At 63.6% G+C, this 56,320-nt stretch carries 52 protein-coding genes, 1 tRNA gene and 2 pseudogenes (2 of these 55 cut by a window edge); 37 read left to right on the top strand and 18 right to left on the bottom strand.

Annotated elements, in window-relative coordinates:
* Window positions 1-190 carry the beginning of a sugar-binding transcriptional regulator gene (locus tag ACVILI_RS00865; protein ID WP_240564998.1) on the bottom strand. Its footprint begins 782 nt before the window's first position, so only the first 190 of its 972 coding nucleotides appear in the window; the start codon lies at window positions 188-190; the stop codon falls past the left edge of the window.
* Between the two features lie 262 nt (window positions 191-452).
* Between ACVILI_RS00865 and ACVILI_RS00860 the strand changes: the two genes are divergently transcribed.
* From ACVILI_RS00860 to ACVILI_RS00825, 8 genes are all read left to right on the top strand, one after another.
* Window positions 453-1,439, top strand: coding sequence for an ABC transporter substrate-binding protein (locus ACVILI_RS00860; RefSeq protein WP_038650029.1), 987 nt, complete (start codon window positions 453-455; stop codon window positions 1,437-1,439).
* A gap of 59 nt (window positions 1,440-1,498) precedes the next feature.
* Entirely contained in the window at window positions 1,499-3,202 is a 1,704-nt protein-coding gene (locus ACVILI_RS00855; RefSeq protein ID WP_457102283.1) for an ABC transporter permease, read from the top strand.
* The gene (locus ACVILI_RS00850; protein ID WP_038650024.1) at window positions 3,190-4,266 is read left to right on the top strand and encodes an ABC transporter ATP-binding protein; all 1,077 of its coding nucleotides are present in this window, start codon (window positions 3,190-3,192) and stop codon (window positions 4,264-4,266) included. Before ACVILI_RS00855 ends, ACVILI_RS00850 begins: the two co-directional genes overlap by 13 nt.
* Window positions 4,266-5,432 (top strand): MBL fold metallo-hydrolase, encoded by a 1,167-nt coding sequence (locus tag ACVILI_RS00845; RefSeq protein ID WP_019861524.1) that lies wholly within the window; start codon window positions 4,266-4,268, stop codon window positions 5,430-5,432. The genes ACVILI_RS00850 and ACVILI_RS00845 overlap by 1 nt, the downstream gene beginning before the upstream one ends.
* Window positions 5,429-6,172 carry a 5'/3'-nucleotidase SurE gene (locus ACVILI_RS00840; RefSeq protein ID WP_240564999.1) on the top strand — a complete coding sequence of 248 codons (744 nt, stop codon included), beginning with the start codon at window positions 5,429-5,431 and terminating at the stop codon, window positions 6,170-6,172. Before ACVILI_RS00845 ends, ACVILI_RS00840 begins: the two co-directional genes overlap by 4 nt.
* A 106-nt stretch (window positions 6,173-6,278) precedes the next feature.
* Window positions 6,279-7,490: a DUF930 domain-containing protein gene (locus tag ACVILI_RS00835; RefSeq protein WP_457102733.1), complete on the top strand. Its 1,212-nt coding sequence runs from the start codon at window positions 6,279-6,281 to the stop codon at window positions 7,488-7,490.
* Between the two features lie 303 nt (window positions 7,491-7,793).
* Complete coding sequence (locus tag ACVILI_RS00830) at window positions 7,794-9,422, top strand: IS1634 family transposase (RefSeq protein WP_038655116.1); 1,629 nt, start codon at window positions 7,794-7,796, stop codon at window positions 9,420-9,422.
* 361 nt (window positions 9,423-9,783) lie between these two features.
* A complete protein-coding gene (locus tag ACVILI_RS00825; RefSeq protein WP_038650017.1) occupies window positions 9,784-10,848 on the top strand; it encodes a DUF930 domain-containing protein in 1,065 nt (354 codons plus the stop codon).
* 101 nt (window positions 10,849-10,949) lie between these two features.
* Here ACVILI_RS00825 and ACVILI_RS00820 read toward each other — a convergent pair whose 3' ends face one another.
* Together ACVILI_RS00820 and ACVILI_RS00815 are read right to left on the bottom strand one after the other, a co-directional pair.
* The gene (locus tag ACVILI_RS00820; protein ID WP_038650014.1) at window positions 10,950-11,624 is read right to left on the bottom strand and encodes an HAD family hydrolase; all 675 of its coding nucleotides are present in this window, start codon (window positions 11,622-11,624) and stop codon (window positions 10,950-10,952) included.
* Window positions 11,625-11,730: 106 nt separating this feature from the next.
* Entirely contained in the window at window positions 11,731-12,372 is a 642-nt protein-coding gene (locus ACVILI_RS00815) for a hypothetical protein (RefSeq protein ID WP_038653435.1), read from the bottom strand.
* Window positions 12,373-12,563: 191 nt separating this feature from the next.
* On the opposite strand from ACVILI_RS00815, the gene ACVILI_RS00810 reads away from it, so the two are divergent.
* The 5 genes from ACVILI_RS00810 (at window position 12,564) to ptsP (ending at window position 17,377) form a co-directional block, all read left to right on the top strand.
* Window positions 12,564-13,001: a transcriptional regulator GutM gene (locus ACVILI_RS00810; RefSeq protein ID WP_027047457.1), complete on the top strand. Its 438-nt coding sequence runs from the start codon at window positions 12,564-12,566 to the stop codon at window positions 12,999-13,001.
* Between the two features lie 51 nt (window positions 13,002-13,052).
* Window positions 13,053-13,814, top strand: coding sequence for a PTS glucitol/sorbitol transporter subunit IIC (srlA, locus tag ACVILI_RS00805; protein WP_027047456.1), 762 nt, complete (start codon window positions 13,053-13,055; stop codon window positions 13,812-13,814).
* A gap of 16 nt (window positions 13,815-13,830) precedes the next feature.
* Window positions 13,831-14,835, top strand: coding sequence for a PTS glucitol/sorbitol transporter subunit IIB (gene srlE, locus ACVILI_RS00800; RefSeq protein WP_038650011.1), 1,005 nt, complete (start codon window positions 13,831-13,833; stop codon window positions 14,833-14,835).
* Between the two features lie 26 nt (window positions 14,836-14,861).
* On the top strand, window positions 14,862-15,242 hold the full coding sequence (locus ACVILI_RS00795) for a PTS glucitol/sorbitol transporter subunit IIA (protein ID WP_038650009.1): 381 nt from the start codon (window positions 14,862-14,864) through the stop codon (window positions 15,240-15,242).
* Between the two features lie 152 nt (window positions 15,243-15,394).
* Entirely contained in the window at window positions 15,395-17,377 is a 1,983-nt protein-coding gene (gene ptsP, locus ACVILI_RS00790; RefSeq protein WP_038650006.1) for a phosphoenolpyruvate--protein phosphotransferase, read from the top strand.
* A 23-nt stretch (window positions 17,378-17,400) separates the two neighbouring features.
* On the opposite strand, the gene ACVILI_RS00785 is transcribed toward ptsP, so the two are convergent.
* On the bottom strand, window positions 17,401-18,195 hold the full coding sequence (locus ACVILI_RS00785) for a hypothetical protein (protein WP_019861513.1): 795 nt from the start codon (window positions 18,193-18,195) through the stop codon (window positions 17,401-17,403).
* 156 nt (window positions 18,196-18,351) lie between these two features.
* Here ACVILI_RS00785 and ACVILI_RS00780 point away from each other — a divergent pair, with 156 nt between their 5' ends.
* On the top strand, window positions 18,352-19,362 hold the full coding sequence (locus ACVILI_RS00780; protein ID WP_027047454.1) for a sugar-binding transcriptional regulator: 1,011 nt from the start codon (window positions 18,352-18,354) through the stop codon (window positions 19,360-19,362).
* Here ACVILI_RS00780 and ACVILI_RS00775 read toward each other — a convergent pair.
* The 3 genes from ACVILI_RS00775 to ACVILI_RS00765 are packed head-to-tail and all read right to left on the bottom strand — an operon-like array spanning window position 19,349 to window position 22,530.
* Entirely contained in the window at window positions 19,349-20,200 is an 852-nt protein-coding gene (locus tag ACVILI_RS00775) for a TIGR01459 family HAD-type hydrolase (protein WP_038650004.1), read from the bottom strand. The two genes, ACVILI_RS00780 and ACVILI_RS00775, sit on opposite strands and share 14 nt — an antisense overlap.
* Window positions 20,197-21,471 (bottom strand): FGGY-family carbohydrate kinase, encoded by a 1,275-nt coding sequence (locus tag ACVILI_RS00770; RefSeq protein WP_019861510.1) that lies wholly within the window; start codon window positions 21,469-21,471, stop codon window positions 20,197-20,199. Before ACVILI_RS00770 ends, ACVILI_RS00775 begins: the two co-directional genes overlap by 4 nt.
* Window positions 21,472-21,486: 15 nt before the next feature.
* On the bottom strand, window positions 21,487-22,530 hold the full coding sequence (locus ACVILI_RS00765) for a class II aldolase/adducin family protein (protein WP_019861509.1): 1,044 nt from the start codon (window positions 22,528-22,530) through the stop codon (window positions 21,487-21,489).
* Between the two features lie 182 nt (window positions 22,531-22,712).
* Between ACVILI_RS00765 and ACVILI_RS00760 the strand changes: the two genes are divergently transcribed.
* From ACVILI_RS00760 to ACVILI_RS00705, 12 genes and pseudogenes are all read left to right on the top strand, one after another.
* A complete protein-coding gene (locus tag ACVILI_RS00760; protein WP_027047453.1) occupies window positions 22,713-23,495 on the top strand; it encodes a DeoR/GlpR family DNA-binding transcription regulator in 783 nt (260 codons plus the stop codon).
* A complete protein-coding gene (locus ACVILI_RS00755) occupies window positions 23,492-24,871 on the top strand; it encodes an acetate and sugar kinases/Hsc70/actin family protein (protein WP_038650001.1) in 1,380 nt (459 codons plus the stop codon). The genes ACVILI_RS00760 and ACVILI_RS00755 overlap by 4 nt, the downstream gene beginning before the upstream one ends.
* Window positions 24,868-26,412 (top strand): sugar ABC transporter ATP-binding protein, encoded by a 1,545-nt coding sequence (locus tag ACVILI_RS00750; protein WP_038649999.1) that lies wholly within the window; start codon window positions 24,868-24,870, stop codon window positions 26,410-26,412. The genes ACVILI_RS00755 and ACVILI_RS00750 overlap by 4 nt, the downstream gene beginning before the upstream one ends.
* Window positions 26,409-27,402 (top strand): annotated as a pseudogene (locus tag ACVILI_RS00745) (ABC transporter permease subunit). The gene ACVILI_RS00750 and the pseudogene ACVILI_RS00745 overlap by 4 nt, the downstream one beginning before the upstream one ends.
* 80 nt (window positions 27,403-27,482) lie before the next feature.
* Complete coding sequence (locus tag ACVILI_RS00740; RefSeq protein ID WP_027047452.1) at window positions 27,483-28,421, top strand: ABC transporter substrate-binding protein; 939 nt, start codon at window positions 27,483-27,485, stop codon at window positions 28,419-28,421.
* A 69-nt stretch (window positions 28,422-28,490) separates the two neighbouring features.
* Window positions 28,491-29,384: a sugar phosphate isomerase/epimerase family protein gene (locus ACVILI_RS00735; RefSeq protein WP_019861503.1), complete on the top strand. Its 894-nt coding sequence runs from the start codon at window positions 28,491-28,493 to the stop codon at window positions 29,382-29,384.
* Between the two features lie 128 nt (window positions 29,385-29,512).
* Window positions 29,513-29,866 (top strand): cupin domain-containing protein, encoded by a 354-nt coding sequence (locus tag ACVILI_RS00730; RefSeq protein WP_038649996.1) that lies wholly within the window; start codon window positions 29,513-29,515, stop codon window positions 29,864-29,866.
* Between the two features lie 148 nt (window positions 29,867-30,014).
* Window positions 30,015-30,941 carry an ArsR/SmtB family transcription factor gene (locus tag ACVILI_RS00725; protein WP_038653432.1) on the top strand — a complete coding sequence of 309 codons (927 nt, stop codon included), beginning with the start codon at window positions 30,015-30,017 and terminating at the stop codon, window positions 30,939-30,941.
* A 103-nt stretch (window positions 30,942-31,044) separates the two neighbouring features.
* On the top strand, window positions 31,045-32,550 hold the full coding sequence (arfA, locus tag ACVILI_RS00720; protein WP_038649993.1) for an arabinosylfuranosidase ArfA: 1,506 nt from the start codon (window positions 31,045-31,047) through the stop codon (window positions 32,548-32,550).
* 114 nt (window positions 32,551-32,664) lie between these two features.
* The gene (locus ACVILI_RS00715; protein WP_038649990.1) at window positions 32,665-33,939 is read left to right on the top strand and encodes an extracellular solute-binding protein; all 1,275 of its coding nucleotides are present in this window, start codon (window positions 32,665-32,667) and stop codon (window positions 33,937-33,939) included.
* Window positions 33,940-33,997: 58 nt separating this feature from the next.
* On the top strand, window positions 33,998-34,882 hold the full coding sequence (locus ACVILI_RS00710) for a carbohydrate ABC transporter permease (RefSeq protein ID WP_038649988.1): 885 nt from the start codon (window positions 33,998-34,000) through the stop codon (window positions 34,880-34,882).
* Window positions 34,879-35,721, top strand: coding sequence for a carbohydrate ABC transporter permease (locus ACVILI_RS00705; protein ID WP_019861495.1), 843 nt, complete (start codon window positions 34,879-34,881; stop codon window positions 35,719-35,721). The genes ACVILI_RS00710 and ACVILI_RS00705 overlap by 4 nt, the downstream gene beginning before the upstream one ends.
* A gap of 53 nt (window positions 35,722-35,774) precedes the next feature.
* Here the strand turns inward: ACVILI_RS00705 and ACVILI_RS00700 are convergent, their stop codons facing one another.
* Entirely contained in the window at window positions 35,775-36,860 is a 1,086-nt protein-coding gene (locus ACVILI_RS00700; protein WP_019861494.1) for an ABC transporter ATP-binding protein, read from the bottom strand.
* 241 nt (window positions 36,861-37,101) lie between these two features.
* Here ACVILI_RS00700 and ACVILI_RS00695 point away from each other — a divergent pair, with 241 nt between their 5' ends.
* Together ACVILI_RS00695 and ACVILI_RS00690 are read left to right on the top strand one after the other, a co-directional pair.
* Window positions 37,102-38,535: a multicopper oxidase family protein gene (locus tag ACVILI_RS00695; RefSeq protein WP_245435297.1), complete on the top strand. Its 1,434-nt coding sequence runs from the start codon at window positions 37,102-37,104 to the stop codon at window positions 38,533-38,535.
* 6 nt (window positions 38,536-38,541) lie between these two features.
* The gene (locus ACVILI_RS00690) at window positions 38,542-38,976 is read left to right on the top strand and encodes a YqaA family protein (protein WP_084791692.1); all 435 of its coding nucleotides are present in this window, start codon (window positions 38,542-38,544) and stop codon (window positions 38,974-38,976) included.
* Between the two features lie 35 nt (window positions 38,977-39,011).
* Here the strand turns inward: ACVILI_RS00690 and ACVILI_RS00685 are convergent, their stop codons facing one another.
* From ACVILI_RS00685 to ACVILI_RS00675, 3 genes are all read right to left on the bottom strand, one after another.
* The gene (locus tag ACVILI_RS00685; protein ID WP_240565032.1) at window positions 39,012-39,554 is read right to left on the bottom strand and encodes a cytochrome b; all 543 of its coding nucleotides are present in this window, start codon (window positions 39,552-39,554) and stop codon (window positions 39,012-39,014) included.
* Window positions 39,555-39,689: 135 nt separating this feature from the next.
* Window positions 39,690-39,766: transfer RNA gene (locus ACVILI_RS00680), tRNA-Arg, on the bottom strand.
* 84 nt (window positions 39,767-39,850) lie between these two features.
* A complete protein-coding gene (locus tag ACVILI_RS00675) occupies window positions 39,851-41,014 on the bottom strand; it encodes a M20 aminoacylase family protein (protein ID WP_038649981.1) in 1,164 nt (387 codons plus the stop codon).
* 253 nt (window positions 41,015-41,267) lie between these two features.
* On the opposite strand from ACVILI_RS00675, the gene ACVILI_RS00670 reads away from it, so the two are divergent.
* Window positions 41,268-42,434 (top strand): D-alanyl-D-alanine carboxypeptidase family protein, encoded by a 1,167-nt coding sequence (locus ACVILI_RS00670; protein ID WP_457102282.1) that lies wholly within the window; start codon window positions 41,268-41,270, stop codon window positions 42,432-42,434.
* Window positions 42,435-42,523: 89 nt separating this feature from the next.
* On the top strand, window positions 42,524-43,651 hold the full coding sequence (locus ACVILI_RS00665) for a CobW family GTP-binding protein (protein WP_038649976.1): 1,128 nt from the start codon (window positions 42,524-42,526) through the stop codon (window positions 43,649-43,651).
* Between the two features lie 16 nt (window positions 43,652-43,667).
* Here ACVILI_RS00665 and ACVILI_RS00660 read toward each other — a convergent pair whose 3' ends face one another.
* From ACVILI_RS00660 to ACVILI_RS00640, 5 genes are all read right to left on the bottom strand, one after another.
* Complete coding sequence (locus ACVILI_RS00660) at window positions 43,668-43,907, bottom strand: sulfurtransferase TusA family protein (protein WP_019861468.1); 240 nt, start codon at window positions 43,905-43,907, stop codon at window positions 43,668-43,670.
* Between the two features lie 8 nt (window positions 43,908-43,915).
* Entirely contained in the window at window positions 43,916-45,247 is a 1,332-nt protein-coding gene (locus ACVILI_RS00655) for a L,D-transpeptidase family protein (protein WP_038649974.1), read from the bottom strand.
* A 239-nt stretch (window positions 45,248-45,486) separates the two neighbouring features.
* Window positions 45,487-46,437, bottom strand: a complete 951-nt coding sequence (locus tag ACVILI_RS00650; RefSeq protein ID WP_019861465.1) for an acetyl-CoA carboxylase carboxyltransferase subunit alpha — start codon at window positions 46,435-46,437, stop codon at window positions 45,487-45,489.
* Window positions 46,438-46,535: 98 nt separating this feature from the next.
* Window positions 46,536-47,453, bottom strand: coding sequence for a site-specific tyrosine recombinase XerD (locus ACVILI_RS00645; RefSeq protein WP_038649972.1), 918 nt, complete (start codon window positions 47,451-47,453; stop codon window positions 46,536-46,538).
* 25 nt (window positions 47,454-47,478) lie between these two features.
* On the bottom strand, window positions 47,479-47,631 hold the full coding sequence (locus ACVILI_RS00640; protein ID WP_019861463.1) for a hypothetical protein: 153 nt from the start codon (window positions 47,629-47,631) through the stop codon (window positions 47,479-47,481).
* Window positions 47,632-47,842: 211 nt separating this feature from the next.
* Here ACVILI_RS00640 and ACVILI_RS00635 point away from each other — a divergent pair.
* From ACVILI_RS00635 to ACVILI_RS00625, 3 genes and pseudogenes are all read left to right on the top strand, one after another.
* A pseudogene (locus tag ACVILI_RS00635) lies at window positions 47,843-48,455 on the top strand (shikimate kinase).
* Window positions 48,452-49,588 (top strand): 3-dehydroquinate synthase, encoded by a 1,137-nt coding sequence (gene aroB, locus ACVILI_RS00630; protein WP_038649970.1) that lies wholly within the window; start codon window positions 48,452-48,454, stop codon window positions 49,586-49,588. The pseudogene ACVILI_RS00635 and the gene aroB overlap by 4 nt, the downstream one beginning before the upstream one ends.
* 1 nt (window position 49,589) lies before the next feature.
* The gene (locus ACVILI_RS00625) at window positions 49,590-50,480 is read left to right on the top strand and encodes an HlyC/CorC family transporter (protein ID WP_019861460.1); all 891 of its coding nucleotides are present in this window, start codon (window positions 49,590-49,592) and stop codon (window positions 50,478-50,480) included.
* A gap of 96 nt (window positions 50,481-50,576) precedes the next feature.
* Here ACVILI_RS00625 and ACVILI_RS00620 read toward each other — a convergent pair whose 3' ends face one another.
* Window positions 50,577-51,635, bottom strand: coding sequence for a hypothetical protein (locus tag ACVILI_RS00620; protein WP_141700858.1), 1,059 nt, complete (start codon window positions 51,633-51,635; stop codon window positions 50,577-50,579).
* Between the two features lie 260 nt (window positions 51,636-51,895).
* Here ACVILI_RS00620 and ACVILI_RS00615 point away from each other — a divergent pair, with 260 nt between their 5' ends.
* Complete coding sequence (locus ACVILI_RS00615) at window positions 51,896-52,696, top strand: alpha/beta hydrolase (RefSeq protein ID WP_457102281.1); 801 nt, start codon at window positions 51,896-51,898, stop codon at window positions 52,694-52,696.
* A gap of 117 nt (window positions 52,697-52,813) precedes the next feature.
* Window positions 52,814-54,367 (top strand): acetolactate synthase large subunit, encoded by a 1,554-nt coding sequence (locus ACVILI_RS00610; protein WP_457102280.1) that lies wholly within the window; start codon window positions 52,814-52,816, stop codon window positions 54,365-54,367.
* Window positions 54,368-54,395: 28 nt separating this feature from the next.
* Here ACVILI_RS00610 and ACVILI_RS00605 read toward each other — a convergent pair whose 3' ends face one another.
* Window positions 54,396-54,698, bottom strand: coding sequence for a BolA family protein (locus ACVILI_RS00605; protein ID WP_019861455.1), 303 nt, complete (start codon window positions 54,696-54,698; stop codon window positions 54,396-54,398).
* Window positions 54,699-54,857: 159 nt separating this feature from the next.
* On the opposite strand from ACVILI_RS00605, the gene ACVILI_RS00600 reads away from it, so the two are divergent.
* On the top strand, window positions 54,858-55,487 hold the full coding sequence (locus tag ACVILI_RS00600; protein ID WP_019861454.1) for a J domain-containing protein: 630 nt from the start codon (window positions 54,858-54,860) through the stop codon (window positions 55,485-55,487).
* A 123-nt stretch (window positions 55,488-55,610) separates the two neighbouring features.
* Window positions 55,611-56,320 carry the 5' portion of a cobaltochelatase subunit CobS gene (cobS, locus tag ACVILI_RS00595; protein WP_027047444.1) on the top strand. It continues 277 nt past the right edge of the window, so 710 of the gene's 987 nt are visible here — the first part of the coding sequence; it begins with the start codon at window positions 55,611-55,613; the stop codon falls past the right edge of the window.

Genomic DNA, 56,320 nt, shown 5'->3' with positions numbered 1-56,320 from the left:
TCATGGTGACCACGATGCCTTCGGCGGTGCAGGCAGCCAGCGTGCGCATGACCTTCACGCGGGAGACATCGAGCTTCTCGGCGATCTGTTCCTGCGTGAAGCCCTCGACATAGTAGAGCCAGGCCGTCTTGACGTTGAGATCGGACGACGCCATCGGCAGGCGGGCCGGTGTGGGTTTTTCCGTGGGCATCTGTTCTCGTCCCTCATCAGCCATGGCCGACCGCGTCGTCCTCATCGGAGAAACGCCGGCCGGATGTCAACCGGATGCCGGTTTCAGCCAAGCCGATTGTTGCACATCTCTGATCATTTGTAATTGACAATGTACAAATGAACATATTTTGTGGGTTTCACGCGCAGTGTCATCCACCAGTCATATGCGCCGTGCAGGGAGGAAGAGACGGGGAGCCGGCCAGGGGCCGGACCGGTCATGCACAGACAAGACAGGAGGTCTCATGAAGACGCTACTCATCAAACTGCTGGCCAGCCAGTTGGCGCTCGCGGCAATTTTGTTTGCCGGCGTGGCAAACGCCGAAACACTGACGCTCTACACATCGCAGCCGGAAGCCGACGCGGCCAAGACCGTGGACGCCTTCAAGAAGGCGCAGCCCGGCATCGACGTGACCATCTATCGTTCTGGGACCAGCGACATCGTCAGCAAGATGGCGGCCGAGTTCGCCGCCGGCAGCCCGCAACCGGACGTGCTTTTGATCGCCGACGCGGTCTCGATGGAGCTATTGAAGAAGGACGACCGGCTGCTGCCTTATCCCGAAGCCAAGCTCGATGGCATCGAGGCTGATGCCTATGACGCCGACAGGACCTATTTCGGCAGCAAGCTGATCACCACCGGCATCGTCTACAACACCGCGGCTGCTGAAAAGCCGCAGCATTGGACCGATCTTGCCAAGCCCGCCTATGCCGATGGCCTGGTCATGCCGAGCCCGCTCTATTCGGGCGCGGCCGCCTATCTGCTTTCCGGCTTTGCCGGCGATACCAACTTAGGCTGGGATTTCTTCCAGAAGCTGAAGACCAACAACACCGTCAGCGTGCGCGGCAACGGTGCTGTACTGAAGTCGGTGGCATCAGGCGAGAAGCCCTATGGCATCCTCGTCGACTTCATGGCGATGAACGCCAAGAAGAAGGGCTCGCCGGTCGAGTTCGTGTTCCCGAGCGAAGGCGTGCCGGCGGTGACCGAGCCGGTCGCCATCATGAAGACCGCCAAGAATGTCGACGGCGCCAAGAAGTTCGTCGACTTCATTCTGTCGGATGAGGGCCAGAAGCTGGCGCTGTCCATGGGCTACCTGCCGGCGCGTGCCTCGGTCGGCCGTCCCGAATGGTTGCCGGAAGGCGTCAAGGTCAAGGTGATGCCGTTCGACACCAAGGCGATCGTCGCCAAGACCGACGCCGACAAGGCGAAGTTCCAGGAACTGTTCGGCGGCTGAGCCGGCAATCGTGGCGGGATGTCGTCTCGACGGCATCCCGGACCTCAGGAAACACAACCATGCCAACACGCGTCAGGGAAAGCCGGGGCCAGGAAATGGTCCTGACGGCGGCGGTGGCCGTCGTCATCGTGCTGCTTTCGCTGCTGCCCATGCTGCGCCTCATCAAGGAGATCGTGGCACCTGGCGGCACGCTGTCGACCGTGGCCATTGCGGCCGGGCTGAGAAACCCGGCGACCTGGATCGCGACATGGCATACGCTGGTCGTCGGCATCGGCGGCACCTTGCTTGCGGTGCTGTCGGGAACGCTGGTGGCGGTGCTGGTCTCGCTGACCGACATACGCGGCCGCAGCGCCCTGGTACTCTGCTACGTCATGCCGCTGATGATCGCGCCGCAGGTCACGGCGCTGGCCTGGCTGCAACTGTTCGGCCCGGCAAGCCCATTCCTCAAGCTGTTCGGAGCGGCACCGCCGCTCGGCACGAAAAACCCGCTTTACTCGACGTCAGGCATCATTCTGCTGCTTGGCGTCCAATATGGCCCGCTGGTGTTCCTGCTGGTGCGTGCCGGCCTGCGCAAGCTGCCGCGCGAACTGGTCGAGGCCGCGCGCGCCGGCGGCGCGGGCTGGTTCACCGTGCTGGTCACCATCGTTCTGCCCTTGATGACGCCGTCGATCATGGCGGCCGCGGCACTCGCCTTCGTGTCCTGCGTCGGCAATTTCGGCATTCCGGCTTTCCTCGGCATTCCCGCCAACTACCTGGTGCTGCCGACCCTTATCTATCAGAAGCTGGCCGGCGGTGGTCCGGCCGTGCTCGGCGAGACCGCGTTCCTATCGGCTCTGATCGGCGTTATCGCCATGGCCGGCATTCTCGCCCAGGAGGTGATGAGCCGCCGCCGCGACTACCGTATCTCTTTGACATCGTTGCCGGCCGAACCCTACGAACTCGGTCGCTGGCGGGCTATTGTCCAGGCCTGCATGTGGCTGCTGATCGTGCTGGTGCTGTTCCTGCCGCTGTTCGGGCTGGTGCTGACCTCATTGGTACCGGGCTATGGCATCGCGCTCACCGCCAAGACGGTGACGCTCGACAATTATCGTTTCGTGCTGTTCGAGCATGACGCCGCCAACCGCGCCTTCTTCAACAGTTTCTGGCTGTCGATCGCGGCCGCATTCTTCGCGGTCGTGGTCGCCGTGCCGGTCGGCTATCTCATCGCCTGGGGCAGGCAGCGCTGGGTACGGCTGCTCAATCTGGCGGTCGAACTGCCCTATGCCTTGCCCGGCGTGGTGCTGGCGATCGCCTCGCTGCTGCTCTTCCTCAGGCCGATCCCACTGACCGGCATCCAACTCTACAACACGGTCTGGATCATCCTCTACGCCTACCTCGCCCGCTTCCTGGTGTTGGCGCTGCGGCCGACCATCAGCGGCTATCACCAGATCGACCGGGCGCTGGAGGAGGCCGCGCAGGTGGCGGGCGCTGGCCTGTTCACGCGCATGCGCACCATCATCTTTCCACTGGTCGCGCCGGCAGCGATCGCCGGTGGTCTGCTGATCTTCATGACGGCGCTCAGCGAACTCACCGTCTCGGCGCTGCTGTGGTCGTCAGGCTCGGAGACGATCGGCGTGGTGATGTTTTCCTTCGAACAGGGCGGCGATTCCAACTACGCGGCGGCGATGTCGGTCATCACGGTCGCGGTCACCTTCGTGCTGATGCTGGTGACCAATCTGCTTGCCCCCTACCTTCCCAGCGGAGTGCTGCCATGGCGCGACTGAGCCTGGACCATGTGACCAAGAGCTTCGCCAACTTCGACGCCGTGAAGGACGTCTCGATCGACGTTGCCGATGGCGAGTTCCTGGCCGTGCTTGGACCGTCCGGCTGCGGCAAGACGACGTTGCTCAGGCTCGTCGCCGGATTCGAGAAAGTGACTTCGGGAGAGATCCGCATCGGCAGCGATGTCGTGTCGAGCAGCGTCGGCAGCGTCGCGCCGGAAAAGCGGCGCGTCGGCATCGTCTTCCAGAACTATGCTCTGTGGCCGCACATGACGGTGGCCGAGAATATCGGCTATTCGATGAAGGTGGCGAAGCTCGACAAGACCGTCGCGCGCCAGAAGGTCGAGGACGCGCTGGCTCTGGTCAATTTGCAGGGACTGGGCCAGCGCAGGCCGGCCAATCTTTCCGGCGGTCAGCGCCAGCGCGTGGCGCTGGCGCGCTGTCTTGTCGCCGCACCGTCGCTGGTGCTGTTCGACGAGCCGCTCGCCAATCTCGACGTGCATCTGAGAGCCTCGATGGAGGACGAGTTCGCCGCCTTTCACAAGCGCACAGGCACGACCATCGTCTACATCACCCACGATCAGGCCGAGGCGATGGCGCTGGCCGACCGCATCGCGGTGATGGACCATGGCCGCGTGGCGCAACTGGCGACACCGCGTGAACTCTATCATGAGCCGGCAAATGAGATGGTCGCCTCCTTTATCTCGCAAGGCATCCTGCTGCCGGCGGATGTCCTGACGGGCGAAGACGGCGGCCATTGCAAGGTCAGGGCTCTGGGAACCGAGCTGGTGGTCCGCTGCCGCCCCGGCGAGCGGCCGCGTGCGGGTGCCAAGATCTGCTGCCGGTCGGCCGACCTTGACGTCTCACCGCATGGGCCAGGCTTCGATGGCCTCGTCAAACGGGTGATCTACCAGGGTGGCGCCGCACGCATCGAATTCACCCCTGCCGCGGGGCCTGACCTCACCTTGCATTTCGAGCAGCCAGACCCGGTTACGCTGGAGAGTGGAGCCCAGGCACGCCTGCGCATAAGATCCGGCTGGCTGATCCCGGTGGGGACGGCCTCGTGATGATGCTCGATCTGCTTGGCGGCTTTGGGGAAAAGGGCCGCACCAGCCTCGCCGTCAGCAGCGGCGGCGACCGCATCCTGCTCGATATCGGCGTCAAGGTCGGCGCCTCCGGCGCGGAATATTATCCGGCGCTCGACGGTCGGGTCGACGACATCGATGCACTCTTCGTCTCGCACGCCCATGAGGATCATATCGGTGCGCTGAGTTGGCTGTTGTCGCGCGGCTATGCCGGCCCGATCTTCATGACGGCCGAGACGCGCGATGAGGCTGCGGCCACGCTTGCCGCCTATGCCGATCCGGGGGATTTCAAGCGCTTTCCGTTTCCAGCCAATCGCATCGAGCTCTTCGAACCCGGCGATACGCTGAAGAGTGGAAATCTCACGATCGGGACCGGGCGATCCGGGCATGTCGTGGGCGGCGTCTGGTTCGCCGTCGATGATGGCAAAAGCCGCGCCGCCTATTCCGCCGATGTCGTGCCGGACAGCAATGTGTTTGTCATGGACACGATCCCGCATTGCGATCTTCTGGTCTTCGATGCCTCCTACGGCGCCGATCCCGTGCCGGGGGCTGCGCGGGCGCAAGAAATTTCTGAATGGGTAGCGCGTCATCCGCGGGGATGTCTGCTGCCGACGCCGCTGTCGGGGCGGTCGCTGGAATTGATCGCGGCGCTGCCGGGCCCATTCGCCATCCATGCCGGCATGCGTTCGTCGCTGGCGGGGCAGATCGGGGCCACAGCGGCTTTGTTGCCGGGCGTTTCCGAGCACCTGCGTGCCCGCTTGGCGAGTGCTGCGGACTGGACCGATGCCGATCCCCTGCCGTCGCTGCCGTTGCTGGCCGATGACGGCATGGGCGAGGCCGGCCCGTCGTCGCGGCTGTTGCCGCGTGCCGACGATGCCGGGTTTCCCGTGCTGCTCACCGGACATTTGCCGGCAGGTTCTCCTGGCGATCTGCTGCACAGAGCCGGTCGGGCGGATTGGGTGCGCATGCCCACCCATCCAACGCTGTCGGGCAATGTCGAAATATGGGAGAAGGCAGGACGGCCTGAAGCGCTCGGCCATTCCTGCGTTGCCGATCTTCTCGATGACCTCAAAAGCCACATCCCGTCGCTGCGCACGCAATGCCGTACCGGCCAGCGCATCACGGTGCCGCAAGGAAGCAAAGAATGAGAATCCTGATCTGCAACGATGACGGCATCGAAGCGCCGGGACTTGCCCGTCTCGTCAACGCCGCCGGCGGGCTGAGCGACGATGTCTGGGTCGTCGCGCCCGATGGCAAGCGCACCGCCGCCGGCTCGTCGCTGACGATCGCGAGGCCGCTGACGATGCGGCGCGTCAAGCCGAACTGGTACTCCTGCTCCGGCACGCCGGCCGATTGCGTGGTCAGCGCGATGACGTGGCTGTTTGCCGACGCGAGGAAACCGGACCTGTTATTGGCGGGTGTCAATGACGGCCGCAACGTCGCCGAGGATCTCGCCTATTCCGGGACGCTCGGCATTGCCCGGGAGGCGACCTTCTGGGGCGTCCCGGCGATCGGCTTTTCGCGCGTGAAGAATCCTGAGTTCACCGATAGGGACGATCCATGGCTTGGCGCGCTGATCGCCTCGCTGTGGCAGTCGCGCGCCGGCTGGGCGACAGAAGGCCATTGGTTGAGCGTCAACCTGCCGACCGCGCTGCCGGCCGAGATCCGGCAGCCACGCATCGGCCGTGACAAGATCGGCCGCACGGCCGAGATCGTGGAAAGCGATGGCGATCGCACCGTCATCACCGTGCCGCGCGGGCGCGCTCATGCGAGCGAGCCGGGCGACGAGAACGAGGCGATCGATACCGGATACGTCTGCATCAACAGGCTGAACTGGTTTGGCGAAACGCGGCTGGACGAACGGTATGTAGGCGGGATTCTGGACTGATCTTCCTGTGTGCGACCATCCCGATCACCAAGCTGTCAGCGGCTAAACCGCGCCAATCCGATGCCTGTGCTTGAAGCCGCCGCTATTTCATTCCACATCGGGCGCAATGAACGGCAAGATACGAGAGTGGTTTCGCAATTGGCGATGGGCTTTGGCCGCATCGCTGATCCTGCATGCCTTGACCGGAGCGTTCTTGTTCTTTGGCGTGCCGAGATCCGAGCAGCAGACGGAACAGCAGGAACAACCCGTCAATGTCGCGATTGTGCCGCCGCCCGAGAAGCCCAAGCCGAAACCTGCCCCAAAGCCAGCGGAGCCGACACCCGAAAAGAAGGCTGAAAAGCCGCCTGAACAAAAGCCGCCTCCGGAGCCCCCGAAACTGCCAGACGACCATGTTCTGAAGCGCGTCTTCCAGTACGGCCAGAAAGATACCGGGCCGGAGAAATCGCTCGACGGAAGCAGCGCTAAACCCAACACGCCGTCACCGGCCAAGGATGAGGCGGCGAAGCCGCCTATAACACCGACACCCGCGCCGACCCAGCCCGCCCCGGCCGCAACGCCACAGCAGAAGGCAGAGCCCAGCAAGCCTGACGAGAAGCCGGCCACCATTGCGCCGGACGAAAAGCCCGCGCAAGGCGAGGAAAAGCAGGAGGCCGCCGCGCCGGACGCCAAACCTGCGCAAAGCGAGGAGAAGCAGGCGACCGAGGACGCTGACAAACAGCAGCCGGACAAACAGGAGCTCGCACCGCAACCCGCCGAAAAGCAAGCGGTTGTGACGCCAAAGCCATTGGCGGCTGAGACTGGTGCTAAGCCAGCGCCTCCAGCCTCAGCTGGAAAGGCAAAGCCTGCCAAGACGTTGACGTTCAAACCCGCAAGAGCCTTCAAAGCGCCGATCGGGAACGCTGGAAGGTCAAATCCCACCAACAACGATGTTGCAGGATCGCCAATCTATTCCGGCCTTCCGGGCGTCAGAAAGCTTTACTCGCAGGGAGCAACCGGCAATGCCTTCGCCACAAGCTCCATGGAGAATGTGCCGCGCGGTCAGCGTGTGGCCAGCCTTTGCGGCAATGTTCTGAGCCAGGAACTGCAAAGTGCCGACTATTCGGTCAAATGGGTGCCAACCATTACGCTGGACAAAGGCAATGTTCTGAACCCTGGTCAAGCGGCCTTCAGCACCAGAAACACTTGGTACAATCTAAACTTCCGATGTGAAGTCGACCCCGATGCGACGAGGGTCCTATCCTTCAACTTCCGTGTGGGGTCATTAGTCCCGCCTGGTGAATGGGCCAGCCGTGGATTCACCAAGTATCCGCTGAATTAGGCCGGCACGCCAAGCAGGGACAATTGCCGGCTAATTTCTTGCCAGTCGGCGCAGACGAAATCGGCACCGGCAGCCGTCAGCCACAGCGGTGTGCTCGGCATAGGTGTGGCCGCCGCCGGTGTCGCCGATCGCCGTCATGCCCAACTTGAACAGTTGGACGTGAACGGATAGCGAACACTGTCCGTTAAGCCATTGAATTCATTTGCCTTGAATTTCGGGCGCGAAAATGTGTGGTAACAACATTTGTGCTGTTTGCTCTGTTTTGTCTGGATTTGACGGCATTTATTTACTAACAACGCTGGCATGTTTGTCGTTGAGAGAGTCGCGCGCGGCCATCGCTATCTCTACCTCGTGGAAAGTGTCCGCGACGGCAAAACCGTTCGCCAGCGCACGATAAAGGCACTGGGCCGCAAGGATGCGCTGGTTGCCAGCGGCGAACTTGACAGATTGGCGGCCTCGATTGCGCGCCATGGCGAACGCAGCCTCATCCTGTCCGACATTGACGCGGGGCGGATTGCCTCTCGCCGCATTGGCGGTCCGCTGTTGTTCGGGCGGCTGTGGCAGCGGCTCGGGATTGGCGATGTGCTGGAAGAGGTGCTGGAAGGGCGCCAGTTCGGCTTTGCGGTGGAACGGGCGGTGTTCATTGGCACGTTGCATCGGCTGTTCGTGTCGGGCTCGGACCGCGACTGCGCGAACTGGATGGCCGATTATGGTATCGAGGGCGCCGAGGGTCTGGCGCTCCATCACTTTTACCGGGCCATGGCGTGGCTGGGCGAGGAACGCGGCGAAAAGGCGCAAGGCGCGCTGGTGGCGCGCTGCGTGAAAGACGTGATCGAGGAAAAGCTCTTCGCGCGCCGGCAGGACCTGTTCACCGACCTCAGCCTTGTGTTCATGGACACAACCTCGTTATCCTTCTACGGCGCGGGCGGCGAGACGCTGGGCAAGCGCGGGCATTCCAAGGACTTCCGCCCCGATCTGGCGCAAATGATCCTGGCGCTGGTCGTTGATGGCGAGGGCCGGCCGATCTGCACCGAGATGGTGCCTGGCAACACCGCTGACGTGACCGTCCTGTTGCCGGTGGTCGATCGGCTGCGAACGCGCTTCGGCGTCACACGCGCCTGCGTTGTCGCCGATCGCGGCATGATCAGCGCCGATACCATCGCCGCGCTCGAAAAGCTGGGCATGGAATACATTCTGGGGGCCCGCGAACGCTCGAGCAGCGTGATCCACAACGTCGTGCTCAATGACACGGCGCCGATGGTTCCGCTCGTTCTCGAGCGCCAGCGCGGTGAAACTCAGTTGTGGGTCAAAGAGGTCAAGTTCGGTAAAGACCGCTACATCGTCAGCCGCAATGACGCCGAGGCCGAGAAGGACAAGGCCGACCGCCAGGCGATCATCGCCGGCCTCGAGGCACAGCTCAAGAAGGGCGACAAGGCACTGGTCGGCAACTCGGCCTACCGGCGTTACCTCAAGGCCGGCGGCAAGAACTTCAAGATCGATGTCGGCAAGCTTGCCGAGGAAGCCCGCTACGACGGTATCACCGTGGTGCGGACCAACGCGAAGGTGACCCCGCTCCAGGCCGTGCTGCGGTATCGCGATTTGCTCGAGGTCGAGAGCCTGTTCCGCGCCGCCAAGGCAACCTTCAATACCCGGCCGATCTTCCACCAATCCGATGCCGCCATCCGCGGGCATGTGTTCTGCTCGTTCCTGGCGCTCGTGCTCAGCAAGGAACTGCGCCGCCTCTGCCGGGCCAAAGGCCTGACGCCCGAATGGCAGCCGCTCCTACGCGATCTCGATCGCCTCCAGGAAGCCACCATCGAAAAGGATGGTCGCATCGTCACAACCAGAACTCACGTCACCGGCCAAGTGGGCAACGTCTTCAAGGCAGCTGGCATCGCTCTGCCACACAACCTCGACGAACAACTCGCCTGAGATCCCCCCAAAATGTAGTGGTAACACGCGCCGGCGCGCGCCTAACATGCTGACTTAATGACATATTCTCACAGGCGGTGTTTAAGTCGGGTCATGCCGGCGGCAACCGCGGCCTGGATGCCGACGGACCAATCCTCGATGACGATGCAGCCGGCCGGATTGGCACTCATCCCGGCGGCGAACTGGCTGATCTCAGGTCTTGCTGGATCGGATCGTGCGCAGCCGCTTGTTGAGCCGCCACAGCGACTTGGCCAGGCTGCCCTGGGTGTGGTGATCCAAATCGACAAGCTGTCAGCGGCTATATGCGCAAATCCAGTGCTTATGCTTGAAGCCGCCGCTATTTCATTCCACATCGGTCAGGATGAAGGGCGAGACAGAAGAACGGCGTCGGTATCTGTTGTGGGGTATTTCCGCATCGCTGATCCTGCACGTGCTTGCCGCGGCACTCCTTGTGTATGGCCTGCCCGTGCCTCCCCAACAGCCGCGCGAGGAGCAGCCAGTCAATGTCGCGATCGTGCCTGCGCCCGATCAGCCAAAGCCGAAACCCGTTCCGCCGGCGCCAAAGCCACCGGAACCGAAGGTTGAAAAGCCACCTGAGCAGAAAGTTGAAAAACAACCTCCGCCGGAGAAGCAGTCTCAGAAGCCACCGCCAGGCGAGGTCCTGAAGCCTGTTTTTCAGTTCGGCGACAAGGATACCGGCCCGAGGAAATCCCTGGACGGGGCCAGCGCTCAGGACAGTTCGCCGTCTCCGGCCAAGGATGACGATTCGAAGCCGCCTGTCGTGCCGAAGCCTGCAGACAGCCAACCTGTCACGCCGGCAGACTCCGAGCAGCAGGCCGCTTCAAGCGCCGAGATGGATAAACAACAGGCAGCCAAACAGCAGCCAGACAAGCAGGCGGCGCTCGACGCCGCCAAGCAACAGGGCGCGGCACCAGCGCCTTTGGCTGCCGATAGCGGCGGCGAGATCGAGCTTCCCACAACGGCCGAGGCACCAAAGCCCAAACCCGCAAATGCGCCGAAGCCCAGCCCTTCAAAGGCCTCGAAGTCTGCATCTCGGAACAACTCGGGCCTTCCGGGTGTTCGTAGGCTTTACTCGCAGGGCGCTACCGGCGATGCGCTGGCCACGACCGCGATGGGCGGGGTGCCTCGCGGTCAGCGTGCGGCCAAACTTTGCGCCAGCGCGTTGCAGCAGGAATTGCTGGATGCTTCCTATTTTCCCAAATGGGTACCATCTATTCCGTTGAAGGTGGGCAATATTCTAGACGCCCCGGATGTCGCTTTCAGCACGACAACCACATGGTACCATCTGGGCTTTCGGTGCGAGGTCGACACCGATGCGACGAGGGTCCTATCCTTCAACTTCCGCGTGGGGGCACTAATCCCGCCCAGCGAATGGGCCGGTCTTAGACTACCCAGTCCCTACTAGTGCGTTTCACCGCTTCATGGAAACGGCGAAGTTCTCTAACTCTTTGTTTTGACGCAATTCCGGACGGAAAACCGCTCGCGCTTTTCTGGAATTTCTCTAGATCAGGCCGGCACGCCGAGCCCGGACAATTGCCGGCTAATTTCTTGCCAGTCCGCGCAGACGAAATCGGCACCGGCCGCCGTCAGCCGCGCGGCGTGGTCGGCATAGGTGTGGCCGCCGCCGGTGTAGCCGATCGCCTTCATGCCGGCGGCAACCGCGCCCTGGATGCCGAATGGCGAATCCTCGATGACGATGCAGTCGGCCGGATCGGCGCCCATCCTGGCGGCGGCGAACAGGAAGATGTCGGGCGCCGGCTTGCCGTTCTTGACCATGGAGGAGCTGTAGATCGCCTCGCCGAAGAACTGCGCCAGCCCAGTGACGGCCAGGCTGTGGTTGATGCGCTCGATGGAGGATGACGAGGCGACGCAGCGGTCGCCCTCGATCGTTTCCAGAAACGCCGCGATTCCTGGCGTCGGCTTCAATTCCTCGGTGAACAGGATCTTGGTCTCGGACCAGATGTCGCCGTCGGCGGCAGCGGGAAACTGATGGCCGGTCAATTCCCTGATCCTGGCGATGATGTCGGACTGCTTCATGCCGACGCATTGGGCAATGATGCCGCCATGGACGCCGGGCATGCCGTGCTTTTCATAGACGCGTTCGTAGGCCCTGGCGGCCAGCGGCTCGCTGTCGACGAGAACACCGTCGCAATCGAAAATGATAGGCCTTGGTCGCGGCACGCGCTTGTCTCCTCACGTCAAATTTCGCACATCGCTATCGGCAAAAAGTCAAATGTTCAATAGTGCGATGTCTTGAGCGCGTTCTGGGGCTGAAACGGCGGGGCAGTCAAAGCTGGCGCAGCGCATCGCTTGCGCGGCCGGATCCGAGCGCCCGTTGCATGGCTTGCCGGGACTGAGCGCGGTCCGGCGTGATCCAGTTCGGCTCCGCACCCAGGAAGCGGTCGAGGAACGCCACCGCATAGGCCGGCATCTCGGTGACGTTTTCGCGATAGGACCACCAGGTGCGCAGATCGTCGGCGCATTTGTCGATGCTGGGCGCCTTGCCGAACTCCTGCTCATAGATCGCCGAAATCACCGAGACGCAGTAATTGGTGTAGAGAAAACCTTCCGGCCAAAAGCGGATGATTTCCAGCGTGCCGGCATTGTGATCCGTTTCGATGAGTTGCGCGAGGCCGGAGATTTCCCTGGCCGGCGCCTGTTTGATCAGCTCGCGCAGCACGAGGCCGGCGGCAAAGACGATGAAGTCGGCGCGGTCGATCGCGGCGAAGCGCTTCTGCGCTTCCATGATCTCGACCCAGTCGAGAAAAGCTCGGGTCAGCTTTGCCTCGTCGATCTCGAAACGCACGCCGAACGTGTCCGAGACCACCTTGGCGCTGCCGCGGAAAGTGGCGCGAAACCAGCGCAGCTGCCGCAAGCGGTGGCGCAGGTCGGGCATAAGGGCCAGTTCATCCCTGAAGGGCAGTTCCATTTCATGCATCCCGTTTGACGACAGGCTAGCACAGCCATGCCGCCGCCGAAATCGGCAGAGGGCTCTGTGGATGGCGTGGCGGAGGCCAATATCATACATATTGACATTTGCGGAAACAAATGTTCTCACTTTGCTGTTGTCGTGCGCCGGTCCAAGGTGCGGCTCAACATAGGCTTCGGGAGGAGAACCGAATGGCGATTTGGCAGTGGGGACTGCTTCTGCTGGTTATTGTGTGGGCGCTGCAGTCGCTCGGCGTCTGGCTGCAGATGCGGCACTATTCGGATGTCTTCCGGGGCGTCACCGACCAGTACAAGGATGGCTTCGTCGGAGCCGGCAATTTTCGCGGCCGGCTGGCCAAGGGCACCATCGCGCTCGTCGTGGTAACGCCCGACCTGATCGTGCGCCGCCTGATGGTGATGAGCGGCCGGTCCGTCTTCACCAAGTTCAAAAGACATGAAGAATTCGAGGGCGTTCCCCTCGATCGAGTCCGGTCCAACCCTGCGATCATGGGGGAGGGGGAACCCGGTGTGGCCGAGGCCGTGAAGCGGGCGATCGAACAGATCGACAAAGCACGGTCGGAGCCGGGGAAGAAGCCGGGCCTGGCCGGCTTGAACATAGCTAGGGCTTAGAGGACGCCGCGCACCGACTGGGATAACCGGCGGGCGGCATAAGGAGGAGAAATGTCTGTATTTTCGTTGTTGGCGCAGCATGCCGACATGGCCGTGCACAATCTGCATGTCGCGGGTGCCATGGTCTCGGATGCTGCATTGCATGGCAAGCTCGCCGTCGAGCATGCTTCCGACCATCTCGTTGTCCTTGCGCAAGCAGACAGCGGACCCATAACCGTCGATCAGTTCAAGGAAAAGCTGAAGGAAGTCCAGCAGGAAGAGCAGCTCGGCTGGCTGACCGCCATCGGCAAGTACTTCATCGGCATCTTCCAGAAGGGCGGCGAAGTGTTCGCCGGCTTCGTCACCGGCATCATTCCGACGCTGGTGGTGCTGATGACCGCCTTCTACGCCGTCACCGAACTGGTCGGCGAAGAGCGCGTGCATGGCCTGGCGCGCGGCGCCGGCAGGATTGCCTTGACCCGCTATACGCTGCTGCCTCTGCTGGCGGTGTTCTTCCTCACCAATCCGATGGCCTACACGTTCGGATCGTTCCTGGAAGAAAAGCACAAGCCGGCCTTCTATGACGCGGCCGTGTCCTACGTGCATCCGCCGCTTGGCCTGTTCCCGCACATCAATCCGGGCGAATATTTCGTCTGGGGCGGCATTCTCGTGGCTCTGCTCGAGCTTGAGAAGAAGGGCGTTGTCGTCGCCGGTTACCACGTCAAGGTGGCGATCTGGTACGCCATTGTCGGCCTCGTCGTCATCCTGCTCAAGGGCATGCTGACCGAGCGCATCACCACCATCATGGCACGCCGCCAGGGCGTCGAGCTGTAAGGGCGGGGAGGACATCATGGACAGGACATTCAAAGCCGTAAAGATCTCGCGGGGCAACACAGGCTGGGGTGGCCCGCTCGTCATCGAGCCGACCGCGCAGCGCGACAAGGTCGTCTCCGTCACCGGCGGCGGCATCCATCCCGTCGCCCAACTCATCGCCGACATGACCGGCGCCACGGCCGTCGATGGCTTCAAGGCGCCGCCAATCGAAGGCGAGATGGCGGTGGTCGTCGTCGATTGCGGCGGCACCGCACGCTGCGGCGTCTATCCGCGCAAGCGCATCCCGACCGTCAATCTGACGCCGGTCGGCCAGGCTGGGCCGCTCGCCCAGTTCATCACCGAGGACATCTACGTTTCGGGCGTGAAGCCGGCCAACGTCACAATGGCGGACGGGTCCGAGGCGGTCACCACTGCGGGGGGAGCAGCATCGATGAGTTCAAGCAATAACACTGCTGCCGCAGCGCCACAGCCGCTGCCGAGCGAAGGCGGGCTGATCGGCCTGATCAGCTCGATCGGCCGCGTCATGGGCCGAGTGGTCGGCATCTTCTTCAATTCCGGCCGCCGCACGATCGACCAGGTGGTGCGCAACGTGCTGCCGTTCATGGCCTTCGTGACCATGCTCATCGGCCTGATCCTCTACACCGGCATCGGTGATGTGCTCGCCCAGCCGATGGGGCCGCTGGCCAACAACATTGTCGGCCTGCTGATCATCTCGGCCATTTGCGGCCTGCCATTCCTGTCGCCCATCCTGGGGCCGGGCGCCGTCATCGCGCAGGTCATCGGCGTGGCCATCATCGGCCCGCAGATCGCCAACGGCACGATTTCGCCGGCGATGGCTCTCCCGGCGCTGTTTGCCTACAATACCCAGGTGGGCTGCGACTTCGTCCCCGTCGGCCTGGCGCTCGGTGAGGCCAAGCCGAAGACGATCGAAATCGGCGTGCCGGCGGTGCTCATCAGCCGCCAGATCATGGGCCCCGTATCCGTGCTGATCGCATGGGTCGTCAGCCTGATCGTGTTCTAAGGAAATAAGAGAATGAGGTTCGCCACATGTCGGTTCTGCTGAGAACACGGGTCACTTCCATCGGGCCCGAAGTGGCGGATCTTGCCGAAGGGGGCGTGCTCATCCTGTTTGCGGATGGCTCGCCGCCGGAGCTTGCCGAGGTTTCGGTGCTCCACAAGACGGAGCTTGGACCCAGCGACGGCGCGCCGCAAAAGGGCGCGTCGATCACCCTTGGTCCGGTTTCCGCCGTCATAACCGCCGTCGGCTCCAGCGCATGGAGCAAGGTGCTCGAGATGGGCCATGTCGTCATCTCGTTCAATGGCGCCACCGAGGCCGAAAGGCCCGGCGAGATCTGCGCATCGCAGGTCGATGCCCAGGCGCTCGTGGCCGCCCTGAAGACGGACGCGATCATCACCATCGCCGCGTGAAGCATTCGCGCCGCGACGCATCTGGTTTCGGCTCCAGAGCAATTCCAGGAAAAGTGTGAAACGGTCTTCCGCCCGGAATTGCGTTAGAACAAAGAGTTAGAGCAATTCGTCGTTTCTGGACGAATTGCTCTAGGAAAAGCAGAGTATTTGCCATGGAACGCTCGACCATCGTCAGAGTGCATGAAGGTTTGCACGCCCGTCCTGCCACACGGTTCGTCAAGCTCGCGAAGGGCTTCGAATCCGATGTCGAGTTGGTCAAGGACGGCAAGGCGGTCAGCGCCAAGAGCTCCGTCAAGCTGATGCTGCTGGCGGTCAAGGAAAACCAGGAAGTCACCGTGCGGGCGAACGGCGCCGACGCCATCGAGGCGATCGAAGCGCTGATCGGCTATCTCGAAAACCCCAAGGCGGGTCTCGACGACGAAGCCGAGCCGCAGCGCCCGGCCAATGATGCCGGCCAGGCGGCATCCGCATCGGCACCCCAATCCGTGCCGGCTGCAGCAGGCGAAGCGAACGGCTTGCGCGGTGTCGCGGCAAGCGAGGGCGTCGCGATCGGGCCGGCCTTCGCACATTTCCCGCCCGAGATCGCCGGACAGGGCCGCATGCTGCAGGCCGAAGAGATCGCCGGCGAGATCGACAGGTTCCGTGCCGCGGTCGCCGCCGTCCAGGCGCGCATGGACCGGGCCTTGGCGCAGGACGGCCTGTCGGCCGCAGACCGCGGCATCGTCGCGGCACTCAGGGATATCGCCGCCGACGACAGCCTGACCGGCGAGGCCGAAAAGGCGATCAGGGGCGGCAACGACGCGGTCTCGGCCGTCATCACCGCAGCCTCCACGATCGCCGCCGATTTCAGCGCGGTCGACGATCACTACCTCAATGCGCGGGCCGACGATGTCCACGCCGTCGGGCGGCAGATCTGTCTGGTGCTGCTCGGCCAGGACGACGTCAGCCTCGAAAGCATTCCCGAAGGCGCCATTCTGATCGCCGACGACATCGGCGCCTGGGATCTGGCTCGGGCGCCGCTGAAGCGCATTGGCGGGGTGATTTGCGGCCATGGCGGCGCCACCTCGCACATCGCCATCATCGCGCGCTCGCACGGCATTCCGGCGGTGCTGGGCCTCGGCGACCAGGTCAATGCCTTGCGCATCGCGCGCGACGTGGCGCTCGACGGCAACACCGGCCATGTGATCATCGATCCGGACGAGGCGACGCGGGCCGACTATGCCGGCCGTGTCGAAGCGGCGGCGAAGGAGCGCGCCGGCCTGACCGTCTTCAAGATGGTGACGCCGAAACGTGCCGACGGCAAGGTGATCGAGGTCGCGGCCAATATCGGCTCGCTGGAGGAGATCGAGGCGGCGCAGGAAGCGGGCGCCATGGGCGTCGGCCTGTTCCGCACCGAACTCCTGTTCATGCGTCATATGCACCTCCCCTCGGAGGACATGCAGGCCGAGACCTATGCGGCACTGGCCAAGGCCTTCGCGCCCTATCCGGTCATCGTGCGCACGCTCGACATCGGCGGCGACAAGCCTATCGCCGGCATCGAGTTCCCCGATGAGGAGAACCCCTTTCTCGGCTGGCGCGGCATTCGAATGTGCCTCGACCGGCCCGATATCTTCAAACGCCAGCTCAGGGCGCTGCTGCGGGCGGCCGTGCACGGCAACATCAAGGTGATGCTGCCGATGGTGTCCGATATTTCCGAAGTGACGCGCACCCGCGCACTGGTCGATGAATGCGCCGCCGAACTCAAAGCCGAAGGCGTGCCGCATGCGACATTCGATCTCGGCGTGATGATCGAGACCCCGGCCGCCGTGCTGATCGCCCCGGCGCTGGCCAAGGAAGTGGCCTTCTTCTCGATCGGCACCAATGACCTCACCCAATACATCATGGCCGCCGACCGGCTCAACCCGACCGTCGCCAAGCTCAACGACGTCACCAATCCGGCGGTCATGTCGGCGATCGAGCTGACGGCCAAAGCCGGCGTCGCCGCCGGCATCATGGTGGGCATGTGCGGCGAGGCCGCCGGACGCCCGGATCTGATCCCGGCCTTCATCGAGATGGGTCTGACCGAGCTTTCGATGAGCCCGGCCTCGATCCAGCGCGCCAAGAAAACGATCACGGCCATGACGGCCGGGGACTAGATTTCCGGAAGCGCTGCTGGAGCTTACGGCAAATGCGCAAGCAAGGTGGCAAAGACTGGTGTCAGTTCCTCGACCGGGCTTGCCTTGGCGCAGGCCTGCGCGATGCGGTCGTGACGGATATCGGCAGCCAGGATCGCGATCTCCAGCATGTCGGGCTCAGGCGCGCCGTCGCGGCCAGTTGTCGCCAGGCCGCAGGCCAGAACCACCGGCGCCAGGCAGCTTATGTCGAGCGCGCGCTCCCCGGCCGTTTCCGGCGCGGCTTCGCCAAAGCGCACCGGACGCTGGCTGAGCAACTCGACCAGCAACGCCGCGCAAGTGGCCGCGATTGCCTGCAGTCCCGCGCCCGGCGCGGTCAACGCGGCCAGCAGATCACCATGGCGCTTGCGGATCGTGGCATGCGCGGCGGCGAAATCGGCTTCGTGGATGCGGGCATTGTCGATCTTCAGCCCGGCGAGCACCGCCTTCGTCAAATAGTACATGTCGCGCCGGAACAGGCGCTCGGCGCTCAACTGCCGCTCTTCGTTTCCGGCCGGAAAATAGGTGCCGAGGCCTTTCACGGTCGTGCCGTCCACCTTGATCGGGCGCTCGTGCGGGACAAAGGATTCAGCGATCGACAGCGCCTCGTCGACGGCGCTGGCGGCATGGCTGAGCAGGCCTTCGATGCCCTTGCCCGGAAACGGCGGCAGATGGCTGGTCGCTTCGCGCAACAAGCTGGCGTCGCCGGTGCCGTCATGGCGGCTTTGCCGGATGATGTCGCGGACCTCCCGCAACCGGTCCTTCAAATTGACGCGGACGTCTTCGGAGATTTGTCGGAGCATCGCGGTCTGCCTCGAAAGTGTCTTGCAGGGCGGCCGGCGAGGGGCCAGCCACCGACTCTACATTGTTCCTATCGATTGGTAGATCAATAGGCGATACTAGACCAGCATGCAGAATCGGCGACGGCGCGCTCTTCCGTCGCCGCGGGGGAGGGATGATTGGCCAGGCGACGACAGACGGAAGAAGGGCGGGCAGGAGCAGAGGCGACCGAGCAGGTGGCCAGTGAAAGCCGGACGGACCGCCTCAGGATTCGCGCCGCCTGGATGTATTTCGTCGAGCAGATGACGCAGAACGAGATCGCCGACGTGCTTGGCGTCGGCCGCGTCACCATCGTGCGCATGCTGGCCGAGGCGCGTTCGCGCAACGAGGTGAAGATCACCATCGAGAGCGAATTGTCGGAGATCGTGCGGCTGGAGCGCGCGCTGGAGCGGACCTTCGGCCTGCAGCAGGCGCTGGTCGCCCCGCTCACCGCGCCGAATGCCGATCCGATCCCGGCAATCAGCGCCAAGACCGGGGCTTTCCTGTCCGACACGATGAAATCCGGTATGCGCGTCGGCGTCGGCTGGGGCCGGACGCTGTTCTCCAGCCTGCCCTTCATCAGCGCCAAGTCGCTCACCGATTTCAAGGTCATTTCGCTGCTGGGTGGTGTCGGCGTCGTGCGGCGCTACAACCCGGCCGAGTTCGCCTGGCGCTTCGCCCAGATATTCCAGGGCGACGGCTATCTGATCCCGACGCCGGCCGTCGTCGATAGTGTCGAGACCAAGATCGCGCTGGTCGAGCGCTGCGGCCTGCAGGAGGTCTTTGAAATGGCCAACGTGCTCGATGCGGTTCTGCTGAGCGTCGGCGGCATCGCCTCGGCCACCACCTTCTCCCGCGGCGGCTTTCTCAGGGAAGCGGACCGCGAGGCCCTGCTCGAGCGTGGCGCCGTCGGCGACCTTCTGTTCCATTTCTTCGACCGCAATGGCGACCTGGTCGACCATCCCGTCAACAGCCACGTGATGTCGGTGGAAGTCGACCGTCTGCGCGCGGCGCCAATCCGCATCCTCACCTCCGGCGGCGAGGAGAAGACCGAGGCGCTGCTCGGTGCGATGAACCTGATCGCGCCGACGATCCTGATCACCGACGAGGAAAGCGCCAAGCGCATGCTCGAGGCGGTCAGCCCAAGCTGAAGGATGCCGTGATGTAATCGGGCCAGGCCTGCTGCTCGTCGAAGACGGCGGCGAGATCCGGTGTGTCCGCCAATATGCCGCCGAGCACCAGGGCCGTGGCGACGCCGACACCTTTGCCGCCAGCAATGTCGTGCTCGACGCTGTCGCCGACGCAGACGACGCTGCCGCGCTCAGGCTCACCGGCCAGCGCCAGGGCCGCAGCGAAGATCGCGCGATAGGGTTTGCCGATGCGGGTGACGCTGCCGCCCAGGCTTTCGTAGAGATCGGCGATCTCGCCGGCGCCGAAGCGCGGCCCTGCCGCCGTCAGCATGATCCTGTCCGGGTTGGTGCAGAAGCACGGCACCTTTCGCGCTGCCGCCGGGGCGAGCAGTTGGCGGTAATGGTCGAGGTCGTGGCGGTCGCCTTCGCTGGCGGAGATCAGCACCAGTTCGGCGTCCTCACCGGCCTCGGTCAGCACAAAGGGCAGGCCCTCGATCGCCGTGCGGTCGTTGTCGCGGCTGATCAGCAGGCATTTTGTCCCCGGACGCAGCTTTCCCGACGCCGCCATGTCGTTGAAGGATCGCCACGCCACCTCGCCGGAGGAGACAAAATGATCCCAACTGCCGGCGGCGAAGCCGAGTTTCAGCAGGCGGTCCTCATTGGGCTTGGCGCGCTTGCCGGAATTGGAGATCAGCACCACCGTCTTGCCGGCGCGCTTCAGCGCCAACAATGCCTTTACCGAGCCTGGATAAGGAGCCTGGCCGTCATGCAGCACGCCGAATTGGTCGAGCAGGAACACCTGGTAGCGCTCGGCCAGCGGCCCGATACCGTCGAGGCGTTCGATCTTCTTCGCACTCATGCCAGTCCTGCCTTGTTTGCGCCCTTCAGCGCCAGCCGCGCCGTGCCGGCGGCCGCCTCATCGGAAAGTGTCGGCAGGAAATCGACGCCGAGCTTGCGCCGCCGGATATCAGTCCAGGCCGGATTTGCGGCGCCGCCGCCGACGCTCCTGACAGAGGTCAGCGCCGGCGCGCCGAGCTCGGCCAGCCTGCGGTAGCCGAGCGCCTCGATCGCGGCCATGCCTTCGAACATCGCTTTGAGATAGTCAGCATCATCAGCTGGTCGCGGCGAAAGACGCGGCGGCAAGGTGGGATCGGCGATCGGAAAGCGCTCGCCCGATGCGCCGAGCGGATAATAGTCGAGCCCGGTTTGCGTCGTGGGGTCGATTGCCGCGCTGAGTTCGATGATCCGCGCCAGCGGAAAATACTGCGCCAGCACCTTGCCGCCGGAATTCGACGCGCCGCCGGCCAGCCAGGTGTCGCCGAGGCGATGGCTGTAGATGCCGAAGCGCGGCGCCGAGATCGGCCGGTCGGAGAGGATCTTGATGGTGAGCGAAGATCCCAGCGCCGTGACGCCGTCGCCAGCCGTCGTGGCGCCCGTCGCCAGGAACGAGGCACAGCCATCCGTGGTGCCGGCGAGCACGACCACATCGCGCGGCAGTCCAAACAGTTCCGCGGCGGCCGCGGTGAGCGTGCCGGTGACGGCACCCGGCTCGACGACATGAGGCAGCAAGTCCACGCGCATGCCGGTGGCCGCGATCCAGTCCGGCCAGCGGCGCGCCTCGACGTCATAGCCTGTCTTCAGTGCATTGTTCTCGTCGCTGACGTCGAAGCGGCCGGAGAAGTTTGCGGCGATCCAGTCGGCCTGGTGCAGCACGGCCGCGATGCCGGGCAGATGCTGGAACAGTAACGCCTTGGCAAGGCCGGAAGTCGCGCCGTGCGCGGCGCTCGCGTCCGGCGCCTCGCGGGCGACGGCTGCCAAGATGTCGGCGTCGTCGACCTTGTCGTTGTACATCAGCGGCTCAGTCAGCGGCCGCCCGACGGCGTCGACCGGCAGCAGCGTGCCCGACGTGCCATCGACGGCGATAGTGCGGACAGCAGCGCGGTCGATGCCCGAAAGCAGTTCCGTCAGAGCCGCCTGGACCGCTTGCCACCATGCCGAGGGGTCGCGGGGATTTTGGCCGAATCTGTCGAGCCGAACGGCGGACTGGCCGGCAATGGAAAAATCCGGGCGCATGGCGACGGCGCGCGCGCCCGACGTGCCGATGTCGATGCCGATGACAAGGGGCATCATGTCTTCAGTCCTTTGTTAGCCGCCTGTGGCATTGAGCTTCTGGCGATACTGCTCGGCGTCCCAATTGACCAGTTCGTCGTTCTCGGCAGCGGTGAGATAATTCAACCGCGCCGCGACATCGACGCGCGCGGCCACGTCGGCGAGGCAGCGCTGCATGGCGTCGGCGCCGGCGCTGGCGTCGCGGCGCATCAGCACGCCGGCGCCGGGGAACAGGATCGCCATGGGTGCCGTGCCGAGGCGCGCGGCGACCCCCGCCGCATTCTCGCCCGACCTCGCTACGATCGAGCCCTGGCCGAGGAAGATGACATGATCCGGATAGAGGCTGCCGGCCTCCGCCATGCGGCGGCTTTGCGGATCGAGCGCGACCGCATGAGCTTCCAGATCCGCCGGCAATCGGTAGACGCTGTCTGCCGCAAGCGCTGTCAGAGCCCTGACGTCGGGCGCTGCAGTCGCACGCGCCGGCCGTGCCAACAGCGCGCGGACGCGATGGAGCAGCCTCTGCGCCTCGGCGACGGTTTCGGCGGCGACGACCAGCCCATGATTGCCAAGGATCAGGACATCGACACCAGGCCGCAGTTTCTCGGAAATGCCACGGGCGAGCGGCAGGCCCGGCCGGCAATAGGGCACATAGGCCCATTCGATGCTGCCGAGCCGCCTGGCGACCTCGGCCTCGCCATCAGCCTGCACGGCAAGCGAAATCGTGTCGACGCAGTGGACATGCAAAACCACGCGTTGCGGCATCAAGGCGTGCACCGTGGTTTCGATCGACGGGCGCAGGCCGCGCGTGTTGAGTTCCTCGATGGCGAAGGCCTGCGGCTTGTCGGCGGCGGGATCGCGCTCTTCGACCGCCTCGAGCAGCGGCGCCATTGCCACCGGCACCATGATGTCGTCGCTGAGCGCATCCTTCAGCCAGGTGCCGGAGGCCTTGATCCACAGCGTGTCGCCGGCCTTGAGCGAGGTATTGCCGCCTGCCGCCTGGGTCATATGCGGGTTGAGCCCGATGCTGGCCGAAAGCGCCCGCAAGGCCGCCAGTTCCTGCGCGTCAGCTTGGGTTGCCATGGCGCCTTTCCTTCAACGCTTGCCCGGGATCCCGCCGCTGGGGCCGGTGTTGGCGCTGATATCGCAGATGCGAGCGACTTACGTCAACAGTGATCTACTATCATCAAAACCAGCTTGCAATCTGACTATTGTTGAGTAAGTTGCACCAATTGCCATGGAAAATGGCACTTGGGAGGAAAGAGTTGAGCGACTCCGGCCGCCAGCGTCAGATCGTCGAATTGCTGCGGGACCGCCCGTTCGCCTCGGTGCGCGAGCTGCAGGAGCGGCTTGGCGTTTCGGCGGCGACGGTCAGGCGCGACATAGACCGGATCGACGAGGCCGGCGAGGCGCGCAAGGTCTATGGCGGCATCTCGGCGCTCGACGGCGCATCGCATGCGGGCGTCGCCTATGCCCGGCCCTATGACGAGAACCGTGACCTCGCGGTCGAGGCCAAGCGGCAGATCGCGGCCATCGCGGCGACCATGGTGCGCGACGGCGACGCGGTCATCGTCCATGGCGGCTCGACCTGCTTCCATCTCGGCGTCAAGCTCGCCGAGCGCAACATTCGCCTCTACACCAATTCGATGCCGCTCGCGGCCTATCTCAGCGACCATGGCCATTGCAGCCTGACGGTTGCCGGCGGCGAGCTGCATCGCGAACCCGGCATCATCCATTCGCTGACTCAGGCAACGCCCTTCTACGCCTCGAAATTCTTTCTCGGCGCGCAAGGCCTCAACCAGGAAGGCGTGCTGGAATCGCATCCGCTGCTGGTGCGCTCCATTGTCGATCTCAGCCTCTGCGCCGACCAGATCGTGGTGCTGGCCGACAGCCGCAAACTGTCGATCCACGCGCGCAATGTCGCGCTGCCGCTATCGCGCATCGGCACGCTGATCACCGATGACGGCCTGTCGGATGCCGATGCGCGCATGCTGGAGGATGCCGGCGTCATGTTGCGGATCGCGTCCACCTCGGGAGCCGTGCCGTGAAAGTGGCGGTGCTCGATTTCGGCAAGACCAATTCGAAGCTGTTCGTCTTCGGCCAGGACGGACGCATCCTCGACGAGCGTCGGACCCAGCCAAAATGGACGCGCCAGGACGGCTTCAGCGTGCTCGACGAGGCCACCCTCCACGACTGGGCGCTCGGTGCTGTCACGGACGCGGTCGAAAACCATGGCGTGCAAGGGGTGATGGTGTCGGGCCATGGCTGCACCTTCGCTCTCGTGGACGACGCGGCGCTGACGCATCCGATCCTCGACTACGAGCAGGAGCCGCCGGCCGAAATCGCTGCCCGGATCGATCGTCGCATCCCGAATTTTGCCGAGACGTTCTCGCCCCGCCTGCCGCTCGGCTTCAACTACGGCCGACACATGCTGTGGCTGCAGGAGGTCGATCCCGACGCGTTCGCTGCGGCGAAGTCGATTCTCGGCTACCCCCAATACTGGAGCTGGCGCCTCGGTGGCCGAGCGGTCTCGGAAGTATCCTACCTCGGCTGTCATTCGCATTTGTGGGCGCCGCGCAGCCAGGACTTTTCATCGTTGGTCGATGCCGAGGGGTGGCGCGGCCAGATGCCGGGCTTCGCGCGCGCCGGCGCGGTCATCGGCGAACGGCGCCTTGGCGGAGCGGCACAGCCGATCGCCATCCACAATGGCGTCCACGACTCGAATGCGGCGCTCCATGCCTATCGCCGCCAGGAGCTTGGCCCGCTGACCGTGGTGTCGACCGGCACCTGGGTCGTCGTGCTCAATCCCGACTGCCCGCTGGACGTGCTCGACCGTGACCGCGACATGCTGGTCAATGTCGATGTCGACGGCGGCCCGGTGCCGACCATCCGCTTCATGGGCGGACGCGAATTCGCCGCCATCAGCGGCGGCTGGCAAGGCGCGATCCAGCATGGCGCGGTCCAGCAAGCGATCGACGCCGGCATCATGGCGCTGCCGAGCTTCGCGCCGGGCGGGCCGATGCCGGACCGTCCCGGCCGGCTGGTCGGGCGCGCGCCCGATGCCGCAGAACGCGCCGCGGCGGCTCTGCTCTATGTGGCGCTGATGGTCGATCTCTGCCTCGACCTCATCCATTCCCAAAACACCGTCATCGTCGATGGCGGGCTGAACGCTGGCGGCCTGCTTGCCGGGCTGTTGGCTGAGCTGCGTCCCGGCCAGGCCTTCCTGCAGGGCGCCACGCTGGAGGGCAGCGCCACGGGCGCGGCGGCGCTTGCCTTCGAGAGCGTCGGGCGCGACTTCGCCGCCGAGGCGCCGGAGCCGGTGCATGCGACGCGCTTCGGAGGCTTAACCGGCTATCGCGACGCCTGGCGCGATCACGTCGGCGGGCAGGCCGCCGCCATCAAGGCCGCGGGTGGTGCACGATGAGCGCGACGGCGCAGAAACAGGCAAGCAGCCATCCTGTGCTGGAGATGCTTCACATCTCCAAGACATTCGGTGCGATCCGCGCCTTGCAGGATGTTTCGCTCACCGTCCATGCCGGCGAGCTGCATGCGCTGATGGGCGAGAACGGCGCCGGCAAGTCGACGCTGATGAAGGTGCTGTCGGGCGCCTATCGGCCGGATGCCGGCGGCGAGATCCTGATCGACGGTGTGCCCGCCGCGACCGGCGATCCGATCAAGGCGCGCGCCGCCGGTATCGCGGTGATCTATCAGGAACTGTCGCTGGCGCCCAATCTGACGGTGGCGCAGAACATCTTCCTCGGCAACGAGCCGCGGCGCTTCGGCATTGTCGACCGCGATCAATGCAGCCGGCGGGCGAACGAAATCATCGCCCGGCTTGGCGTCTCCTTCTCGGCGCGTGCGCTGGTCTCCAGCCTGTCGCTCGGCGAGCGCCAGCTGGTCGAGATCGCCCGTGCCCTGTCGACCAATGCGCGCATCATCGTCATGGACGAGCCGACCACGTCGCTGACGTCGCGCGAGACCGACAGCCTCTTCGAAGTGATCGCGACGCTGAAGGCGCAAGGCATCGCCATCATCTACATCAGCCATCGCATGGAAGAGGTCTACCAGCTCGCCGACCGCGTCAGCGTGCTGCGCGACAGCGGCTATGTCGGCACGCTGGAGCGCGCCGACCTCAACGCTTCGCGGCTGGTCTCGATGATGGTCGGCCGCGATCTCTCCGCCTTCTACAAGAAGGATCATCGCCCTCCGGACGCGAAGCGCGCCATCGCACTCTCGGTGCGCGGCATGTCCGACGGGCGCCTGTTGAAGAACTGCTCGTTCGACCTGCACAAAGGCGAGGTTCTGGCTCTGGCAGGTCTTGTCGGCTCCGGCCGCACCGAACTCGCCCGGCTGATCTTCGGCGCCGACAAGCGCAGCGCCGGCACGCTGGAACTCGACGGCAAACCGATCTCCGTTGGCTCGCCGCGCGAAGCGCTCGACGCCGGCATCGCCTACCTCACCGAGGACCGCAAGGAACTCGGCCTGTTCCTCGACATGTCGATTTCCGACAACATCAGCATGGGCGTGCTGGCCAGGGACGCGCTGACCGGCGGATTGCGCGACTTCAGCGCCGCCGAAAGGCGCGCGGCGAAAGCCATTGCGGACCTGTCGATCCGCACCCGCTCGGCGCAGGCCAATGCCGGCTCGCTGTCGGGCGGCAACCAGCAGAAGGTGCTGCTCGCCCGGCTGCTGGAGACCGAGCCGAAAGTCGTCATCCTCGACGAGCCGACGCGCGGCGTCGATGTCGGCGCCAAGTCGGAAATCTACCGGCTGATCGACAACCTCGCCAACCGGGGCATCGCCATCCTGATGATCTCCAGCGAATTGCCCGAGGTGATCGGCGTCGCCGACCGCGTGCTGGTGATGCGCGACGGCGCCATAGCAGGCGAGGTGACGACATCCGGAGGCGAGCCGCTGCGTCAGGAGGCAATCATGGAACTTGCGACGGGAGCGGCCCAGGAATGACCGACAGAACGACGACGAGCGTGGATCAGGCGGCGGTCAGGAGCCGGCGGCTGCGCACGGCCTTCGCGGCGCTCGGCATGCTGCCGGTGCTGGTGCTGCTGGCGGCGGGCTTCCAGTTCATCAATCCGCGTTTCCTCACCGAGACCAATCTGCTCATCGTCACGCAGCAATCGTCGATCAACATCGTGCTCGCGGCCGGCATGACCTTCGTCATCCTGACCGGCGGCATCGACCTGTCGGTCGGCTCCATCCTTGCCGCGTCGGCAATGGTGGCGGTGCTGGTGTCCTTGGTGCCGGACTGGGGCCTGCTCGGCGTGCCGGCGGCCATCCTCGTCGGCCTCGGCTTTGGGCTCGTGAACGGGCTGCTCGTCGCCTATATCAGGCTGCCGCCCTTCATCGTCACGCTGGGTTCGCTGACGGCCGTGCGCGGCATCGCCCGCCTGCTCGGGCAGGACACGACGGTGTTCAATTCGGACCTGCCGTTCGACTTCATCGGCAATGGCTCGCTGTTCGGCATCCCCTGGCTGGTCGTCATCGCGCTGTCGGTCGTGGTGCTGTCCTGGCTGGTGCTCAAGCGCACCGTGCTCGGCACCTGGATCTATGCCGTCGGCGGCAATGCCGAGGCAGCGCGGCTGACCGGCATCAAGGTGCCGCTGGTGCTGCTGTTCTGTCTATGGCGTGTCCGGCCTGCTCGCCGGCCTCGGCGGCGCCATGTCGGCGGCAAGGCTTTATGCCGCCAACGGCCTGCAACTCGGCCAGTCCTACGAGCTCGACGCCATCGCCGCCGTCATCCTCGGCGGCACCAGCTTCGTCGGCGGCGTCGGCTCGATCTGGGGCACGCTGATCGGCGGCCTGATCATCGCGGTGCTCTCCAACGGGCTCATCTTGGCCGGTGTCTCGGACATCTGGCAGTACATCATCAAGGGATTGGTCATCATCGTGGCGGTCGCCCTCGACCGCTACCGGCTCCAGGCAGGGGCGAGAACGTGAGTGACCTAGTCGCCGGCATCAAAGACCGGCTTGTGTAACGCACCGTGAGAGGCGCGGGGCATCAGGAGGAAGTAAGCGTAATGAAGACCATCGCCAAACTGCTCTGCGGCGCCGCGTTCGCGGCCGTCGCCATCGCGCCGGCATCGGCCAAGGACCTCAACAAGGTCGGCATCTCGGTCGGCCTGCTCGGCAACCCCTTCTTCGTCGCCACCATCAAGGGCATCGAGGACGCGGCCAAGAAGATCAATCCGAAGGTCGAGGTGACGTCGGTATCGGCCGACTATGACCTCAACAAGCAGGTCTCGCAGGTCGATTCCTTCATCGCCGCGGGCGTCGACGTGATCATGCTCAACGCGGTCGACGCCAAGGCGATCGCGCCGGCGGTGAAGAAGGCACAGGCCGCCGGCATCATCGTCGCCGCCTTCGACGTCTCGGCGCCGGGCGCCGACGTCACCGTGATGACCAACAACGTCAAGGCCGGCGAGGAGGCCTGCCAGTATCTGGTCGATCATACCGGCGGCAAGGGCGACTACGTCATCCTCAACGGCCCGGCATCCTCGTCGATCCTGGAGCGGGTCAAGGGCTGCAAGAACGTGCTTTCGCAGCATGCCGATATCAAGATCCTGTCCGACGACCAGAACGCCGAAGGTTCGCGCGACGGCGGCCTGAAAGTGTTCCAGTCGCTGCTCACCCGCTTCGACAAGATCGACGCGGTGTTCGCCATCAACGACCCGACGGCGATCGGCGCCCAGCTTGCCGCCAAGCAGCTCAACCGCTCCGAGTTCATCTTCACCGCGGTCGACGGCGCGCCCGATATCGAAAAGGAGCTGTCTTCCGGCACCTCGATGATCAAGGCCTCGGCCTCGCAGGATCCCTATGTGATGGCCGGCCAGTCGCTGACGATGGCGGCCGAGCTGCTCGCCGGCAAGAAGCCGGCCGAGGCCACCGTGCTGCTCGATCCGAAGCTGATCACCGCCGAGAATTTGAAGGACTACAAGGGCTGGACCGCGGCCCGCTGATCACTCCAACAGGCGCGGCCGGATTTGTCCGGCCGCGCCCATTCTCATCGCAGCAAACCGGAGACGATCATGGCGCGCATCGGAATCCATTCTTTCGTCTGGTCGGCAAGCTCGGCACAGAGCGAGCTTGAACGCACACTGGCCAACACCAGGGAGGCCGGCTTCGACCTGATCGAATTCTCCTATCTCAACCCGGCCGATGTCGACATTGGCGGGCTTGCCAAACGCATCGCCGATCTCGGCCTCGGCGTGGCGATCAGCATCGGATTGCCTGGTGACGGCGACATATCGAGCGCCGACAAGGCGGTCGCCGCGCGCGGCGTCGAGATCCTCAACCAGACCATCGCGCTGACGCGCGATCTTGGCGGCCGCAAGGTCGCCGGCATCCTGTCGGCCGGCCATGGCCTGCAGATCGAAGCGCCGACGCGCGATCAATGGAACCGCAGCACTGCTGCGCTGGCGAAAGTCGCCGAGACGGCGAAGGCGGCCGGCGTCACGCTCAATCTCGAAATCGTCAACCGCTTCGAAAGCAATCTGCTCAACACCGCCGCGCAAGGTCTCGCCTTCATCGAGGATACCGGCTCGGACAACATCTTCCTGCACCTCGACACGTTCCACATGAACATCGAGGAGGCCGATGTCGGGCTGGCCATCCGCCACGCCGCGGGCAAGATCGGCTATGTCCATATCGGCGAGAGCCATCGCGGTTTCCTCGGCACCGGCAATATCGACTTCGCGGCGATTTTCGATGCGCTGACGGCCATCGGCTATGCCGACGATCTCAGCTTCGAATCCTTCTCCTCGGAGATCGTCGACGAGAACCTGTCGAAGAAGACCGCCATCTGGCGCAATCTGTGGGCCGACAATATGGCGCTCGCCAAGCACGCGCGCGCCTTCATCGGCCTTGGGCTCGAGACGGCGCGGCGCAAGGCGGAACTGGTCTCTGCCCGTCACAAGCCGTAGGGCGGTCGCGGACTTCCCAAGACGCCCAGGCACGTAAACGCCGCTCGTTGTCGTCGCGCATGCATTGCCGCCGTCCCATGCATCGGCTATCCGACCGCTGCGATACATGAAGCAGAAGGAAACCCGGCATGACCAATAAGACGATCCTCAAATTCGGCGCGATCGAACACGCGGAAGCCGGCGACCTGCCTGGCTGGATCGTGGTCGAGGGCCACCCGACCATGCAAACCGCCGTCCAGCACACGACGGAAGACGGCAAGGTGATGTCGGGCACGTGGCGGGCGTCGCCCGGCACCTATCATGCGACCTACACCGACTATGAATTCGTGCACATGATCGCCGGCCGCATCATCATCACGCCCGACGGCGGCACACCTGTCGAAGTCGGCCCGGGCGACGCTTTCGTGGTGGAAGCCGATTTCAAGGGAACCTGGAAGATCGTCGAGCCGGTGACCAAGCATTTCGTCGTCCGGGTGGCCTGAACCAGCCGTCTCAACAGCAGGAGCAGGCAGGTCGGCAATGCGCCGACCTGCAAGTGGCGCGGACCACGCAGTTCAATTCGCAACGCCACCGTCTTTATTTGTATCTGATCTGCTGATACATAACCCCGTGCGACCAGTGCGGGGCCATATGTCGAATGAAATCATGGTCGTCGATCCGCTTGAGCGGCTCGACCTGTTGAAGAGCCTCGCGAGCGAGGTTCGGGTCCGGATTCTCGACCTGCTGCACCGCAAGGGGCCGAAAAACGTCAATCAGGTGGCCGAAGAACTGGGTCTTCCGCAATCGACAATTTCGGCAAACATCCAGGTTCTTGTCGATGTCGGTCTGATCGAGACGAAATCACAGAAGGCGCGCAAGGGAAGCCAGAAGGTCTGTTATTCGACCTTCTCGGAGCTGGTTGTCGTCTTCAAGGACCGCACCCCGGCGCAGGATCTCGGCGTCATAGAAGTGGCGATGCCGCTTGGTCTCTACACAAGATGCGAAGTTTCCGCTCCCTGCGGCCTGTGTTCAAAGGACGGCGTCATCGGACTTCTCGATGTGCCCGATACCTTCCTCGATCCTGACCGTATGCGGGCCGGGCTGCTGTGGTTCACGCGCGGCTTCGTCGAATATCAGTTTCCCAACAATGCGACGCTTGCCAATGCCAAAGTCGGCGGGCTGGAACTGGCGATGGAGCTTTCGTCCGAGGTGCCGGGCACATCGAAGGATTGGCCGTCGGACATCACGGTCGCGATCAACGGACACGAGATAGATACCTGGACGGCGCCGGCCGACTATGGCGACAAGCGCGGCAAGCACACGCCCGGCTGGTGGAAGCTGGCCGGATCGCAGTATGGCGACCTCGCACACTGGCGCGTCACCAACAACGGCACCTATCGCAACAACGACAAGGTTTCCAAATGCTCGCTGGCTGATCTGGAGCTCGAGCGGCACCGCTCGATCCGGATACGTATCGGCGTGAAGGAAGATGCGCGTCACCCCGGCGGCATAAACATCTTCGGCAGCGGCTTCGGCAATTACAGCAACGACATCGTTCTGCGCCTGCTGAAGGCCTAGGGCATATTTGGCCCTTGACGGCCGAACCAACTCCGCCCTTAACTGACCCACGATCCGGATATAGATCGGAAAGTCGGATTGATAATCCGCAGTGGGAGGGATCATGAAGGCCAGAGTCACGGCGAACGCGGCCTATACCGTCGCGGATATCGACAAGCGTCTCTATGGCTCGTTTCTCGAGCATCTTGGTCGGGCGGTCTACACGGGCATCTACGAGCCCGGACATCCGCAAGCGGACGCACAGGGAATGCGCAAGGACGTGATCGAGCTGGTACGTGCGCTCGACACGCCGATCTGCCGCTACCCCGGTGGCAACTTCGTGTCCGCCTACAATTGGGAAGATGGCATAGGCCCAAAGGAGAACCGCCCGCGGCGGCTCGATCTTGCATGGCGCACCACGGAGCCGAACCTGGTTGGGATCCACGAATTCGCCGACTGGGCCGAAAAAGCCGGCACCGAGATGATGCTTGCCGTCAATCTCGGCTCCCGCGGCCTCGACGAGGCGCGGGCCTTCGTCGAATACGTCAATCACCCGGGCGGCAGCTACTGGTCAGATATCAGGGCCAAGAACGGACGCGCGCAACCCTGGAACTGCCGCCTCTGGTGTCTCGGCAATGAAATGGACGGCCCCTGGCAGGTCGGCCACAAGTCGGCGAGCGAATACGGGCATCTCGCCAACGAGACCGCCAAGGCGTTGCGCGGCCTCGACCCGACGGTGGAACTGGTCGTCTGCGGCTCGTCGCATTCCAATATGCCGACTTATCCGCAGTGGGAAGCGACCGTGCTGGAAGCGACCTACGAGCAGGTCGACTACATCTCTCTCCACATGTATTTCGAGAATTACGAGAAGAATACGGCCGAATATCTCGCTCTTCCGGCCAAGCTCGACCGCTACATCGGCACCGTCGCGGGCATCATCGACTACGTGAAGGCCAAGACCCGCTCGAAGCGGGACGTGAAGATCTCCTTCGACGAGTGGAACGTCTGGTACCATCAGCGCAAGCAGGACGCCGAGCGCATGCGCGGCTGGGACTGGCCGGAAGCGCCCAGGCTTTTGGAAGACATCTACAATTTCGAGGACGTGCTGCAGGTCGGCTGCATCCTCAACACCTTCATCCGCCGGTCGGATGTTGTTCGCATCGCCTGCATTGCGCAGCTGGTGAACGTAATCGCGCCGATCATGACCGACCCCGGCGGCAGCGCCTGGCGGCAAACGATCTACTGGCCTTTTATGCTGGCCTCCAGGTACGGCCGCGGCACCGCGCTGCAACTCGCGGTCGAGGTGCCTACCTATGACGCGGCCGTAGCCGACAAGGTGCCGTGGCTCGACATTGCAGGCGTGCACAATTCGAACGCCGGCACGCTGACCTTCTTCGCAATCAATCGGCATGGGTCCGAGACGATAGAGGCCGAAATCGCCCTCGAGCGGTTCGCCGCCAAGTCCATCGAGCACACGATCATCCGTCATGACGATCTTGAGGCCTGCAACACCAAGGACGCGCCGGACAACGTAGCACCGGTCAAAGGCAACGGGGCAACGCTCAACAGCAAGGGAATGACGCTGAACTTGCCGCCGCACTCCTACTCGATGGTGCGTGTGACGCTTTGAGTTAATATCCTGATATCGGATACATATCGTAAAATCCGTTGCGGGCGGATCGGTTTGGTGTAGCATTGAAACGTTCAAGGCGGATCTAACCGCCGTACTCGGGAGGAAGCTGAGATGAACTTTCGCAGGATGATGGCCATAGCGGTGGTTGCGGCCGGAGGAATCTGGGCCGTCGCGGCCCAGGCCGAAGAAACCGTCATGTGGTGGGATTTCCTCGGCGGCGGCGACGGTGTGCGCATGAAGCAGATGATCGCCGACTTCAACGCCGCCCACACCGGCAAGATCAAGATCGACGCCACGACGCTGGAGTGGGGCACGCCCTTCTACTCGAAGGTGCAGACCTCCGCCGCGGTCGGTGAGGCGCCAGACGTCATGACCTATCATGCCAGCCGTATCCCCCTGGCGGTGAGCCAGGACATTCTCGAAGAAATCACCGCCGACGACATGAGCAAGATGGGCCTCTCGGCCTCGGACTTCGCCCAGACGACGATGGGCGCCGTGACGGTCGACGGCAAGCAATACGCAGTGCCGCTCGATACCCATCCGATCGTCCTGTACTACAATCGCGTCCTCCTGAAGAAGGCAGGCGTGCTCGGCGACGACGGCCGTCCCGTGGGCATGAAAAACAAGGAGGAATTCACCGCGACACTGCAGAAGTTGAAGGATGCCGGCGTCGAGTTCCCGCTGGGCAGCGTCACCGCCGACGGCAACTTCATGTACCGCACCATCTATTCGCTGGTGTGCCAGCAAGGCGGCGAGCTTCTGACGGGCAACGAATTCCTCGCAGGCGACAACGGCAAGAAGCTGGCGAACGCGTTGGCGGTTCTGCAAGGGTGGACGAAGGCCGGGCTGCAGTCGACCTATACGGACTATCCCGCAACCGTCGCCCTGTTCACCTCGGGCAAGGCCGCTATGATGATCAACGGCGTCTGGGAAGTTCCCACGATGACCGACCTCGCCAAGCAAGGCAAGCTGTTCGACTGGGGCGCCGTCGAGATCCCGGTGATCTTCGACAAACCGTGCACCTATGCGGACAGCCATTCGTTCGCAATCCCGAAGAACAAGGGCAAGGAGCTCAGCCCGGAAAAGCGTGGCGCCGTTCTCGAGGTGATCTCATGGATCGACAAGCACTCGCTGTTCTGGGCGACGGCAGGCCACATCCCGGCATACAAGCCAGTCACCGAGTCGGCCGAATACAAGGCAATGCAGCCCAATGCGACCTACTCGACGCTGACGGCCAACATGATCTTCGATCCGAAGTCGACCAAGGCCGGTGTCGCCGGGCCGATCTTCGACATCATGTCCAATTATTTCGTGCCGACCCTCAACGGCGAGATGGACCCAGGCGAGGCGGTGAAATCCATCAAGGAAGAGCTGAACAGCATGTAGGGCTCAAAGGCTGGGACCGCCCGCCCAGGGCGGCCCCAGCCGTGTTCGAGGAAGAGCCATGCTTCGCAACTCCCGCACTGAACGTCTTGTCGCGCTGGTGCTGGTCGCTCCCTTCCTGGCGATCTACCTGCTGGCGTTCGTCTATCCGACGGTCCAGATGTTCCGCATCTCCTTCACCGATGCGCCGCTGATCGGCGCGGGTCGGTGGGTTGGCCTCGACAACTATCTGCGGCTCGACAACGACCCGATGTTCCGGCGCGCGGTCTGGAACACCGCTTACTTCGTGCTGATGACGGTCGTCCCCGGGACGCTCATCGCCCTTTTGATCGCGCTTGGCGTGTCGCGCCTCAAGGGTCGGTTCCAGTCGATCGTGCTGGCGCTGTTTTTCCTGCCCTACATTTTGCCGGTGTCGGTCGTCTATCTGATCTGGGACTGGACGCTGAATTTCCAGTTCGGGATCGCGATGCATGTGCTGGACTGGCTGGGAATCCCGCGCGTACCGGTCTTCAAGTCGCGCGTCTGGTTCTTGCCGGCGGTGGCCGGGGTGACGATCTGGTGGACCGCGGGCTTCTCGATCCTCCTCTTCCTCGCCGGACTGAGGTCCATACCAGTGGAGATCTACGAAGCCGCCGCACTCGACAACTCGACGCGATGGACCACGTTCCGGCGTATCACCTGGCCACTGCTATGGCCGGTTACCTCGCTGGTGTTGACCATCCAGCTCATCCTGCAGCTCAAGATCTTCGACCAGGTCTATCTGTTCTCGTTCGGCGGCCGGCCGAACGACAATATGGTCCTCGTCTATTACATCTTCCAAAAGGCCTTCCAGCAGAACCAGGGAGGCAGGGCGGCGGCTGTCGCCGTTACCCTCTTCGTGCTCGTGGTGGTCGTCTCGGTCCTGCAATTCCAACTGCTCCGGTTCGCCGAAAGGCGGCGCCGATGAACGCCATGGCTGCGCAACGCTGGAATTTCTGGGGCGGGATCATCACGGCACTGACGCTCGTCTGGGCCATCCTATGGGCATTCCCGCTCTATTGGGGGGTGATCTCATCGCTCAAACCGGACGACGAGGTCGTCCGGCCTTACATCGAACTCTGGCCCGAGACGCCGACGCTGGAGAACTACATTAGCGCCGTGACCACCACACAGATCGGCGCCTGGTACGTTAATTCGGTGGCGGTCGCGGTCGGCGTAACGGTCATCACCATCTTCATCTCGATGCTGTGCGGCTACGCGATCTCGCAGTTGCGGTTCCCGGGGCGCATCGCGCTGTGGTGGCTGATCCTCGCCTCCTTCATGGTTCCGACTTCGGCATTGATCATCAATCATTTCGTGCTGGTCGCCAACCTTGGCCTGCTCAACAGCTGGGCCGGGATCATGTTGCCGCAGCTTATCCACCCCGTCATCATCATCGTGTACAAGCAGTTCTTCGATCAGGTCCCGAAGGATTTCCGCGAGGCCGCGGTCATGGACAATGCGTCTGAATTCGGGATCCTCTTCAAGATCTACATGCCGATGAACTGGGGGGTAACGACGGCGCTGTCGATCGTCTGCTTCATCTGGACGTGGAACGCGTTCTTGTGGCCGTTCCTCTCGGTGACCCGCACCGAGATGATGACGATCACCGTCGGCATCACGCAGGTCAACGACGCCTTCGGTGTCTACTACGCGCGCCAGCTGTCGGCAGCCGTACTGGCCGGCCTGCCGGTGGCACTGGCCTACCTCTGCTTCCAGCGCCGGGTAACCGAAGCGATAACGCTCTCGGCAGGTATCAAGGGCTAAAGCGCCGGCAAGTGCACCGCAATGCCGGAGGGCACGATCGCCGCTGGGCAGGTTCAGGCCCCGTCAGCGCCCGCGTGCCAGGCCGATCCGTCCGCGGCGAAGAGATGCAGGGCCGTGGTGTCGAACTTCAGCCGAACGGCGTCGCCCGGTTTGACGCTCGAAAGCCCGCGATCCTGTGCCGTAACCTGCGTCCCATCCGCGAGCCGTGCGTAGACGAGCGTTCGCTCGCCAAGGCGCTCGACAACGGTGGCCGTGGCGGATGTTTCATTGCCCTCCGCGACGACCGTCAGCGATTCCGGCCGCACGCCGAGTTCGCGCCAATCCCTGTTGACCGGCGCGCCGGGAAGTTCGACCAGCGATCCGTCGGTCAAGCGCGCATTGAGCCTGTCACCCGAGCCCGAAACCGTAACGGGCAGAATGTTCATCGCGGGTGACCCGACGAAGGTCGCGACGAATCGCGACGCCGGACGCGCATAGACATCGACGGGTCTGCCCATCTGCTCTATCCGGCAATTGTTGAGGATCACAATACGGTCGGCGAGCGTCATCGCTTCCACCTGGTCGTGGGTGACGTAGATCATCGTCGACTTCAAACGCTGATGCAGTTCGGCAAGCTCGACGCGTGTACGGGCTCGAAGTGCTGCGTCCAGATTGGAGAGTGGCTCGTCGAACAGGAATGCCTTGGGCTCCTTGACGATCGCTCGCCCGATGGCGACGCGCTGGCGCTGCCCGCCGGAGAGCTGCGACGGCCGCCGCTGGAGCAGCGCTTCGATCTCCAGGATACGCGCAGCCTCGGCGATGCGTTGGCGTATGACATCCGGCGCGACCCGGATGTTCCTCAGCCCGAAGGCCATGTTCTCCGCGACTGTCATATGCGGGTAAAGCGCGTAGTTCTGGAAGACCATCGCAACGTTGCGCCTGCCCGGCGCAAGGTTCTCCGAGCGCACTCCGTCGATCGTCAGCGTGCCCTGGTCTATGCTTTCGAGGCCGGCGATCATGCGCAGCAGCGTCGTCTTGCCGGAACCGGACGGACCGAGAAACACGACCAGTTCTCCCGGCTCGATGTCCAGGCTCACGTCGCGGATCACTTCGACTGAGCCAAAGTGCTTCGATACGCCCGAAAGCGCGATTCCCGTCATGCTTGCGATCCCTTCTTTCCTACATAATTTCGGATAAATACCCGATGTCAAGGAACTAAGGGCGCCGAGCCGATCAGGCGGCCCAAACGCCGCATTGACCTGGCCAGGCATCGGCAGTCTCTTAGGGTCGCCCTTGGTGTTCAACGACTGGTCGAGGAAACGACAGATGCATCGGCGAGGTTTTCTGGCAGCAGGTCTTGCGACGATTTTTGTGGGCGAGCGTGCCGCTGCGCAGATGAAGATGGACGACATGCCGGGCATGAATATGGGCGGTCACGCGGGCCATGACATGGGCACCGCGCCGCAAGGCACGGTGGTTCTGCCCGAGGGCGAGGCGTTGCGCGAATTGCCCCTGCTGGCGAACGAAGCCGGCAGGCCGGGTCTGTTCAAGGCGACGCTGACGGCCGGGTCCGCCACGGCGCGTTTTGCCGAAGGACTGGACACGCCGATCCTCGCTTACAACGGCACCAGCCCCGGGCCTCTGATCGAGGCCGTGGAGGGCGACCGCGTCGAGATCACCTTCGCCAACCGGATCGCGAACGAGGCAAGCACCATCCACTGGCACGGCATGCCGGTGCCGGCCGATCAGGACGGCAATCCGATGGACCAGGTCGCCACCGGCACCGATCGCACCTACAGTTTCGATCTGCCGGAAGGCAGCGCCGGCTCTTATTGGTATCACCCGCATCCGCACGGCAAGACCGCCGAGCAGGTCTATCGCGGCCTTGCCGGCGTGTTCGTGGTCAAGCCGAAGGCCGATCCGATCCCGGCCGCCTATGGCGATACCGTGCTGGTTTTCACCGACCTGCGCCTTGCGGCCGATGGCACCTTGCCCGACAACACGATGACGGACCTGATGAACGGGCGCGTCGGCGACCATGTGTTGGTCAACGGGCAGAAGAATCCCACACTGGCGGTGCCCTTTGGCGCGAAACGGCGCTTCCGGCTCTACAATGCGACCAACGCGCGCTTTCTGCGGCTTTCCTTCGACGGCGCGGCGATGACGATCATCGGAACGGATGGCGGTCTGCTGGAGGCCCCGGTGGCTGCCGGCGACATCCTGCTCAGCCCGGCGGAACGGCTTGAACTGGTCGTGTCTTTCGACAAGCCCGGCGCGGCCGCGCTTGCCACGCTGGACTATGACCGCGGCTGGATGGGTCCCGGGCGCCCTGCCGATGCCGGGCTGACGCTGCTGACGGTCAATGTCTCGGAGACGCCGACCGGGCCTGTCCCGCCACTGCCCGACAGGCTGCGGCCGATCGCGCAACTCGGCGCTCCGGCGGTCAGCCGCCGCTTTGTCTTCACCGAAACCATGGCCATGAACGCCGGCGGCATGGAGATGGGCTTTCTGATCAATGGCGCCGCCTTCGACATGCAGCGCATCGACGTCGTCGCCAAGGCTGGTCAGGTCGAACTCTGGGAGATCGTCAACGAGGCGGACATGGATCATCCATTCCATGTGCATGGGACGCAGTTCCAGGTGGTCGAGCACGAACGCGGCGGCACCATGTCAAAGCCGGCCTATCGCGCCTGGAAAGACACCGTCAATGTCGCGCGCGGAGAGACGGTGCGGCTGCTGCTGCGGCAGGACCGGCCGGGGCCGAGGATGTATCACTGCCACATCCTCGAGCATGAGCAGCTCGGCATGATGGGCGTCGTCGACGTGCAGGCATAGTCCGGCGTGGCGGCGCTCTATGGCGCAATGTTCCTCAGCGCCTTCCTCGCCGCAACCGTCCTGCCGGTTTCGTCGGAGGTGGTGCTCGCCGGCCTGATCGTCTCGGGTCGCGGTGACCCTTGGCTGCTCCTTGTGGTGGCGACGATCGGCAACACGCTCGGCTCCGTGGTGAACTGGGTTCTGGGGCGTGGCATCGACGGGCTGCACAACAGGCGCTGGTTTCCAGTCGCCACGGATCGCTATGAGCAGGCATGCCGAACGTTCCGGCGCTTTGGCGAATGGACACTGTTGTTTACCTGGCTGCCGGTCGTGGGAGATGCTCTCACCCTTGCCGCGGGCGCTGCACGCGTGAACCTCGGCGTGTTCGTCGCTCTTGTCGCAACCGGCAAGGCTGCACGCTATGCGGTGATCGTCGCGGGAGGGTTGTGGGCGACGGCGTGAGTCATCGTCCGCATTGTCGACCGCGAGCGGCATGCTTATTCGCGTGAGGCCGTTTCCGGCCGGCCGAAGACCATGCTTCGCATGACGCCATCGCGCAACAGCCCCAAATGCACCATGGCAGCCAGGACGTGAACGCCGATAAGTCCAAGCATTATCCAGACCAGCTTCTGATGCACGAAGGCGAAACCCCTTGCCGACAGCGCCCCTACGGAGGGCGCCAGCGGCACGGGCCAGGTTCCGAAAAGCCGTGCAGGGGGCATGAAAGGCATTGGCCGATAGCCTAGCCATCCCGTTATCAGGACGGCGAGGATCGTGACATAGAGAAGCACGTGGAAGAAAGCCGTCGCAAACCGCAGGAATCGTGAGGTTGGCCTGACGGGGGCCTGCGTGAAGCTGCGCCAGCAAAGCCTGAGGACGACGATGGTCAGGATCGTCACGCCGATCGACATGTGAAGCGGCAGCCAGTTCATCATCGTCATGCCCGGCCCCCGCATCGGCCCGAAGGCAATGGCGATTTGCGCCGCGAGCGCCGCCACGGTCAGCCAATGCAGCAGACGAATGCCGAAATGCCAATGCAAGCGAGGTTTCCCGCTCACCTTCGCGGCCCGCCGTTTTTCAAGGGTGCGCATGAGGGCGTGATGTCTTCGTCCTCTTCAACGGACCTGATTGCGCAAAGAGGTACAATGCTTCTTCGCCAAGCGCTTGAAAATGCATGGTGATCCCGACAGGAATCGAACCTGTGACCTACAGATTAGGAATCTGCCGCTCTATCCTACTGAGCTACGGGACCACGCGGCCCGACACATAGCCGCTTCGGACCGTTTCGCCAAGAGGCCGGCCGCATGCAATCGGCCGACCTTCTGGGCAATGAGCTTCAGGCGGCCAGGGCGGTTTCCGCCAGCTTCACCCAGTAGCTCATGCCGTGCGGGATGGCCTCGTCGTTGAAATCATAGGCCGGGTTGTGAAGACCGGCAGTGTCGCCATTGCCGATGAAGATGAAGGCGCCGGGGCGGGCTTCCAGCATGTAGGAGAAATCCTCGCCGCCCATCACCGGCTGGATGCCGCGGTGGACCTGGGCGTCTCCGGCGACATTGGCGGCGATATCGCTAGCAAACATCGTCTCTTCGGCGTGATTGAAGGTCACGGGGTAATTTGCCTGGTAGTCGACCTCGATCCTGGCGCCGAAGGCGGTCGCCAGGCCGTCGCAGATGGTGCGGATGCGCTCTTCGGATTTCTTGGCGATCTCCTTGCGCAAGGTGCGAACGGTGCCGGCGATCTCGGCCGATTCCGGGATGATGTTGTAGGCGTCGCCGGCATGGAACTTGGTCACCGACACCACCACGGCCTCGACCGGATCGGTGCTGCGCGAGGCGATCGTCTGCAGCGCGCCGACCAGCTGGCTGGTGATGACGATCGGATCAATCGTGCCGTGCGGCATCGCGGCGTGACCGCCCCTGCCTTTCACGGTGATGGTGAATTCGGCCGTCGCCGCCATGATCGGGCCCGGACGGATGGCGAACTGGCCGACGGGCAAGCCCGGCATGTTGTGCATGCCGAACACTTTGGAGATGTCGAAGCGCTCCATCATGCCGTCCTTGACCATCTCGTTGCCGCCGCCGCCGCCTTCCTCCGCCGGCTGGAAGATCACCGCCACGGAGCCGGCGAAATTGCGCGTCTCGGCAAGGTATTTGGCGGCACCCAAAAGCATCGCGGTGTGACCGTCGTGGCCGCAGGCGTGCATCTTGCCGGGAACGGTCGAGGCGTAGGGCTTGCCGGTGATTTCATTGAGCGGCAGCGCATCCATGTCGGCGCGCAGGCCGATGGTGGCGCCTTCGCCCTGGCGGCCGCGGATGACGCCGACGACGCCGGTCTTGCCGAGGCCGGTGACCACATCATCGCAACCGAACTCCTTTAGCTTCTCTGTGACGAAAGCCGCCGTCTTGAAGACATCGAAGTTCAGCTCCGGCGTCTGGTGCAGATGCCGGCGCCAGCCGGCGACTTCGTCCTGCATTTCAGCGGCGCGGTTCAGGATTGGCATGATGGTTCCATTCGTTGTTGGTGCAGCCGGCTTCAGCCTGTGTTTTGCAATTGTACCCGGGGTTTTGCAATTGTGCGCGGGGTTTTGGAATTGTGATTGTCAGGCACTTTGCCATGTTGGCGTCACATAGGGTAAATAGCACCGCACCGATGCGGTCCGTTTTTGAGGGTCGGACTCATTGTGCTGGCGGTCGCGTAACGAAATCTTACGGAGCCAGGGGCAATCAGGGCAAGAGGCGATTTCGGATTAGATCATGCGGCACAGGCATTTCCTCAAACTATTCTCGGCTGGCGCAATCATGCTGTCGGTCCTGGCCGGGCCGGCGCTGGCCAATCCGGTGGTTGTCTTCGATTTGAAGAACGGCCAGATCCTGCAGCACCAGGATGCCTTCAAACGCTGGTATCCGGCCTCGCTGAGCAAGCTGATGACCGCCTATGTGACCTTCCGGGCGATCGCGGCCGGCGAGGTCCAGCTCGATTCACCGATCAAGGTGACCAAGCACTCCGCCGGTGAGCCGCCAAGCAAGATGGGTTTCAAGCCGGGCTCGGTGATGCGGCTCGACAATGCGCTGAAGATGATGCTGGTCAAATCGGCCAATGACATCGCCATGGCTGTCGGCGAGAATGTCGGCGGCTCGCAGGCCGCCTTCGCCGAAAGGATGAATGCCGAAGCGGCTCGGCTCGGCATGAACGGCACCCATTTCGTCAATCCGAACGGCCTCTACTCGCCAGACCAGTACACGACGGCGCGCGACCTTTCGGTCCTGGTTATGGCGATCCGCCGCGAGTTCCCGCAATATGCGCCGTGGTTCTCGATCGAAGGCCTTGCGGTTGGCAAGAAGGCCATTCCGAACTACAATCTCCTGATCGGCCGTTACCCCGGCGCCGATGGCATGAAGACGGGCTTCGTCTGCCCTTCCGGCTTCAACATGATCGGTTCGGCGACGCGCAACGGCCGCACGCTGGTCGCGGTCGTGCTTGGCGAGAAGTCGGCGATCAGTCGTGCCGAGACCGCGGCAAAACTGCTCGACCAGGGGTTTGACACGCCCACGGCCGGTTCGGCCACCGTCGCGACGCTGGCGCCCTATGGCGACACGGTCTCGCCCAACGACATGCAAGACGAGGTCTGCAAGAAGAAGACGTCGGAGGAGCAGTCCGAGGCGCCGCCCGCTGTTGCCGCCAAGGACGCGCCGAAATCGCCCTATCAGGAAAAGCTCGACCATGTGCCGACGCTGGTTGCCGTCGGCCTCGGCGGCGCCACCGGTCCGGCGCCGAAGGCGATGCTCGACCAGGGCGGCCAGGAATATGCCGACGTGCCGATCCCGAGCTGGCGGCCCGATCGGCCGGTGCCGACCGGCGGCGGTCCGGCCGTTGCTGGTTCCGCCGCACAGGGCGACCAGCCGGTCAAGGTCGCGAACTAGAGCATGATCCCGAACCGAAGGTCCGCGTCAGCGAAACTTGGAATCCGGTTTTCGGAAAAGATCATGCTCAAACAAAGAGACAGATCCCGATGAATGGGTTTCCGATCCCCGTCTCGGTGCTGACCGGCTTCCTCGGCGCCGGCAAGACGACGCTGCTCAACCGGCTGCTGAAGGATCCGGCGCTGGCCGACACGGCGGTCATCATCAACGAGTATGGCGAGGTGGCGATCGACCATTTGCTGGTCGAGCAGGCCTCCGACGGCATCATCCAGCTTTCCGACGGCTGCCTGTGCTGCACCGTGCGCGGCGAACTGGTCGACACGCTGGCCGATTTGGTCGATCGGCTGCAGACCGGCCGTATCGCCCGGCTTGCCCGCGTCATCGTCGAGACCACGGGGCTGGCCGACCCGGCGCCGGTGCTGCAGTCGATCATGGCGCATCCGGCGCTCGTCCAGGCTTTCCGGCTCGACGGCGTCATCACGCTGGTCGACGCGGTCAATGGCAATGCCACGCTCGACGCCCATGTCGAGGCGGTCAAGCAGGTCGCCGTCGCCGATCGCATCGTGCTGAGCAAGGTCGACCTGGTGACCGATGCCGGCGATCTCGACACGCTGCGGGCGCGCCTGCGGCAGATCAATCCGGGCGCCGAACTGCTTGATGCCGGTCATTCAACAACCGGCGTGGCGGCGCTGTTTGATTGCGGCCTCTACAATCCCGCCACCAAATCAGCCGATGTGCGCCGCTGGCTGGGCGAGGAAGCGGCGCACGACCATGCTCACGACCATCACCATGACGATCATGCCCACGGGCATGACCACGATCACAGTCATGATCATGGCCATAGCCACGATTCGCGCGTGCGCTCCTATTCGCTCGTCCATGACGGTCCGGTGCCGTTTTCAGCGATAGAAATGTTCCTCGACCTGTTGCGTTCGACGCATGGCGAGAAGCTGCTGCGCATGAAGGGCGTGATCGAACTCAGCGAAGATCCGTCACGTCCGCTGGTCATCCACGGCGTGCAGAAGATCCTGCATCCGCCGGCGAGGCTGCCGGCGTGGCCGGACGCCCAGCGCGGCACGCGGCTGGTGCTGATCACGCTCGACATGCCGGAAGACTATGTGCGCAGGCTGTTCGCCGCCTTCACCAACCGGCCGTCGATCGACACACCCGACCGCGCGGCACTGGAAAACAATCCGCTGGCGATCGCCGGAAGATAGCGTTTTGCATCGAAATTCAGACGGTCTCGCCGCGCTCGACCAGGAACCTATGGCCGCCTGATACCGCCGCTGTTTCAATCAGCTGGTGGCCGGCATCCGAGCAAAAGGCGGGAATATCGATGACGGCGAGCGGATCGGTGGTCTCGAGCCAGAGCCGGCTGCCCGGCTGCATTCCCGCGAGGCGTTTCTTCGCCTTGAGCACGGGAAGCGGGCAGTTCAGCCCTTTCAGGTCGTAGACAGCGGTATCCTCGGCCAAGACCAGGCTCAGCCGCCGAACATGCCGAGCAGCTTGTTCTTCAGCTTGGTCACCCGGCTTTCATCGGCGCTCGCTGCCTGCGTTTCGGCTTCCGGCGCGGCCTCCGTCGGGGCGGCTATGGTGGCGGTGGCGACCGGGGCTTCCTTGGCGGCCTTTGCCGCTTCCTTTGCCGCCACGGCTTGCGCCTTGGCCGCTTCCTTTTCGGCCAGCGCCTGCGCCTTTGCGGCCTCCTTGGCCTGCTTGGCGGCCTCTATCGCGGCCAGCCTCTGCTCCTCGGCCTTCTGCTTGGCGGCTTTCTCGGCGTCCAGTGCCGCCATCTTGCGGCCGGCGGGCGAATCGATGCGGCCCATGCGCGCCGTTTCGCTCACCGTGCCGTCATTGTTGAGCGAAGGCGGATCGATCGGCACGCGCTCGCCGCGCGCCCGGCGCTTCGACCAGTCGGAGACGATGCTAGCTTCCTTGATGCCGGCGATGGTCGGCTTCGGCGGAGGCACGCTTGCCTTGAGCGCGCTGTTGAAGGCCGCGTCATAGGTGCTCTGATAAGCGTTGTAGGCGCTCTTCAGCGAATCCGGCTGCGTGGTTGCCGGGCATGGTCCGGTCGGATCGAATGTCTGGCCATCGGCGGCGACCTGGTTGAAGACGTAGCGCTTCTCGCAGACATCGACCTTCGGCGGCACCTTGGTGACCTCGAAATTGTCGTAGCCGACCTTCAGCATCTTCCAGAACTCGTAGTTCGGGTCGTTGCGGTAGCGCGCCATGTTGGCGGCGGTCATACGGAATGGGAAGGCCTGGACCTGGAACTCGGTCTGGCCGCCCTGGAAAGCGTCGCGGCCGAAGGCATAGATCTGCTCGATCTGCGCGTCGGTCATCGAATAGCAGCCCGAGGACGAACAGGCGCCATGCACCATCAGGTTTTGGCCGGTGCGCCCATTGGCGCGGTCATAGGCGTTGGGAAAGCCGATGTTGAAGGACAGATGGTAGTTGGAGCGCGGATTCATCTGCGACGGGCGGACCGTGTAGAACCCTTCAGGCGCCTGGCGGTCGCCTTCGGTGTATTTGGGGCCGAGCTTGCCCGACCATTTGCAGATGTCGTAGCTCGCCACCATGTCGTAGCGGCCGTTGGTCTTGGCTTTCCAGATCTCGAGCTTGCCCTCTTCCTTGAAGATGCGCGCCATCACCGAGGAGGTGCGCACCATGCCCTTGGCCCTCATGTCGGCAAGGATCTTGTCCGGCAGCGGCTTGTTGGCTTCCGGGGCAAAGTCCTTCATCGACGAATCATTGCAGCCGGCGATGGCTATCGAGGCGGCGAGGACTCCGGTGCGGGCGAGCTTGGCAAACATGGATACGACTATGTCTTTTCCCTCGGGCCAATGGCTGCGAACTGCCGAGCCCGTATGCTGAACACCGACGGACCGTAAGCCCGTTAACCTTGAAAATTCCTTACCGCAAGCTTCGACCAACCCCTCACGGCAATTTCATTGACCCGAATCCGGCGGCATTTTTGTGGCGAAATTGCACATTGCCGCCACATTGCCGCGCGCGCGGGGCTTCCGATGGCCTTGTCCGCCGGCAGGTGCCGTCAGAGACTGCGGCCCATCGCCAGATATTTCTCGCGGCGCTGTTCGCGGAAATCGGTGTTGGCGCCGGCAAATTCCTTCATCGTCTTGGCAATGAGGTCGCCGGTCGCGGCAATCACCGTTTCGGGCGCGCGCTGGGCGCCGCCCATCGGCTCGGGGATGATGGCGTCGATGATCTTCAGTTCCAGAAGATCCTGCGCGGTGATCTTCATGTTGGTCGCCGCGTCCTTGGAGCGCGTGGTGTCGCGCCACAGGATCGAGGCCGCCCCTTCCGGCGAAATCACCGAATAAATGGCGTGTTCGAGCATGTAGACGCGGTTGGCGGTGGCGATCGCGATGGCGCCGCCCGAACCGCCTTCGCCGATGACCACCGAGATCGACGGCACTTTTAGTGCAAGGCAGGCCGAGGTCGAGCGGGCGATGGCTTCGGCCTGGCCACGCTCCTCGGCGCCGACGCCGGGATAGGCGCCTGCTGTGTCGACCAGCGTCAACAGCGGGATCTTGAAGCGGTCGGCCAGTTCCATCAGCCGCACCGCCTTGCGGTATCCTTCCGGACGCACCGAACCAAAATTGTGCCTCAGGCGGCTGGTCGTGTCCGAGCCCTTTTCCTGGCCGATGATCGCGACAGGTTCGCCGCGGAAACGGGCAAAACCGCCGACGATCGCCTGGTCCTCGCCGAAATTGCGGTCGCCGGCGAGCGGCGTGAAGTCGCTGAACAGGCCCTTGATGTAGTCGACGCAGTGCGGCCTGTCGGAATGGCGGGCAACCTGCACCTTCTGCCAGGGCGTCAGCGCCTTGTAGAGATCGCGCAGCGCGTCGCGCGAACGCTTCTCCAGCCGGGTGATCTCATCGGCGACATCGACCGCTTCGCCATTCTCGGCAAGCTTCTTGAGCTCGAGGATCTTGAGCTCGAGATCCTGCACCGGCTTTTCGAAATCGAGATAATTATACATGCTTGGGCGGACCGATACGTCGGAAGGCAAGGACTGCGGAACCCTTGAAACCAAGGCTCCCGGCGGTGAAATGTCGTCCTCACATAGCGATATGAGGCCTAGTCGGCAAGCGGATGATGATCGTTGACCAGCCGCACCAGCCGCTCCTCCAGCACATGGGTGTAAATCTGTGTCGTCGATATGTCGGCATGGCCGAGCAACTGCTGCACCGCCCTGAGATCGGCGCCGTTCTGCAGGAGATGGCTGGCGAAAGCATGGCGCAGCACATGCGGCGATATCTTGGCCGAGGCGATGCCGGCCCGCGCCGCCAGCCCTTTCAGGTCGCGGGCAAAGACCTGGCGCGAGAGATAGCCGCTGTCGGACGCCGCCGGAAACAGGAACGGGCTGTCGGCGAAAGCGGGCACTCCGGCCCGGGCGGCAAGCCAGGCGCGCATCGCCACCCGCGCCTTGGCCGAGAGCGGCACCATGCGTTCCTTGTCACCCTTGCCGCGCACCATAAAGAAACGGTCGTCGCGCTGCGCAACCGTCACAGGCAGGCCGACCAGCTCGGAAACGCGCAGGCCGGTGGCGTAGAGCACCTCGACCAACGCGTGCAGGCGTAGCGCGGCCAGCCTGTCACTGTAGCCGAGCCCGGCGTCGCCGGCTTCCACCGCGGCGCGGTCGATCAGCCGGCCGGTTTCGGCCTCGCTCATCGTCTTGGGCAGCGGACGGCCTTTTTTCGGGCTGTCCAGTGTGCCGGTCGGGTCATCGGTGCGCAGGCCCTCGGCGTAGAGGAATTTGAAGAACTGGCGGATCGCCGACAGTTTGCGCGCCTGCGAGGTCGGCGCGAAGCCGCGAGCTGCGATGTCGTCGAGATAGGCACGGATATCGGCGGCGGCTGCACCGGCAAGCCCGCCATCGATCCCGCTCGAAGCGTCTTCGAGGTCACGTCGGTAGGAGGACAGCGTGTTTTCGGCGGCGCCGCGCTCGGCGCTCATCATTTCCAGGAAGGCCTCGATGCGGGCGGCGCTGTTCATCCTCGGGGATCAGTTTTCTTCGGGGTCAGTTTTTCTTGGGATTCAGCTTTTCCGGCGGGATGCGCACGCTCATCTCGGCTTTTTTGGGCTCGACGAACATCACCAACGCGAACATCGTACCATAGGCAATGCCGGCCAGAATCGCGAGGATCACGACAAAGCGAAACAGTGTCGGCATCAATTTTCGCCCGTCTTCTTGTTCTGCGTTTCCAAACCCTGTGCCCTTATGGGACGCCTATCCGGCCAATTCAAGGAAGAAGCGGAGGCCTGTCAGCAACTTCTGATGCAGGCATCCTCCGCCCGATATAGGCTTGCCTGTGCTCGGCACGCTTGACGCAAACCGGCTTTTCATGTCGATACGCCGGCAAAGAGGGCCCAAGAAACAGCTGATGAACGCGCACCAGGCAAATCCTCCAGGCGAGAGCCTCGCCGCGCTGCTTGGCCGGCTGGGCAGCCGGTCCATCGTGTTTGTCGGCCTGATGGGCGCCGGCAAGACGGCGATCGGCCGCAAGGTGGCGACGATGCTTTCGCTGCCCTTCATCGACAGCGACCAGGAGATCGAAAGCGTCTCGCGCATGACCGTGCCGGAGCTGTTCGAGCGCTATGGGGAGGACCGAGTTCAGGGCCCTGGAGCAGCGTGTCATCCTGCGCGTGCTTGAAAATGGCCCGCAGGTGCTTTCGACCGGCGGCGGCGCCTTCATGAACGCGCAGACGCGCGAAGCCATCGCCGCGCATGGCGTCTCGGTGTGGCTAAAGGCGGAACTCGATCTTCTGATGGACCGGGTTTCGAAGAAGCAGAACCGGCCGCTGTTGAAAAGCGCCGATCCCCGCGCCGTGCTGGAGCGGCTGATGGGCGAGCGCTATCCGGTCTACGCGACATCAGATGTCACCGTGCCGACCCGCGACGACCGCAAGGAGGTTATCGCCGCCGAGGTGCTGGACGCGCTGTGCCGGCATTTCGGCATCGATGAAATTGCAGCGACGGGCGAGATCGAATCGTGAGCGTGGACCAGTCAGTCACCGTCGAAGTCGGCCTTGGCGACCGGGCCTACGACATATTGATCGGCTCCGGCCTTTTGTCGCGCGCCGGCGAGGAGATTTCACGCCGGCTACCGGGTACGCGCGCGGCTGTCGTTACCGACGAGAATGTCGCCGCCGCGCATCTCGATACGCTGAAGGCAGGGCTCGAGAAGGGTGGCATCCAGCCCACCGTCATCACGATGCCGCCGGGCGAGAAGACCAAGAGCTTTGCCCATCTCGAAGAGGTGGTTGATGGGATTCTGGCCGCAAGGCTGGAGCGTGGCGACGTCGTCGTCGCGCTGGGCGGCGGCGTCATCGGCGATCTCACCGGTTTTGCCGCCGGCATCGTGCGGCGCGGCATGAATTTCGTGCAGGTCCCGACCTCGCTGCTGGCGCAGGTCGATTCCTCGGTCGGCGGCAAGACCGGCATCAACAGCCCGCGCGGCAAGAACCTTGTCGGCGTCTTCCTGCAGCCCAGGCTGGTGCTGGCCGACACCGGAGTGCTCGACACGCTGCCGATCCGCGAATTCCGCGCTGGCTACGCCGAACTCGCCAAATACGGGCTGATCGACCGGCCGGAACTTTTCGCCTGGCTGGAAGTGAACTGGCAGAAGGTGTTCGCCGGCGGGCCGGAGCGGGCGCAGGCGATTGCCGAAGCCTGTCGCGCCAAGGCCGATGTCGTCGCGCGCGACGAGTTCGAGACCGGCGACCGGGCACTGCTCAATCTCGGCCACACATTCGGCCACGCACTCGAAGCGGCCACGCAGTATGACGGTGCCCGGCTCGTCCATGGCGAGGGGGTCGCGATCGGCATGGCGCTGGCGCATCGCTTCTCCTCGCGGCTCAATCTGGCAAGCCCCGACGACGCGGCACGCGTCGAAACGCATCTGCGCGCCGTCGGCCTGCCGTGGCGGATGTCCGATATTCCGGGCGAATTGCCGGATGCCGAGGCACTGCTTTCCTTCATCACCCAGGACAAGAAGGTGTCGCGCGGCGCGCTGACCTTCATCCTGACGCGCGGGATCGGCCAGGCTTTTATCGCCAAGGACGTTCCGGCTTCCGAAGTGCTGTCGTTCCTGAGGGAAAACCATCCAGCCAGCCGGAAAGCCGGCTGAAATGGATAATGGCTGGATCGTCGTCGCCGTTCTTGCCATCCTCATCCTGCTGGTCGTTGCCGTGCGCACGCGCCTGCTTGCCATGTTCGGCTATGAGCTGTCGCGCATCGAGCCGCAGCGCTCGAGCCAGGACGAGCTGCGCGGCGCGGTCGACGATTTCCGCCGCGACGGCCAGGTGGTGCGCGAGGACCGCGACCGCATCGGCGGCCTGTTCGATCTCGAAGAGCTCGAAGTCTCCGATATCATGGTCCACCGCACCAATATGCGCTCGGTCAATGCCGATAATGCACCGGAAGCGGTGGTGCGCGAGATCCTGCAGAGCCCGCACACCCGCATGCCGCTGTGGAAGGGCTCGCTCGACAACATTGTCGGCGTGCTGCATGCCAAGGATCTGCTGCGCGCACTGAACGAAGTCGGTAACGACTTTTCCAAGATCGACGTGATGAAGATCGCCTCGAAACCCTGGTTCGTGCCCGACACCACGACCTTGCAGGAACAGCTCAACGCCTTCCTGCGCCGTAAGGCGCATTTCGCCGTCGTCGTCGACGAATATGGCGAGGTCGAAGGGCTGGTGACGCTGGAGGACATCATCGAGGAGATCGTCGGCGAGATCGCCGACGAGCACGATGTCGACATCCAGGGCGTCAAGCAGGAGGCCGACGGCTCCGTCGTCGTCGACGGCAATGTACCGATCCGCGACCTGAACCGGGCGCTCGACTGGAACCTGCCGGACGAGGAAGCGACGACGATTGCCGGCCTCGTCATCCACGAGGCGCAGTCAATCCCCGAGGAGAAGCAGGCTTTCACCTTCCACGGCAAGCGCTTCATCGTCATGAAGCGGGACAAGAACCGCATTGCCAGGTTGAGGATCAGGCCGGCGGGCGACGCCTAAAGCGTCGCGTTTTGAGCGCATTCCTGCGACGGACTTTAGGTCCTTGTTTTGCGCATGTCGTTGCCCCTCACCGGGGCCGCTTTTGGGCGATATGCATTAGAGCGGGTCGGTTTGCGCCAGGCGTTTGAATCCCGGCAGAGCGGCCAGCACCTCGACGAGATGGTGCGTCGGAACAAATGATGCGGGCTCGTCGAAAGGAAAGTGCCATTCGCAAGCGCCGCGAAACGATGCACTGCCGCGAAAGGCGATGCCGTCCATTCCAATCTTGGTCGGATGCATGTCCCTTATGGTGATCAGTTTCGTTCTCGTTTCGAGCTTTTGCCTGAATTCATCCATGAGGGCTTCTCCGTCGGGGCTGTGGAGCGCCTCGTTGAGTCTGCCGCGCGCTGCAGCGGCGGCATCAAAGCCCTTGTCCTTGTTCCACAGGTTCAGCGCTCTTTGCACCTCTGTTGCAATCCAGGAGATCGTCCTGTTCGATATGCGCTCTTTGTCCACTTTGGCTGGTGCCGCCAGACCCAATTCACCTTCAACAAAGTCACCGACAATTCCACGCTTGTGTTGCAGAGCGGTATTGAAATTTCGAATCGAGATGCGCTCTGGCCCGAACAGATTGCTGAGGACATCGACAAACTGAAGGGCGCCGCTCAGCGGTGTGTTCGGTGCGAAGCCCAGAGTTTCTTTGAGAAACGCGTCGAACGAGCCGATATGCCCCCAGCGAACTTTCGACGCCCAACAGGAATATATAAAACCGATGCCGTTGCGGACGTAGAGTATGAATCGGTCGATCGAGCCAAGAAAGGATTTCATCTTGATAAGCTCGGCCAGGTCGAAAGTATTGAAGATCTCAGAAGAAATCAGACGGATGGGGTTTGTGGTTGAAAATGGATAACTGAAATTCTCTGCCTTTAGGGAACGAGCTTGGAGCATGCTCGAATAACGTTCGCGCTCGGGGGTAAAAAGGTCGTTTGGGCCGGGAGATATACGATGCGTGCTGAGCCAGCACGCCAGCCGGTGATGCCCAGTCAGGCTCCCTGTGCCATCGGGTTCATAGAAGACGTTCTGTGCCGCCAGCCACTCGCGACGAGCTGCCAGGAACTCCTGGATCGATGTGGTTCCGGTCTTGTGAAAGCCAGCATGGACGATCGTCGTTGTCATTTATAGCTTTGGAGCTTTCTTGCCGGCGCGCCTTGGACTTTGTGGGCAGGCAAGTCGTCGGACTTACAGTCCCTATCGATTCATATCCACAACGATCTGTAAATCCGGCCCGTATCACAATCGATTTATCAATGCAGGATGACGGCACCTCGGCTGGACCTTAACCTCAACACCAGGGAACGTCCCGGCACGTTACCGATCTTTCACTGGAACTTCGCGGCGTCCCTGTGCATTTTGCGCCGGGCGGTCAGGAGAAGATGATGGTCGATCGGCGAACCCTGCTTCTGGCTTCGATGGCGGCTTTTGTGCCGGCCACGACGTTTGCGTGCCAATCCTCACCATCTCCCAAAACCTTCGACTACGGACCGGCCAAGCTCGACATCTATGCGCCCGATGCCGCAAGCGGGTTGCCCGTGGTCTTCTTCGTCCATGGCGGGGCTTGGGAGTTCGGCAAGCGCAACCAGGTGGGCGCCAAGCCGGCCTTCCTGCTCGCCAACGGCTTCTGCTTCGTCTCGATCGACTATCGCATGTTGCCCGAGGCCGATGTCGCCACCCAGGCCAATGACGTGGAAAAGGCCTATGCCTATGTCATGGCCAACGTCGCCGGGCATGGCGGCGACCCCACGCGCATTGTCGGCATGGGCCATTCGGCCGGTTGCCATCTGATCGCGCTGACCGGCATGCGCGGCGGGCTGCCCGGTGTCGCCGGTCTTCTGCTCGACGATACCAGGGCCTATGATCTTGCAGCGCTCGAGAAGAACGGCGGCATGGAGCGGGCCTATGCGCGGGTCTTTTCCGACCCTTCGCAGTGGGCGGCACTTTCGCCCGCCAGCTATGTCGATGGCCGCAAGCATCCGCCGAGCTTCATCGCATACTCGGGGGCGTCGGGCCGTGGCGAGGAGTCGAAAGCCTTCGCCGAGCGCTTGCGCGCCACGGGCACCGAGGTCACGCTGTTCGACGGCAGCGCCTATACGCATATGTCGATCAACCGCGATTTCGGCAGGGGTGGCGACGCGTTGACCGCTGCCGCGCTGACGTTTCTGAGATCGACTGTCGGCTGATCGCGGTCCAGTTCGCTCGCCACTACTGCAGCTGGATCATGCCAAAAGCGGCGGCGGGATATTGCCGTGCGGACATCCCTAGGTGCAATTGGTTCTCATGACTTGGAGAAAAATTGCATGAATGGCGCCGATGCCCTGTGCGACGTGCTGCTGGCCAATGATGTGACGGTCTGCTTCGCCAATCCCGGCACCTCCGAAATGCATTTCGTTGCCGCGCTCGACCGTAAGCCCGAGATGCGCTGCGTGCTCGGTCTGTTCGAAGGCGTGGTGACGGGTGCGGCCGACGGCTATGCGCGCATGACCGACCGCCCGGCCGCGACTTTGCTGCATACCGGTCCGGGCCTGGCCAATGGACTGGCCAACATGCACAACGCCCGGCGTGCGTTCAGCCCGATGATCAACATCGTCGGCGACCACGCCTCTTATCATCTGCCGCTCGACGCGCCGCTCACCAGCGACATCGAAGGCCTTGCGGCGCCGATGTCCAACTGGGTTCGCCGCATCGCCGGGCCGGCCGATGTCCAGCCGGCCACGGAGGCGGCCTTCCGCGCCTCGCTGACCCCGCCGGGCGTCACCACGCTGATCCTGCCGGCTGATGCGGCCTGGGGCGATGCTGCCCCGGCCTCGCCGGGCAAGGTCGTCCTTTCGCCGCCGCCGGCCGTCGATAGGGACGCTGTGCGCGCGACCGCCGAGGCGATCCGTGCGGCTCCGGGCCGTGTCGGGATGATCGTTCGCGGGCGAGCGGCGCGCGCCGATGCGCTCGAGATCGCCGGCCAGATCTCGACGGCCTGCGATGTGCGCCTGTTCAGCGAGGTCCTGATCGCGCGCATGCAACGCGGGCGCGGGCGCGTCGCGCCGACGCGCATCCCCTATCCGATCGATGCGGCGACGGCGCTGCTGGCGGATATCGACGTACTGGTGCTGGTCGGCGGCAAGGAGCCGGTTGCCTTCTTCGCCTATCCGGGAAAACCGGGACGGCTGGTGCGCGACGACTGCCAGGTGCGGACGCTTGCTGCTCATGGCGATGATCTGCATGCGGCGCTGGAAGCACTTCGCGACGAACTCGGCGTCAAACCATCGCAACAGGTTGACTTCGCAACCGCTTTTCCCGATGAGGCTGCGCCGAGCGGCGGGCTGACGGAAGATGCCATCGCGCTGTCGGTGGCGCGCAAGCTGCCGGACAATGCGATCGTCTGCGACGAGGCGGTCACCTCGGCCAGGCGCTTCTTCGCGCTGTCGGCCTTTGCCGCGCCGCACGACTACATGATGGGCACGGGCGGATCGATCGGCGGCGGCATCCCGATGGCGACTGGAGCGGCCATCGCCTGTCCAGACCGCAAGGTGATCAATCTGGAGGCCGATGGCAGCGGCATGTACACGGTGCAGGGCCTGTGGACGCAGGCGCGGGAAAATCTCGACGTGGTGACGATCGTGTTTTCCAACCGCACCTACGCGATCCTGCATGGCGAGATGAAGAATGTCGGCGTCAACGCGATCGGCGAGAACGCCAGGCGCATGCTCGACCTCGACCATCCCGCACTGGACTGGGTGTCGCTGGCCAAGGGCATGGGCGTGGAGGCGGCGCGCGCCGACACCTGCGAGCGCTTCAACGCGCTGCTGGACAGTGCCCTGTCTCGGCGCGGGCCGTTCCTGATCGAAGCGGTGATCTGACCGCGCCGGAGGGCCACGGCGGACTGATCTACCAGCGGGTCTTTTCGCCGGGCGCCGCCGGTTCGATCGCCAGAGCATGAACGCCGGCCTTCAGTTCGTCGGCAAGCAGTTCGTTGACGGCGCGGTGGCGGTCGATGCGGCTCATGCCGGCAAAGGCGGACGACACGACGCGGACGCGAAAATGCGTCTCGCCGGTGCCGTCATAAGCGCCATGATGGTCCGAGCCGTGGTGATGGTGGCCCGCGTGGAGATGGCTCTCGTTGATGATGACCAGCCGCTCCGGCGAAAATGCCTTATTGAGCTTGTCTTCCATGGTCGCCTGTATGGACATTGCAGTCTCCGTTCACCACATATGGCTGGCGCGCTAGCCCCGGGGGCCGCTATTGCGCAACTAAATCCGCCATTCGCCCGCTTTATGCCGCGATTCAGCGGTTAGGGCGATGATCGCGAAAATGTCAATTCTTGTTTCGCATTTGCGAACGCCCCATAAATGGGTGAGATGAAGCCGTATCCCAAATATTTCGAGAAGATTCGCATCCGCCCTGAAAAGGATGCGGAGCTGAAGTCGCACTCGCCGATCTGCCAGTGGGATGGCTGCAAGGAGCCGGGCACCCATCGCGCGCCGGTCGGGCGCATGAAGGAGGGTGAGTATTTCCGCTTCTGCTTCGACCATGTGCGCGAGTACAACAAGGGCTTCAACTACTTCTCCGGCGTGCCGGACACCGAGGTCGCGCGCTTCCAGAAGGAAGCCATGACCGGCCACCGGCCGACCTGGAAGATGGGCGTCAATGGCGCCTCGACACGTTCGTCGCCCGATATGGCGCAGATGCGCTCCGGCCGCGCCGGCTATTACAACCGCATGCGCGACCCGTTCGACCTGTTCAAAGGGCCGAAGGATCCGCGCGAGGCGCGCGAGCGCAAGGCCAAGCCGCTTGAGGCCAAGGCGCTGGAAACGCTTGGCCTTGATACAAAGGCGACTGGCAAGGATATCAAGGCGCGCTATAAGGAACTGGTGAAACGTCACCATCCGGATGCGAATGGTGGCGACAGAGGTTCGGAAGACCGGTTCCGCGATGTGCTGCAGGCCTATCGCGTGCTCAAACAGGCGGGCCTGTGCTGAGCGACCCTACGGTTTGTGTCGCTTTCCAACTTTCATAAGGTTGGAAAAGGCTCTAAGACCGCCCCCGAACAAAATCGATTGCCGGCGAAACGGGACGTTTCGCCCGTGGAGACGTTGAGAGATATGAACAAGGTCGATCGCGACATCGCCAACCTGCCCGATACGACGGTGTCGGTGAAGGACAAATTCGGCTTCGACTCCAAGATGGTGGTGCCGGCCTATTCGGTGACATCGGAACATGTGCCTGACGTCGATCCGGACTATCTGTTCGACAAGGCAACGACGCTGGCGATCCTGGCGGGCTTTGCCTACAACCGCCGCGTCATGGTGTCGGGCTATCACGGCACCGGCAAGTCGACGCATATCGAACAGGTCGCCGCCCGTCTCAATTGGCCCTGCGTGCGCGTCAATCTCGACAGCCATGTCAGCCGTATCGACCTCGTCGGCAAAGACGCGATCGTCGTCAAGGACGGGCTGCAGATCACCGAATTCCGCGACGGCATCCTGCCCTGGGCCTACCAGCACAATGTCGCGCTCTGCTTCGACGAATACGATGCCGGCCGTCCGGACGTGATGTTCGTCATCCAGCGCGTGCTGGAATCGTCGGGCCGGCTGACGCTGCTCGACCAGAGCCGGGTCATCCGTCCGCATCCGGCGTTCCGGCTGTTCTCGACCGCTAACACGGTCGGCCTCGGCGACACGACCGGCCTCTACCACGGCACGCAGCAGATCAACCAGGCGCAGATGGACCGCTGGTCGATCGTCACCACGCTGAACTATCTGCCGCACGACAATGAAGTGAACATCGTGCTGGCCAAGGCCAAGCACTATCG

It is taken from the genome of Mesorhizobium sp. USDA 4775 (assembly GCF_054062655.1).
Note: the sequence above shows the minus strand (reverse complement) of the source record. Positions and strands in the feature narration are given on the sequence as shown.

Excerpts from the sequence above, each read along its gene's own strand:
- ACVILI_RS00855 (WP_457102283.1), top strand. The coding sequence starts at position 1,499 with ATGCCAACACGCGTCAGGGAAAGCCGGGGCCAGGAAATGGTCCTGACG.
- ACVILI_RS00615 (WP_457102281.1), top strand. The coding sequence starts at position 51,896 with ATGGTCGATCGGCGAACCCTGCTTCTGGCTTCGATGGCGGCTTTTGTG.
- ACVILI_RS00670 (WP_457102282.1), top strand. The coding sequence starts at position 41,268 with ATGCGGCACAGGCATTTCCTCAAACTATTCTCGGCTGGCGCAATCATG.
- ACVILI_RS00710 (WP_038649988.1), top strand. The coding sequence starts at position 33,998 with ATGCTTCGCAACTCCCGCACTGAACGTCTTGTCGCGCTGGTGCTGGTC.
- ACVILI_RS00605 (WP_019861455.1), bottom strand. The coding sequence starts at position 54,698 with ATGTCCATACAGGCGACCATGGAAGACAAGCTCAATAAGGCATTTTCG.
- ACVILI_RS00705 (WP_019861495.1), top strand. The coding sequence starts at position 34,879 with ATGAACGCCATGGCTGCGCAACGCTGGAATTTCTGGGGCGGGATCATC.
- ACVILI_RS00715 (WP_038649990.1), top strand. The coding sequence starts at position 32,665 with ATGAACTTTCGCAGGATGATGGCCATAGCGGTGGTTGCGGCCGGAGGA.
- ACVILI_RS00850 (WP_038650024.1), top strand. The coding sequence starts at position 3,190 with ATGGCGCGACTGAGCCTGGACCATGTGACCAAGAGCTTCGCCAACTTC.
- ACVILI_RS00835 (WP_457102733.1), top strand. The coding sequence starts at position 6,279 with ATGAACGGCAAGATACGAGAGTGGTTTCGCAATTGGCGATGGGCTTTG.
- arfA (WP_038649993.1), top strand. The coding sequence starts at position 31,045 with ATGAAGGCCAGAGTCACGGCGAACGCGGCCTATACCGTCGCGGATATC.
- ACVILI_RS00640 (WP_019861463.1), bottom strand. The coding sequence starts at position 47,631 with ATGCCGACACTGTTTCGCTTTGTCGTGATCCTCGCGATTCTGGCCGGC.
- ACVILI_RS00610 (WP_457102280.1), top strand. The coding sequence starts at position 52,814 with ATGAATGGCGCCGATGCCCTGTGCGACGTGCTGCTGGCCAATGATGTG.
- ACVILI_RS00735 (WP_019861503.1), top strand. The coding sequence starts at position 28,491 with ATGGCGCGCATCGGAATCCATTCTTTCGTCTGGTCGGCAAGCTCGGCA.
- ACVILI_RS00785 (WP_019861513.1), bottom strand. The coding sequence starts at position 18,195 with ATGCTCCGACAAATCTCCGAAGACGTCCGCGTCAATTTGAAGGACCGG.
- ACVILI_RS00765 (WP_019861509.1), bottom strand. The coding sequence starts at position 22,530 with ATGGCAACCCAAGCTGACGCGCAGGAACTGGCGGCCTTGCGGGCGCTT.
- ACVILI_RS00860 (WP_038650029.1), top strand. The coding sequence starts at position 453 with ATGAAGACGCTACTCATCAAACTGCTGGCCAGCCAGTTGGCGCTCGCG.
- ACVILI_RS00600 (WP_019861454.1), top strand. The coding sequence starts at position 54,858 with ATGGGTGAGATGAAGCCGTATCCCAAATATTTCGAGAAGATTCGCATC.
- ACVILI_RS00645 (WP_038649972.1), bottom strand. The coding sequence starts at position 47,453 with ATGAACAGCGCCGCCCGCATCGAGGCCTTCCTGGAAATGATGAGCGCC.
- ACVILI_RS00675 (WP_038649981.1), bottom strand. The coding sequence starts at position 41,014 with ATGCCAATCCTGAACCGCGCCGCTGAAATGCAGGACGAAGTCGCCGGC.
- ACVILI_RS00825 (WP_038650017.1), top strand. The coding sequence starts at position 9,784 with ATGAAGGGCGAGACAGAAGAACGGCGTCGGTATCTGTTGTGGGGTATT.
- srlE (WP_038650011.1), top strand. The coding sequence starts at position 13,831 with ATGGACAGGACATTCAAAGCCGTAAAGATCTCGCGGGGCAACACAGGC.
- ACVILI_RS00795 (WP_038650009.1), top strand. The coding sequence starts at position 14,862 with ATGTCGGTTCTGCTGAGAACACGGGTCACTTCCATCGGGCCCGAAGTG.
- ptsP (WP_038650006.1), top strand. The coding sequence starts at position 15,395 with ATGGAACGCTCGACCATCGTCAGAGTGCATGAAGGTTTGCACGCCCGT.
- ACVILI_RS00815 (WP_038653435.1), bottom strand. The coding sequence starts at position 12,372 with ATGGAACTGCCCTTCAGGGATGAACTGGCCCTTATGCCCGACCTGCGC.
- ACVILI_RS00655 (WP_038649974.1), bottom strand. The coding sequence starts at position 45,247 with ATGTTTGCCAAGCTCGCCCGCACCGGAGTCCTCGCCGCCTCGATAGCC.
- ACVILI_RS00750 (WP_038649999.1), top strand. The coding sequence starts at position 24,868 with ATGAGCGCGACGGCGCAGAAACAGGCAAGCAGCCATCCTGTGCTGGAG.
- srlA (WP_027047456.1), top strand. The coding sequence starts at position 13,053 with ATGTCTGTATTTTCGTTGTTGGCGCAGCATGCCGACATGGCCGTGCAC.
- ACVILI_RS00625 (WP_019861460.1), top strand. The coding sequence starts at position 49,590 with ATGGATAATGGCTGGATCGTCGTCGCCGTTCTTGCCATCCTCATCCTG.
- ACVILI_RS00840 (WP_240564999.1), top strand. The coding sequence starts at position 5,429 with ATGAGAATCCTGATCTGCAACGATGACGGCATCGAAGCGCCGGGACTT.
- ACVILI_RS00740 (WP_027047452.1), top strand. The coding sequence starts at position 27,483 with ATGAAGACCATCGCCAAACTGCTCTGCGGCGCCGCGTTCGCGGCCGTC.
- ACVILI_RS00650 (WP_019861465.1), bottom strand. The coding sequence starts at position 46,437 with ATGTATAATTATCTCGATTTCGAAAAGCCGGTGCAGGATCTCGAGCTC.
- ACVILI_RS00775 (WP_038650004.1), bottom strand. The coding sequence starts at position 20,200 with ATGAGTGCGAAGAAGATCGAACGCCTCGACGGTATCGGGCCGCTGGCC.
- ACVILI_RS00770 (WP_019861510.1), bottom strand. The coding sequence starts at position 21,471 with ATGATGCCCCTTGTCATCGGCATCGACATCGGCACGTCGGGCGCGCGC.
- ACVILI_RS00830 (WP_038655116.1), top strand. The coding sequence starts at position 7,794 with ATGTTTGTCGTTGAGAGAGTCGCGCGCGGCCATCGCTATCTCTACCTC.
- ACVILI_RS00620 (WP_141700858.1), bottom strand. The coding sequence starts at position 51,635 with ATGACAACGACGATCGTCCATGCTGGCTTTCACAAGACCGGAACCACA.
- ACVILI_RS00845 (WP_019861524.1), top strand. The coding sequence starts at position 4,266 with ATGATGCTCGATCTGCTTGGCGGCTTTGGGGAAAAGGGCCGCACCAGC.
- ACVILI_RS00695 (WP_245435297.1), top strand. The coding sequence starts at position 37,102 with ATGGACGACATGCCGGGCATGAATATGGGCGGTCACGCGGGCCATGAC.
- ACVILI_RS00725 (WP_038653432.1), top strand. The coding sequence starts at position 30,015 with ATGTCGAATGAAATCATGGTCGTCGATCCGCTTGAGCGGCTCGACCTG.
- ACVILI_RS00665 (WP_038649976.1), top strand. The coding sequence starts at position 42,524 with ATGAATGGGTTTCCGATCCCCGTCTCGGTGCTGACCGGCTTCCTCGGC.
- ACVILI_RS00730 (WP_038649996.1), top strand. The coding sequence starts at position 29,513 with ATGACCAATAAGACGATCCTCAAATTCGGCGCGATCGAACACGCGGAA.
- ACVILI_RS00700 (WP_019861494.1), bottom strand. The coding sequence starts at position 36,860 with ATGACGGGAATCGCGCTTTCGGGCGTATCGAAGCACTTTGGCTCAGTC.
- ACVILI_RS00810 (WP_027047457.1), top strand. The coding sequence starts at position 12,564 with ATGGCGATTTGGCAGTGGGGACTGCTTCTGCTGGTTATTGTGTGGGCG.